This window comes from Sphingomonas sp. Leaf231 (genome assembly GCF_001421995.1).
Lineage (GTDB): Bacteria > Pseudomonadota > Alphaproteobacteria > Sphingomonadales > Sphingomonadaceae > Sphingomonas.
In genome coordinates this window covers 275,311-331,763 of the sequence record NZ_LMLS01000002.1, presented here as the reverse complement: position 1 = coordinate 331,763, position 56,453 = coordinate 275,311, and the positions used below count along the sequence as shown (strand labels likewise).

Annotated in this window: 51 protein-coding genes (2 of these 51 only partly in view); 25 read left to right on the top strand and 26 right to left on the bottom strand. The window is 68.1% G+C overall.

Annotation, left to right across the window (positions count from 1 at the left end; genetic code table 11):
* The 4 genes from ASE95_RS07845 to ASE95_RS07830 all read right to left on the bottom strand — a co-directional run.
* Positions 1-1,901, bottom strand: partial view of a M3 family metallopeptidase gene (locus tag ASE95_RS07845; protein ID WP_056634163.1) — the 5' portion only. Its footprint begins 256 nt before the window's first position; the window shows 1,901 of its 2,157 coding nt (coding positions 1-1,901); the start codon lies at positions 1,899-1,901; the stop codon falls past the left edge of the window.
* Positions 1,902-1,998: 97 nt separating this feature from the next.
* Positions 1,999-2,184, bottom strand: a complete 186-nt coding sequence (locus ASE95_RS07840; protein ID WP_056634159.1) for a DUF1328 domain-containing protein — start codon at positions 2,182-2,184, stop codon at positions 1,999-2,001.
* Positions 2,185-2,219: 35 nt separating this feature from the next.
* On the bottom strand, positions 2,220-2,717 hold the full coding sequence (locus ASE95_RS07835) for a Dps family protein (RefSeq protein ID WP_056634156.1): 498 nt from the start codon (positions 2,715-2,717) through the stop codon (positions 2,220-2,222).
* 80 nt (positions 2,718-2,797) lie between these two features.
* On the bottom strand, positions 2,798-3,073 hold the full coding sequence (locus tag ASE95_RS07830) for a hypothetical protein (RefSeq protein ID WP_156347932.1): 276 nt from the start codon (positions 3,071-3,073) through the stop codon (positions 2,798-2,800).
* A 162-nt stretch (positions 3,074-3,235) separates the two neighbouring features.
* On the opposite strand from ASE95_RS07830, the gene rpmG reads away from it, so the two are divergent.
* On the top strand, positions 3,236-3,403 hold the full coding sequence (gene rpmG / locus ASE95_RS07825) for a 50S ribosomal protein L33 (RefSeq protein ID WP_022687989.1): 168 nt from the start codon (positions 3,236-3,238) through the stop codon (positions 3,401-3,403).
* A 130-nt stretch (positions 3,404-3,533) separates the two neighbouring features.
* On the opposite strand, the gene ASE95_RS07820 is transcribed toward rpmG, so the two are convergent.
* A complete protein-coding gene (locus ASE95_RS07820; RefSeq protein ID WP_056634148.1) occupies positions 3,534-3,896 on the bottom strand; it encodes a response regulator in 363 nt (120 codons plus the stop codon).
* A 37-nt stretch (positions 3,897-3,933) separates the two neighbouring features.
* Between ASE95_RS07820 and ASE95_RS07815 the strand changes: the two genes are divergently transcribed.
* From ASE95_RS07815 to ASE95_RS07800, 4 genes are read left to right on the top strand one after another with little or no spacing between them, the layout of a single operon-like run.
* Positions 3,934-4,212, top strand: a complete 279-nt coding sequence (locus ASE95_RS07815; RefSeq protein ID WP_056634143.1) for a DUF3572 family protein — start codon at positions 3,934-3,936, stop codon at positions 4,210-4,212.
* A 44-nt stretch (positions 4,213-4,256) separates the two neighbouring features.
* Positions 4,257-4,838 (top strand): hypothetical protein, encoded by a 582-nt coding sequence (locus ASE95_RS07810; protein ID WP_056635928.1) that lies wholly within the window; start codon positions 4,257-4,259, stop codon positions 4,836-4,838.
* 33 nt (positions 4,839-4,871) lie between these two features.
* Positions 4,872-5,342, top strand: coding sequence for a RidA family protein (locus ASE95_RS07805; protein WP_056634142.1), 471 nt, complete (start codon positions 4,872-4,874; stop codon positions 5,340-5,342).
* Between the two features lie 31 nt (positions 5,343-5,373).
* A complete protein-coding gene (locus ASE95_RS07800) occupies positions 5,374-6,507 on the top strand; it encodes a GNAT family N-acetyltransferase (protein ID WP_056634140.1) in 1,134 nt (377 codons plus the stop codon).
* A gap of 21 nt (positions 6,508-6,528) precedes the next feature.
* Here ASE95_RS07800 and ASE95_RS07795 read toward each other — a convergent pair whose 3' ends face one another.
* The 3 genes from ASE95_RS07795 to ASE95_RS07785 are packed head-to-tail and all read right to left on the bottom strand — an operon-like array spanning position 6,529 to position 11,528.
* On the bottom strand, positions 6,529-8,232 hold the full coding sequence (locus ASE95_RS07795) for a hypothetical protein (RefSeq protein ID WP_235528233.1): 1,704 nt from the start codon (positions 8,230-8,232) through the stop codon (positions 6,529-6,531).
* 10 nt (positions 8,233-8,242) lie between these two features.
* Entirely contained in the window at positions 8,243-9,979 is a 1,737-nt protein-coding gene (locus ASE95_RS07790; protein WP_056634137.1) for a hypothetical protein, read from the bottom strand.
* A 31-nt stretch (positions 9,980-10,010) separates the two neighbouring features.
* Positions 10,011-11,528, bottom strand: a complete 1,518-nt coding sequence (locus tag ASE95_RS07785; protein WP_056635925.1) for an NAD(P)/FAD-dependent oxidoreductase — start codon at positions 11,526-11,528, stop codon at positions 10,011-10,013.
* Between the two features lie 111 nt (positions 11,529-11,639).
* On the opposite strand from ASE95_RS07785, the gene ASE95_RS07780 reads away from it, so the two are divergent.
* The 3 genes from ASE95_RS07780 (at position 11,640) to chrA (ending at position 16,491) form a co-directional block, all read left to right on the top strand.
* Entirely contained in the window at positions 11,640-14,033 is a 2,394-nt protein-coding gene (locus tag ASE95_RS07780; RefSeq protein WP_056634134.1) for a hypothetical protein, read from the top strand.
* A 239-nt stretch (positions 14,034-14,272) separates the two neighbouring features.
* Positions 14,273-15,097 carry a chromate resistance protein ChrB domain-containing protein gene (locus ASE95_RS07775; protein WP_056634131.1) on the top strand — a complete coding sequence of 275 codons (825 nt, stop codon included), beginning with the start codon at positions 14,273-14,275 and terminating at the stop codon, positions 15,095-15,097.
* A complete protein-coding gene (chrA, locus tag ASE95_RS07770) occupies positions 15,094-16,491 on the top strand; it encodes a chromate efflux transporter (RefSeq protein ID WP_056634128.1) in 1,398 nt (465 codons plus the stop codon). The genes ASE95_RS07775 and chrA overlap by 4 nt, the downstream gene beginning before the upstream one ends.
* A gap of 42 nt (positions 16,492-16,533) precedes the next feature.
* Here the strand turns inward: chrA and ASE95_RS07765 are convergent, their stop codons facing one another.
* Both ASE95_RS07765 and ASE95_RS07760 read right to left on the bottom strand, forming a co-directional pair.
* A complete protein-coding gene (locus tag ASE95_RS07765) occupies positions 16,534-17,508 on the bottom strand; it encodes a DUF6607 family protein (RefSeq protein WP_056634125.1) in 975 nt (324 codons plus the stop codon).
* Between the two features lie 11 nt (positions 17,509-17,519).
* Positions 17,520-19,820, bottom strand: coding sequence for a TonB-dependent hemoglobin/transferrin/lactoferrin family receptor (locus tag ASE95_RS07760; protein WP_082450007.1), 2,301 nt, complete (start codon positions 19,818-19,820; stop codon positions 17,520-17,522).
* Between the two features lie 341 nt (positions 19,821-20,161).
* Between ASE95_RS07760 and ASE95_RS07755 the strand changes: the two genes are divergently transcribed.
* Together ASE95_RS07755 and ASE95_RS07750 are read left to right on the top strand one after the other, a co-directional pair.
* Complete coding sequence (locus ASE95_RS07755) at positions 20,162-20,593, top strand: hypothetical protein (protein WP_156347931.1); 432 nt, start codon at positions 20,162-20,164, stop codon at positions 20,591-20,593.
* 96 nt (positions 20,594-20,689) lie between these two features.
* The gene (locus ASE95_RS07750) at positions 20,690-22,609 is read left to right on the top strand and encodes a TonB-dependent receptor domain-containing protein (protein ID WP_056634118.1); all 1,920 of its coding nucleotides are present in this window, start codon (positions 20,690-20,692) and stop codon (positions 22,607-22,609) included.
* Positions 22,610-22,654: 45 nt separating this feature from the next.
* Here the strand turns inward: ASE95_RS07750 and ASE95_RS07745 are convergent, their stop codons facing one another.
* Positions 22,655-25,093: a TonB-dependent receptor plug domain-containing protein gene (locus ASE95_RS07745; protein ID WP_056634115.1), complete on the bottom strand. Its 2,439-nt coding sequence runs from the start codon at positions 25,091-25,093 to the stop codon at positions 22,655-22,657.
* Between the two features lie 159 nt (positions 25,094-25,252).
* Entirely contained in the window at positions 25,253-26,314 is a 1,062-nt protein-coding gene (locus ASE95_RS07740) for an SDR family oxidoreductase (RefSeq protein WP_056634112.1), read from the bottom strand.
* A gap of 101 nt (positions 26,315-26,415) precedes the next feature.
* On the opposite strand from ASE95_RS07740, the gene ASE95_RS07735 reads away from it, so the two are divergent.
* Positions 26,416-26,793 carry a winged helix-turn-helix transcriptional regulator gene (locus tag ASE95_RS07735; protein WP_056634109.1) on the top strand — a complete coding sequence of 126 codons (378 nt, stop codon included), beginning with the start codon at positions 26,416-26,418 and terminating at the stop codon, positions 26,791-26,793.
* Between the two features lie 33 nt (positions 26,794-26,826).
* Here the strand turns inward: ASE95_RS07735 and glsA are convergent, their stop codons facing one another.
* Complete coding sequence (glsA, locus tag ASE95_RS07730; protein WP_056634105.1) at positions 26,827-27,738, bottom strand: glutaminase A; 912 nt, start codon at positions 27,736-27,738, stop codon at positions 26,827-26,829.
* Between the two features lie 204 nt (positions 27,739-27,942).
* On the bottom strand, positions 27,943-29,283 hold the full coding sequence (locus ASE95_RS07725) for a methyl-accepting chemotaxis protein (RefSeq protein ID WP_056634102.1): 1,341 nt from the start codon (positions 29,281-29,283) through the stop codon (positions 27,943-27,945).
* A gap of 150 nt (positions 29,284-29,433) precedes the next feature.
* Between ASE95_RS07725 and ASE95_RS07720 the strand changes: the two genes are divergently transcribed.
* The gene (locus ASE95_RS07720; RefSeq protein WP_056634099.1) at positions 29,434-29,691 is read left to right on the top strand and encodes a hypothetical protein; all 258 of its coding nucleotides are present in this window, start codon (positions 29,434-29,436) and stop codon (positions 29,689-29,691) included.
* Between the two features lie 42 nt (positions 29,692-29,733).
* The gene (locus ASE95_RS07715; protein WP_056634097.1) at positions 29,734-30,429 is read left to right on the top strand and encodes a cell wall hydrolase; all 696 of its coding nucleotides are present in this window, start codon (positions 29,734-29,736) and stop codon (positions 30,427-30,429) included.
* On the opposite strand, the gene ASE95_RS07710 is transcribed toward ASE95_RS07715, so the two are convergent.
* Positions 30,375-31,100 carry a 3-keto-disaccharide hydrolase gene (locus tag ASE95_RS07710; protein ID WP_156347930.1) on the bottom strand — a complete coding sequence of 242 codons (726 nt, stop codon included), beginning with the start codon at positions 31,098-31,100 and terminating at the stop codon, positions 30,375-30,377. The two genes, ASE95_RS07715 and ASE95_RS07710, sit on opposite strands and share 55 nt — an antisense overlap.
* Before the next feature lie 156 nt (positions 31,101-31,256).
* Between ASE95_RS07710 and ASE95_RS07705 the strand changes: the two genes are divergently transcribed.
* Positions 31,257-33,194, top strand: a complete 1,938-nt coding sequence (locus tag ASE95_RS07705; RefSeq protein ID WP_082450005.1) for a putative bifunctional diguanylate cyclase/phosphodiesterase — start codon at positions 31,257-31,259, stop codon at positions 33,192-33,194.
* A gap of 178 nt (positions 33,195-33,372) precedes the next feature.
* On the opposite strand, the gene ASE95_RS07700 is transcribed toward ASE95_RS07705, so the two are convergent.
* Entirely contained in the window at positions 33,373-34,236 is an 864-nt protein-coding gene (locus tag ASE95_RS07700) for a crotonase/enoyl-CoA hydratase family protein (RefSeq protein ID WP_056634091.1), read from the bottom strand.
* Between the two features lie 146 nt (positions 34,237-34,382).
* Between ASE95_RS07700 and ASE95_RS07695 the strand changes: the two genes are divergently transcribed.
* Entirely contained in the window at positions 34,383-34,847 is a 465-nt protein-coding gene (locus ASE95_RS07695; RefSeq protein ID WP_056635917.1) for a YaiI/YqxD family protein, read from the top strand.
* Positions 34,848-35,232: 385 nt separating this feature from the next.
* The gene (locus ASE95_RS07690; RefSeq protein WP_235528277.1) at positions 35,233-36,951 is read left to right on the top strand and encodes an aspartyl protease family protein; all 1,719 of its coding nucleotides are present in this window, start codon (positions 35,233-35,235) and stop codon (positions 36,949-36,951) included.
* A 284-nt stretch (positions 36,952-37,235) separates the two neighbouring features.
* Here the strand turns inward: ASE95_RS07690 and ASE95_RS17600 are convergent, their stop codons facing one another.
* The 5 genes from ASE95_RS17600 to ASE95_RS07670 all read right to left on the bottom strand — a co-directional run bounded on the left by ASE95_RS17600 (position 37,236) and on the right by ASE95_RS07670 (position 42,839).
* On the bottom strand, positions 37,236-37,418 hold the full coding sequence (locus ASE95_RS17600; RefSeq protein ID WP_156347929.1) for a hypothetical protein: 183 nt from the start codon (positions 37,416-37,418) through the stop codon (positions 37,236-37,238).
* A gap of 94 nt (positions 37,419-37,512) precedes the next feature.
* Positions 37,513-38,790, bottom strand: a complete 1,278-nt coding sequence (locus ASE95_RS07685) for a sulfotransferase family protein (RefSeq protein ID WP_082450004.1) — start codon at positions 38,788-38,790, stop codon at positions 37,513-37,515.
* Positions 38,791-39,264: 474 nt separating this feature from the next.
* Positions 39,265-40,251, bottom strand: a complete 987-nt coding sequence (locus ASE95_RS07680) for an AraC family transcriptional regulator (RefSeq protein WP_056634084.1) — start codon at positions 40,249-40,251, stop codon at positions 39,265-39,267.
* Positions 40,239-41,213 carry a helix-turn-helix transcriptional regulator gene (locus tag ASE95_RS07675; protein ID WP_056634081.1) on the bottom strand — a complete coding sequence of 325 codons (975 nt, stop codon included), beginning with the start codon at positions 41,211-41,213 and terminating at the stop codon, positions 40,239-40,241. Before ASE95_RS07675 ends, ASE95_RS07680 begins: the two co-directional genes overlap by 13 nt.
* 381 nt (positions 41,214-41,594) lie before the next feature.
* Positions 41,595-42,839 (bottom strand): argininosuccinate synthase, encoded by a 1,245-nt coding sequence (locus ASE95_RS07670; RefSeq protein ID WP_056634078.1) that lies wholly within the window; start codon positions 42,837-42,839, stop codon positions 41,595-41,597.
* A 159-nt stretch (positions 42,840-42,998) separates the two neighbouring features.
* Here ASE95_RS07670 and ASE95_RS07665 point away from each other — a divergent pair, with 159 nt between their 5' ends.
* Positions 42,999-43,433, top strand: coding sequence for an EF-hand domain-containing protein (locus ASE95_RS07665; RefSeq protein WP_162234673.1), 435 nt, complete (start codon positions 42,999-43,001; stop codon positions 43,431-43,433).
* Positions 43,434-43,461: 28 nt separating this feature from the next.
* On the opposite strand, the gene ASE95_RS07660 is transcribed toward ASE95_RS07665, so the two are convergent.
* Positions 43,462-44,691, bottom strand: a complete 1,230-nt coding sequence (locus tag ASE95_RS07660; protein WP_056634073.1) for an SAM-dependent methyltransferase — start codon at positions 44,689-44,691, stop codon at positions 43,462-43,464.
* 84 nt (positions 44,692-44,775) lie between these two features.
* Between ASE95_RS07660 and thrC the strand changes: the two genes are divergently transcribed.
* Both thrC and ASE95_RS07650 read left to right on the top strand, forming a co-directional pair.
* Positions 44,776-46,173, top strand: a complete 1,398-nt coding sequence (gene thrC, locus ASE95_RS07655; protein ID WP_056634070.1) for a threonine synthase — start codon at positions 44,776-44,778, stop codon at positions 46,171-46,173.
* A 2-nt stretch (positions 46,174-46,175) separates the two neighbouring features.
* The gene (locus ASE95_RS07650) at positions 46,176-47,057 is read left to right on the top strand and encodes a class I SAM-dependent methyltransferase (RefSeq protein ID WP_056634068.1); all 882 of its coding nucleotides are present in this window, start codon (positions 46,176-46,178) and stop codon (positions 47,055-47,057) included.
* A gap of 57 nt (positions 47,058-47,114) precedes the next feature.
* Here the strand turns inward: ASE95_RS07650 and ASE95_RS07645 are convergent, their stop codons facing one another.
* Genes ASE95_RS07645 through ASE95_RS07635 form a run of 3 tightly spaced genes read right to left on the bottom strand, consistent with a single transcriptional unit; the run spans position 47,115 to position 48,729 of the window.
* Complete coding sequence (locus ASE95_RS07645; protein ID WP_056634063.1) at positions 47,115-47,750, bottom strand: heme exporter protein CcmB; 636 nt, start codon at positions 47,748-47,750, stop codon at positions 47,115-47,117.
* The gene (ccmA, locus tag ASE95_RS07640) at positions 47,747-48,316 is read right to left on the bottom strand and encodes a heme ABC exporter ATP-binding protein CcmA (RefSeq protein WP_200918776.1); all 570 of its coding nucleotides are present in this window, start codon (positions 48,314-48,316) and stop codon (positions 47,747-47,749) included. Before ccmA ends, ASE95_RS07645 begins: the two co-directional genes overlap by 4 nt.
* A 2-nt stretch (positions 48,317-48,318) precedes the next feature.
* Complete coding sequence (locus ASE95_RS07635) at positions 48,319-48,729, bottom strand: metallopeptidase family protein (RefSeq protein ID WP_235528232.1); 411 nt, start codon at positions 48,727-48,729, stop codon at positions 48,319-48,321.
* A 46-nt stretch (positions 48,730-48,775) separates the two neighbouring features.
* On the opposite strand from ASE95_RS07635, the gene ASE95_RS07630 reads away from it, so the two are divergent.
* The 3 genes from ASE95_RS07630 to ASE95_RS07620 all read left to right on the top strand — a co-directional run bounded on the left by ASE95_RS07630 (position 48,776) and on the right by ASE95_RS07620 (position 50,497).
* On the top strand, positions 48,776-49,078 hold the full coding sequence (locus ASE95_RS07630; protein WP_056634055.1) for a 4a-hydroxytetrahydrobiopterin dehydratase: 303 nt from the start codon (positions 48,776-48,778) through the stop codon (positions 49,076-49,078).
* Positions 49,079-49,208: 130 nt separating this feature from the next.
* Positions 49,209-49,910 carry a guanitoxin biosynthesis heme-dependent pre-guanitoxin N-hydroxylase GntA gene (gene gntA / locus ASE95_RS07625; protein ID WP_235528231.1) on the top strand — a complete coding sequence of 234 codons (702 nt, stop codon included), beginning with the start codon at positions 49,209-49,211 and terminating at the stop codon, positions 49,908-49,910.
* Positions 49,907-50,497 carry a DUF1989 domain-containing protein gene (locus ASE95_RS07620; protein WP_056634052.1) on the top strand — a complete coding sequence of 197 codons (591 nt, stop codon included), beginning with the start codon at positions 49,907-49,909 and terminating at the stop codon, positions 50,495-50,497. Before gntA ends, ASE95_RS07620 begins: the two co-directional genes overlap by 4 nt.
* Here the strand turns inward: ASE95_RS07620 and ASE95_RS17595 are convergent.
* Positions 50,494-50,655, bottom strand: a complete 162-nt coding sequence (locus ASE95_RS17595) for a hypothetical protein (RefSeq protein ID WP_156347927.1) — start codon at positions 50,653-50,655, stop codon at positions 50,494-50,496. The genes ASE95_RS07620 and ASE95_RS17595 overlap by 4 nt on opposite strands.
* A 130-nt stretch (positions 50,656-50,785) precedes the next feature.
* On the opposite strand from ASE95_RS17595, the gene fdhD reads away from it, so the two are divergent.
* The 3 genes from fdhD to ASE95_RS07605 all read left to right on the top strand — a co-directional run.
* Positions 50,786-51,571: a formate dehydrogenase accessory sulfurtransferase FdhD gene (gene fdhD, locus ASE95_RS07615; RefSeq protein WP_056634049.1), complete on the top strand. Its 786-nt coding sequence runs from the start codon at positions 50,786-50,788 to the stop codon at positions 51,569-51,571.
* Complete coding sequence (locus tag ASE95_RS07610) at positions 51,568-53,832, top strand: FdhF/YdeP family oxidoreductase (RefSeq protein WP_056634047.1); 2,265 nt, start codon at positions 51,568-51,570, stop codon at positions 53,830-53,832. The genes fdhD and ASE95_RS07610 overlap by 4 nt, the downstream gene beginning before the upstream one ends.
* Positions 53,833-53,938: 106 nt before the next feature.
* Positions 53,939-56,453, top strand: partial view of a TonB-dependent receptor gene (locus tag ASE95_RS07605; protein WP_056634044.1) — the 5' portion only. The gene runs 263 nt beyond the window's last position; 2,515 of the gene's 2,778 nt are visible here — the first part of the coding sequence; it begins with the start codon at positions 53,939-53,941; its stop codon lies beyond the right edge, outside the window.

Sequence of the window (56,453 nt, the reverse complement as noted above, 5' to 3'; positions counted from 1 at the left end):
CCCCAGATGTGCAGGAAGTAGCTGGAGCGATAACGCGGCGGCACGTCGTCGGTCTGCAGCCCGGTCGCGGCCAGCGCCTTCTTCTCGAACGCATCGGCATCCTGCCGCCCGGCGGTGGCCGGCAGCGAGTGCCAGCTCATGTCCAGTTCCGATGCGGCCAGCGCCTGCCCGAACGTATTGCCGGTGTTGAACGCCGATGCGCGCTTGATCTTGGCAACCAGCGCGGGCGGGATCACCTGTCCCTGCCGGTTGACGGCGTAATGCGGCAGCACCTTCGGATCGAGCGCCCAATGCTCGTTGAACTGCGACGGGAACTCCACGAAGTCGCGCGCGGTATTGGTGCCCGACACCGATGGGTAGGTCTGGTTCGCGAACAGGCCGTGCAGCGCATGACCGAATTCGTGGAACATCGTCACTACGTCGTCGAAGGTGATGAGCGCGGGCTGCCCCGCAGCTGGCTTGGCGAAATTGCCGACGTTGTAGATTACCGGCTTGGTGCCGAGCAGCTTCGACTGGTTGACGAAGTTCGACATCCACGCGCCGCCGTTCTTGTTGTCGCGCTTGAAATAGTCGAAATACATCAGTCCGATCGGCGTGCCATTTTCCTCCGATACTTCGTAGACCATCACGTCGGGCTGATAGACCGGCAGGTCGGTGCGCCGTTTGAACGTGATGCCGTACAGCTGGGTCGCGGCGTAAAAGACGCCGTCGGTCAGCACCTTGTTTATCTCGAAATACGGCTTCAGCTCGTCCTGGTTCAGGTCGTACTTCGCTTTGCGCAGCTTTTCGGCATACAGGTCCCAGTCCCATGGCTTCAGCGCGAAATCGCCGCCGTCCGCCTTGATCTGCGCTTGCAACTCGGCGGCTTCGCGGCGCTGTTCGGCACCGACCGGCTTGCCCAACTGCTGCATGAAGCCGAGCGCCGTTCTCGGGTTCTTCGCCATCTGGTCGGCCAGCACGTAATCGGCCCAGGTCGGGAAGCCGAGCAGCTTCGCCTTTTGCGCGCGCAGTTCGGCGATCTGGCTGATCGTCGCACGCGTATCGTTGGCGTCGCCCTTCTGCGCGCGCGACCAGCTGGCGTTGAACAGCGCCTCACGCGTCGCGCGATCGGTCAGCGATGCAAGCGCCGGCTGCTCGGTGGTGTTCTGCAGCGTCAGGACGAACTTGCCCGGCATCCCGCGCTCCGTGGCGGTGTTGGCGGCGGCGGCGATCTCCGCATCCGACAGCCCGGCCAGCTTCGCGCGATCGTCGACGACCAGCGCGCCCGCCTTCGCGGCGGCAAGCAGCTTTTGCTGGAAAGCGGTCTCCAGCGTCGACAGCTGCGCGTTCAGCGCGCTCAGCTTCACCTTTTCGGCGGGAGCCAGCTTCGCACCGGCGCGGACCATATTCTCATAGGTCAGCGTCAGCACCTGCAACTGCTCGGGCATGAGCTTCAACGTCGCCCGCGCATCGTACAGCGTGCTGATTCGCGCGAACAGCTGCGGGTTCAGCGCGATCGCATCCTGATGCGCGGCGAATTTGGGCGCCAGCGCCTCCTGCGCCTTTTGCAGCACGTCGTTGGTGTTGGCACCGTTCACGGCATAGAACGCCAATGCCGCGCGCTCCAGCAGGCGGCCGGACCGCTCCAGCGGGTCGATCGTGTTCTCGAAGGTCGGCGCGGATCGGGCCCGGACGATATTGGCCACTTCGGCGCGCTGCTCGGCCATGCCGGCCTCAAGCGCCGGCTGATAATCCGCGTCCTTGATGCGATCGAACGGCGGCGCGCCGAACGGGAGCGTGCTCGGCTTGGCGAACGGATTGCTCGCCGGCAACGACGGGGCCGTCTGTGCGGCGACGACGGAAGGTATCACGACAGAGGTGGTAATCGCCGTCAACGCAGCGGCGGCAAGGGACAGACGCATCGGAACTCCTCGGGAACATGACCTGCGTACGGTGATGCACCCGCGCGCAGGCCGGGGCAAGACAACCGCCTCGTCCCGATGCATGCTCGCCCGACGATCAGTCTATCGCGTCCTTCACCTTCTTGCCGGCGACCAACCCCAGCACGAGGAAGATCAGGAACAACGCCAGAACGACGAAGAACAGGATTTTGGCGATGCCGATGAAGGCGCCACCGAGGCTGCTGAAGCCGAGCACCCCGAGCACTAGCCCGGCAACGAGGAAGATGACGGCAAGTTTCAACATGATCGGCGCTCCTGCAATCGCACGTGGATGCTCGCTCAGCCCTTGCGGCTGGCCTCGAACAGGAACCAGGCGCGCTCCTCGGCCTGGTCGGTCCATTCGTCGACGATGCCGCTGGTCGCGTTGTCGCCGGCATCCTCGGACGCCTGCTTGACCTCGCGGAAACGCTCCACCAGCGTCAGATTGTCGTCGCGCAACTCCGCCAGCATGTCGCCGGCGTTCACGAAATCGCGGTCGTTGTCGGTGATCGACTGGCGACGTGAGATGTCACCGATCGACCGCAGCGTCGTATTGCCGGTCTTGCGCACCCGCTCTGCGATCGCATCGGTCACGCCCAGGATCTGTGCGGCCTGGTCGTCGAGCAGCAGGTGATAGTCGCGGAAATGCGGGCCGCTGACGTGCCAGTGGAAGTTCTTGGTCTTCAGGTACAGCGCATAGCTGTCCGCCAGTGCGGCGTTCAGCGCATCGGCCACGGTGCGCGTGTCGTTACGCGCCAGGTCGGTGGGGGTATCGAGGGCGGGGTTGGTTTCGGTCACGTGTCGCTCCGTGCAAATCAGATGTCACGGGCGAAACGATTGCCGCGCCGATTGGCTCCCCCGCCAGACTGCGTGGGCGCTCAGGCTGCGCGGCTCGAACCTTCCCCACGATCGCTGGCCACCGCCTCGCCCAGCAATCGCAGCCAGCGATGCACCGGTACGCCGCGTTCTCCCTTCACCAACGCCAGTCGCAGCTGATTCGCGACGTCGACCGCGACCGGCATATGATGCCGCTCGGCCAGCGCCTGGATGCGCGCGATGTCGGGAGCGAGTCGCGATGGCCCGGCGCGCCACTCGACAGCGGCGATCCGTGCACTCAACTCGGCGCGCACCGCGATGTAATCGTCATTGGTCATGACCATCATCTCCTTGGACAAGTCCCTAGACAGGAAACGGTTACCGGGCACTTAACCGCTCGGATGCTTGACTCCGCGGCTCGCTTGCGCCAAGCGCCCTCGCCTGACGCGGCAGGGAAAGCCTCTGCCGCATTTTTCGTTTTCAATCGCTAGGAACTGGTCATGGCAAAGCCGACCACCGTCAAGATCAAGCTCGTCAGCTCGGCCGACACCGGCTTCTTCTACGTCACGAAGAAGAACCCGCGCACCAAGACCGAGAAGCTGAGCTTCAACAAGTACGATCCCGTCGTGCGCAAGCACGTCGCGTTCAAGGAAGCCAAGATCAAGTGATCGTACGGATCGCGTAGCGATCGGTACGCCGTCCCGGTGCGAGCCGGGATCGGCGACGGAGACGCGTCGCGATCTGGATGGTGTGCCGATCGAAAGCCGCCCGCGCCTTGCGCCGGCGGCTTTTCCCACGTCAGGTCAGCGCCGCCACAGCGGCCATGAACCGTGCCAGCGTGATCGGCTTCGAGACATAGGCGTCCGCCCCCGCCGCGCGTAGTCGCTCCTCATCGTCGCGGCCGGAATAGGCGGTCACCGCCATCACCGGGATATGGCGCAGCGCCTCGTCCGCCTTGAACTGGAGCAGCAGTTCATAGCCGGTCACATGCGGCATCTGGATGTCCATCACCACCAGATCGGGGGCGAAGGCGCGCGCACGCTCCACCGCCTCGCGGCCGTCGCGCACCGGCTCCACCGCGAAGTCGTGCGCCCGCAACAGGTCGCAGAACAACTTCAGGTTGAGTTCGTTATCCTCGACAACGAGCACTCTTTTTGTCACGCGACGGGAACTCCCAGATGTTCGGCGACGGTAGATAATGGCACGCTACGATTCAAACCCGAACGACGCCGCGACATGCGCGCTCGATGCTTTATCCTTTATCCTTAACGATCCGTTACGTGCCGGCCGGTTTATCGACACGACGGGGCTTACCGTGGACAACCTGCGGGGAAGGCTGGAGGATCCATCCACGCTGGCGGCGATCCTCGTCTTCCTTGAGGCGCATGAGCCCGACCTGCTCGCCTGCGCGGAATCGATCGGCCGCAGCCCCGCGTCGCTGGTCGCTGCGGCCCGCACGCTGGAGCAGGCGGCGTGACGCGCCCGCTGCTGATCTGCGACTGCGACGAAGTGCTGCTGCACATGGTCCGTCACTTCGCGACATGGCTGGGCGAGGCGCACGAGGTCGATTTTACGATCGGCTCGTGGGAACTGGCGAAAAGCATGAAGCGCCGCGGCAGCGATCAACCGCTGAGCCGCGAGGAGATGTTCGGCTATCTCGGCGGCTTTTTCCCCGGCGAGATGCACCGCCAGACGCTGGTACCGCACGCCGCCGAAGCACTGGCGGCGCTCGCGACGCGCGCCGATATCGTGATCCTCACGAATCTGGAGGATCATTGCCGCACCCACCGGATCGACCAGCTTGCCGGGCACGGCATCGCGCACCGTGTCGAATGCAATCAGGGGGGCAAGGGCACGCCGGTCGCTCGATTGGTGGCGGAATATGGCGCGCCCGTTACGGTATTCGTCGACGATCTGCCGCACCATCACGAATCGGTCGCGCAGGCGGCACCCGGCGTGTGGCGGCTGCACATGGTGTCGGAACCGCAGCTGTCGCCCGGCGTCCCGCCCTCTCCCCACGCCCATCGCCGGATCGACGACTGGCAGGAAGCGCAGGCGTGGATCACGGCACGCTTCGACGAAGGCGTGCCGGCCAAGGCTTGACCGCGCCCGTCCGCACGCGGCAAGCAGCATGGCATGACCGACCGTATCGATCGCGCTCTTCAGGAGCTGGGCCTCACGCTGCCGCAGGCCGCTGCCCCCGTCGCCGCCTATGTCCCCGTCGTCGAGGCGGGCGGGTTGCTCCACATCTCCGGCCAACTGCCGTTCAGGAATGGCGCGGTGATCACCGGGCGGCTCGGTGACGGCGTGTCGCTGGAGGACGGACAGGACGCGGCACGCGCATGCGCGCTGATGCTGATCGCGCAGATCAAGGCGCATCTCGGTAACCTGCAACGCGTGACCCGCATCGTGAAGCTAGGGGTGTTCGTGAACTCCACTGCCGATTTCACCGACCAGCCGAAGGTCGCCAATGGTGCGTCGGACCTGATGGTCGCGCTGTTCGGCGACGCCGGCAAGCATGCGCGCGCCGCGGTCGGTGTCGCGGCGCTGCCGCTGGGGGCGGCCGTGGAGGTCGATGCGATCGTGGAGGTCGGCCCGGCCCTTTGATGCCGGGCTCAGCGCTCCTATCTCGGCGGCGATGACTTCGCTCACCGCGCGCCTGGTGCCTGGCGTCGCCGCCATCCCTGCCGACCGGTGGGATGCGTGCGCCGGCACCGCCAATCCGTTCGTCGGCCATGCGTTCCTTGCCGCGCTCGAGGCGTCGGGCAGTGTCGGCGGCCGCAGCGGCTGGAAACCCGTGCCGATCGTCATCGACGGCGCGGATGGCGCACCGGTCGCGATCGCGCCTGCCTATGCGAAGGGGCATAGCCAGGGCGAATATGTTTTCGACCACGCATGGGCTGACGCATGGGAGCGCGCGGGTGGCCGTTATTATCCCAAGTTACAGGTCGCCGCGCCGTTCACTCCCGTTCCCGGCCCGCGCCTGCTGCTCCGTGACGCCGATGCCGCGCCGGCACTGATCGCCGCGATCGAGGCGGTCGTCGCGCAACATGAGCTGTCCTCCGCACACGCCACGTTCGTCGCGCCCGATCAACTCGCGTCGTTCGAGGCGGCAGGCTGGCTGATCCGGGAGGGTACGCAGTTTCATTGGCAGAACGACGGCTATGCCACGTTCGACGACTTCCTCGCCGCGCTCGCCAGCCGCAAGCGCAAGGCGATTCGCAAGGAACGCGCCGCGGCGGTAGAGGGGCTGACGATCCGCCACCTGACCGGGGAGCAGATCGGCGCGCGCGAATGGGACTCCTTCTGGCGCTTCTACCAGGACACCGGCAGCCGCAAATGGGGGCAACCGTACCTGACGCGCGCCTTCTTCCCGCTGCTGGGCGAGGCGCTGGGTGAGCGTGTGCTGCTGATCCTGGCCGAGCGGGACGGCGTGCCGATCGCCGGGGCGCTGAACCTGATCGGCGACGACGCGCTCTACGGCCGCTACTGGGGCGCGACCGAGGAGGTGCCGTTCCTCCATTTCGAACTTTGCTATTATCAGGCGATCGACGCCGCGATCGCGCGCGGGCTGGCGCGGGTCGAGGCCGGCGCGCAGGGCGAGCACAAGCTGGCGCGCGGCTATACGCCCGTATCGACCTGGTCGGCGCATTACCTGCCCGACCCGAACTTTCGTCGCGCGGTGGCCGACTTCCTCGAACAGGAACGCGCCGCCGTTGCCGGCGAGCAGGCGTTCCTGGGCGAACTGACCCCGTTCAGGCGCGGCGGCTGACGATCTCCGCCCGACGGCAGCCTAGCGCGCCTGTTCGACCCGCAATCGCTCCAGCCGTTCCTGCTCGCGCTCCTGCCGGTCGCGCATCGCCTCCAGCCGCGCACGGCGGCGCTTGATCCGTTCGACCAGCCAGCGCGGCACGCCCAGTTCCTCGTCGCTCGCCTCCGGCACGACCGCATCGTGGTCGATGCGGAACAGCACCGAATTGCTGGTCGGCGATCGCCAGATCGGCTTCAGCCCGACGGTGAAGCGCGGGTTGTAGGGCGGCGGGCGGATCAGCCATACGTAATCGAACGCGTCGCGCGGGAAGCGCGCCAGCGCGTAATTGGCCGGACGCCACCATTCCGCCGGGCATTTCACCGACGTGACGATCTGCGTCGGATCGTGGGCATAGGCACCCGCGGCGGCATAACGAGCGGTCAGCAGCTGCGCGCCGGCCATCGACCATTGATCGTCGGTATAGGCCAGCCGCCGCACCAGCGCGATGGCCGGCAAATGCTCCAGCCGCGACATCCGCCACGCATTGTGGCAATTATGGCCGACGAAGCTGATCAGCCGCGCGCCGACCGGCACATGCGGCAACGCGGCCAGCTCCTCGTCGTAATCGCGGTCGAACTGCGCGAAGCTGATCGTCGTGCCGCCGAGCCGCGCGACGAAGAACGCCAGCCCCAGCGCGGCCAGCACCGCGGCGTGGCGGAACGTGGTGCCCGGCTTCGGCCGGATCGCGATCACCGCCACCGCGATCATATACGGTGCCAGCCGCATGTCGGCATAGGCCGATCCGAACACGATCCGCGGCAACAGGATGTAGACCGCCAGCATGAACAGCGCCGACAGACCGAGGTGCCGCGAATAGCCGATCCGCGGGTCGCGCAGCGCCTTGAACAACACCAGGTAGATCACCGCCATGCTGCCGACGTCGAACCACAGCCAGCGGTCGCGCAGCGCCATGACGATCCATGCGATCTTGGTGCGCCAGTAGAAGAAGTCCGCGGTCTGCCCGGTGACGTCGGCACCCGATCGCCACGCCACCATCAACAACATCGGCAACGCCAGCGGCACGCAGCCCAGCCCGGCCCGGATCACGCTTTCCAGCCAGTGGCCGCTGCCCGCTTCCTTGCGCCGGTCGTGCTGCCGGATCAGCTCGCTGGAGAAAGCCAGCACGCCCAGCACGCCCCATCCGAACGTATGCACCACCCACAGGACACACGACAGCGGCACGAACAGGCCCGCACGCAGGCCCAGCCGTCCAAGGCGCGCCAGCCGCAGCCACAGGGCGAACAGGCACAGCGCCAGCGCCATCGAGAGCGCGAAGTTCACGAACCCGAACTGGACCGGATAGCCATAGGCGAGCGGCAGCGCGAACAGCGCGGTGGCGGGGATGCGCCCGTGCACCTCGCGCGCGATCCACAACAACCCGCCGACAGTCAGCATCGGGATGGCGATGACGATCAGCTTGACCGCCGCCTCCAGCCCGATCAGCGGCGACAGCGGCTCGACCAGAAGGTCGACGCCCAGATTGCCGATCAGCGCCCATTTGAACGAATACCATTCCGCCAGCCACGGGTGCGCGCCGCGATCCAGCTGCACGCGGTAACGGCCCATATGGCCGGGCAGATCGACGATCGGTGGAATCTCGGGCCACAGCAGCGGGATCGCCGCCGCCAGCATCGCCGCGACCACGAACCACCGCGTTTGCCACCAGTGAAGCCGATCGTGCTGCATCGACTGCGCCTTACGGGGCGGACCGTACCTCCGGCAAGGGGTGGATCACGCGCCACGCCAGCACCGGCCCGCGCACGGGCAGCGGACGCAGCCAGTCGATCCGCTCGCCGCGCTCTAGCCGCGCCCACAATCCGCCGGGTGCGATCGTACGGTACGTGCTCATCTCTGGCATTCCCGGACATACCGCCAGATAGTCCGCACCGCTTGCCAGGATCACGCCGCGCGCCTGGTCCGGCGCGGCGATGAACCCGGTGAGGACGCGCCCGATCGCTGTCGCCCCGCGATGGTAGCCGCCTGCGATCGCCCGGTGCGGCGTATCGACCAGCAACGCCGGCGTCACGTCGATCGGCGCAAAGACGATGCCCGGGCGCAGGACGCCCAGCGCGCGCATGTCGAGCGCGGTGGCGCAGGACGGTCGACGATTCTGCTCCGCGCGAACGCTTTTCGCCGGCGTAAGGGCAAGCACGACCGCTCCTGCCAGCGTACCCGGCGCGGCGAGCAGCAGCACCATTATCGTCGCGCCGACCCGCGGCGCGGTCCGGACGACGCGCCGCGCCCGCGTCAGCAACGCCGTCAACCACACCGCTGCCGCCGGCGCGGCCAGCGCGTTGGCTGTCGCGCCGGCGCGGGTGACGAGGATCGCGATCGCCAGGCCGGTGGTCACCAGCACGAGCAACATCGCCCAGCGTTCCCGCGCCGCGCCACGCGCGCTGCGCCAGCCGAGCACTCCGCCGAAAATACCGGCCAGCGGTAACGCGATCAGCGAACTGGCGGCCGCCAGCTCCTGCTCCCACCACGGCCGTCCTTCGGGGACGGAGAGATACCAGATGCGATAGACCAGTGGCGGCAAGCTGCCGAACGGCCCCGCGATACAATCCGGTGCGATCGACACGAGAGTCGCCGCCGCCGCCGCGCCGGCGACGCCCAGCGCCACCAAGCGCGCACCGGCGCCATGGCGCTCGACCCCGGCCGCCAGCGCCAAGACGATCGCTGCCGCCACCAGCGCGCCCAGCCACGCCGGGGCCATCGCGTCGCAAGCCGCCAGCCAGAACCCCGGACCGCGCGTCGCCGCGTGAAGCGCCAGCGCCACTCCCGCAAGCGTCGACAGTAGCGCGCGCAGCTGCACGCCGCGCGCGGGACGGACCACCCAGCCGAGTCCCGCCACCGCACCGATCGCGGCCGCGATCGGCAATCCCTCCAGCGAGATCGTCAGCAACAGCGCCAGCGCCGCACCGCTTGCCGCACCGCTCCGCCCGGTGGGCGACGCGAGCAGCGCGCGCACCGCGGCCAGTGCCATCACCGTCTGCCAGCCATGATGATCGATCCGCATCGGCGCGAACTGGAAGGTCACCGGGATCGCCAGCCCGATCATCAGCAACGTCGGCAGGACCAGCGCGTCGCCCCCCATCCGCCGCGCGATGGACGCGGCCAAGGCCATCACCGTCAGCAACGTCAGCAGCGGCACGACGACCAGCGCGACATGCTCTGCCATCGTCGCCGCCAGCATCGGTTGCAGCAACAGCATCGTCGCCGCCAACGGCAGGTCCACCAGCCGCGACCAGTGCATCGGAAAGTCGCCGCGGTTCAGCCGGTGCTGCGCGACGTCGAACCACCCCTGCCCGGCCAGCCAGTCGCGCACCTCCAGCAACCGCATCGCATCGTCGGCGTCGGCGAAACGCCGCGTGACGATCGCATCCCAGCCGGCGGCGAGCAGGACGAGCGCGGCGAGCGCCCAACCGCCGAGCACGACGGCGGCATGACGCCGATCGTGGGTCAGCTTACGCGGCCTTCAGCGCGCTCGGCACCTGGCGAACGCTGCCCAGCGCCGCGGCCCGATCGCCCTCGTTGCCGCTTTCGTGATATTCGGCATCCTCGTTGACCGCCCAGATATCGTACACGCGGCCGCCGGCCTCGATGTTGCGCACCGTCAGCATCGCGGTCATCATCGCATGATCCTGATTGTTGTAGCGGTGCATGCCGTTGCGGCCGACGCAGTGCAGCGTCGCGTAGCGCCCCTCGATTTCGCGGCGCAGCATGTCGACGTTCTGCGCATAATCCTCGTCATAGACCGGATAGGCCTTTTCCTGCCGCACGACGACGCCGCCGGTCACCTGCGCGGGATCGCACAGCCCCAGCGTCGCCATCTCGGCGGTGGCCAGCGCCACCAGCTGCGCGTCGCTCGACGTCCACAGTCCGTCCCCCTCGAAGCAGAAATATTCGAGACCGACGCAGGCGATCGCCGGATCGGGCACCATCTCCGGCGACCACGACCGGAAGTTCTGGATGCGGCCGACCTTCACCTTGGGATCGTGGATGTAGATCCAATTGTCCGGGAACAGGTCCGGCGAACGGATCATCAGCGCCACGGTCAGGAAATCGCGATATTTCAGGTTCGACGCCTCGGGTAGCGACGCGGGCAGCGGATGGATGCGGCTTGCCAGCTCGCGCATCGGTGCGGAGGAGATGACATGGCCGGCGTTCAGGGCGACCAGCCCGTCGGAGCCGTTCGCGGTCACCGTCCAGCGTCCGGTCGCGTCGCTCAGCCGCAACTGGTGCAGCGCGTGGCCCATCATCACCTGCCCGCCGCGTTCGACGATCCGGTCGCGCGCCGCTTCCCACATCATCCCCGGCCCGAGCCGCGGATAGCGAAAGTTCTCCAGCAGCGTCTTGGCCTGTCCCATCCCGTCATTGGGTCGGCGATTCAGCCCCATCGAACGCTTCAGCCCGTCGACCACCGCGCCCCACAGCGACAGCCCCTTGATGCGCTGCGCCGCCCAGTCCGCGCTCATCCGGTCGCACGGCATGCCCCACACCTTCTCGGTATAGGTCTTGAAGAAGATCGAATACAGCTTCCGGCCAAAGGCGTTGACGGTCCAGTCCTCGAAGCTCTTCACGTCGCGCTTCGGCATCAACCGGGCCTTGGCGAAGCTCGCCATGCACAGCGTCGACCGGACGATGCCCAGATTGCCCAGCGCCTCGAACGCGCGCAACGGATAGCTGTAGAACTTGCCCTCGTAGTAGATGCGGCTCATCCGCGGGCGCTCGATGAAGTCGTCGGGCAGGATCTCGTTCCACAGGTCGACGACCTCCTTCGACCGCGAGAAGAACCGGTGCCCGCCGATGTCGAAACGGAAGCCCTCATGCTCGACGGTGCGGCTGATCCCGCCGACGTAGCGCGTGTCGCGCTCCAGGATCGCGACCGAATAACCGGCCTTGGTCAGCAGGTAACCTGCGGTCAGCCCCGCCGGGCCTGCGCCGATGATCGCCACGTCGACCGTGGTGTCTGACTTCGCCATCGCGCCCATCCCGCTCCATTGAATGGACGCGTAGTGAAGGAAAGTGGTTTAGCCCGGGTTAACGCCGCGGGCGGTGGCATCGGGCAGCACTCCTGTTCTATACCCGCGCGGATGCGTGCCCTTCTCCACCGTATGCTGGCCGTTTGCGCCCTGTTGTCGATCGTACTGCCCGGCGTGGCGGCGGCGCAGGGCACCACCTTCGATCTCGCCGGCCCGGTGCTGACGATGCGCGTCACCCGCGGCGCGGTGACGCTGCCCGCCGGCGAGGTGCCGTCGATCCGCCCCGGCGACCGGCTGGAGGTGAAGGCCGATCTGCCCGCGGACCAGTCCGCACGTTATCTGTTGATCGTCGCCTTCCTGCGCGGCGCGACCAACCCGCCGCCCAAGGACTGGTTCTTCAAGGCCGAAACCTGGGACAAGAAGCCGAAGAAGGCGACGCTGGCGATCACGGTACCGGAGGGCGCGGAGCAGGCGATCGCCTTCATGGCACCCGAAACCGGCGGCGGCTACAATGCGCTGGTCAAGGCGGTGCGCGGCCGTCCCGGCGTGTTCGTCCGCGCCGCGCAGGATCTGTTCCAGGCCTCGCTCGACCGTGCGCGGCTCGAAACTTTCGTCGGCGGGGTCGCGAGGATCGAGGAATCCGCGCCCGAGCGGCTCGTGCCGGTTTCCACCGCGCTCGCCTCCACGCTGGCGATCAAGCTCGACGCCGCCTGCCTGTCGCGGGCGCGCTCGCTCCAGGCGTCGTGCCTGACGCAAAATCGCGACGGCATGGTGCTTCAGACCGGCGGCGGCACCACGCTTGCCGAAGTTCTCGGCGGCACCACCACGCAATTCGCATACAGCCTGGCCGCCACCAAGGAGGGCGGCGGCGGCCTGTACAGCCCGTATATCTCGCTCGCGCGCGATTTCGCGCGGCTGTTCGGCGTGTTCCGCAGCGCCAGCTATCAATATGCCCCCGCGCTGGCGGTGGGATCGGGCAACCGGTTGCGGCTTCAGCTGAACAACCCGCCGTCGTTCCAGAATCCGCAGACGGTGCTGGTCGCCCCGCTGCCGCCGATCGGCAACGGCGCGCTGCCGCCGCTGCGCGCGGCGATGAAGGACGCTGTCTGCCTGGCGCAGCCGGGCCTGACATTACGGCTGGACGACGCGCCACTGCTGTTCGCCACGGGTTTCGCGCGCGAACTGCGTCTCCGGCTCGGCCTGCAGGACGGACGTAGCGTGGAGTTGCCGGTCGTCGCCGATGCGGAGCGCGGCGGGCTGGTCGTCTCCGCCGACGCACGGAAACTGGCGCAAAGCGCGATCGGCGAGGCGGTGCTGACCGGGCGCTGGGGTTTCGACACCTTCACCGGCCCGCGCTTTCCGGTGCAGAACGGCGCGCCGTCCGCCTGGGCCGCGAAGCCCGATGATGCGGTGGTGGTCGGTCGCGACGCGCCGCTGACGCTACAGGGCGGCGCGGCGAGTTGCGTCGAACAAGTGGCGCTGCGTGATCGCAGCGGCACCGCAAAGCCGGTCGAGTGGAAGGCGAGCGCTCCGGACGAGATCACCGCCACGCTGCCGCTCGCCCGGGTCAAACCCGGCGACCTGACGTTGCTGGTCGCGCAATATGGCGGTGCCGCACCTGCGCAGCTGACGCTGAAGGGCCAGACCGAGGCGAGCCGTCTGGAAGGCTTCACGCTCTACACCGGCGACAAGGAAGGGCGGCTGGTCGGCGCACGGCTCGATCAGGTCGCGAAACTGGAAGTGGCGGGGCTGACCTTCGCTGCCGCCGGGCTGACACGCGACATGGGCGGCGGCGATCGGCTCGCGCTGACCACCGTCGGCAATACCGAGACGCTGACGCTCGGGACGTCGGATGCGAAGGTGACGCTGAAGGACGGCCGCACCACGACGGTCCGCGCGACGATCACCCCGCCGCGCCCGCGCGTCGAGCTGGTCAGCCGCAACGTCGAGATGGCGTGGCGCGACGGTCGCCTGCCGCTGACCCTCCCGGACCACGCGCTCGCGCCCGAGGCACGGCTCACCTTCTCCGCGCGGGTCATCAACACCCGCCTGACCCCGACCGACGCGATCGAGGTCGCGACCGCCGATGACACCGCCGCCGCGAAGCTGACACTGGCATCGGGCAAGGTGCAGGCGGTCGGCGGCGACGTGGTGGTGGCCAGCTTCGTGCCGAAGGAGACGCTTGGCGCGGCGGCGCTCGGCGCGCTGAAGATGCGGCTGGTGCAGGGCGACATGACCGGCGAATGGCAACCGCTGGCGCGCGTCGTCCGCCTGCCCGAACTGGAGCGCCTCACCTGCAACGCCGAGGCGTGCGAGCTGCGCGGCGAGGCATTGTTCGTGATCGCCGCCACATCCGCCACCCCCGACTTCGCCGCGGCGCAGCCGGTGCCGGTCGGCTTCGTCGGCAACGCGCTGGCCGTGCCGAAGCCGGTCGGCGACACGCTGTATCTCAAGCTGCACGACGCGCCGGACGATGTGGTGAAGGTGGGGGTGGCCGGGAAGTAACGCCGTGGCGCATCGCGCAGGCGGCATCCACCCGGTCTGCGCGAGCCGGAAGTATATCGCGCGGGCTGAGACGGCGCTGCGCTCCGTCACCTTTCGATCGGAACGGGGTCGAGCGCCCGCCTCCTCTACCCGATTGACAAGCCGTTTCCGCCGTGGCTGATTGAGTGGATGGGGAATGCGATCTCCCCACGAGGCGCCAGCCGAAGAATCGCGTCCAGCCCAAGTGACAAGGACGCGCCATGCCCGCTCACAACGCCATCGCCCCGGATACGCTCGCGCGCCTGATCGCGCTTCCCGGATCTCCGCGCATCGTCGATCTGCGGGCTGCGCCGGCCCGGGCTATTCCGGGTTCGTGGTACCCCGCTGGCGACGAACCGGCCGCATGGAGGCGCGCGGGCGGTACGTCTCTCGTCTTCGTCGATGACGATGGCCGGGACACGGCGGTGTCGGCAGCCGCCATCTCGCGGAGCGACGGTATGCCGGCCGAGGTGCTGGAAGGTGGGTTCGCGGCCTGGGCCGCCGCCGGATTGCCGACCGTTTCGCTGGCTCCCCTGCCGACGCGGCACGACGACGGAAGAACCTGGTGGGTGACGCGCGCGCGTCCGAAGGTCGATCGGATCGCCTGCCCATGGCTGATCCGGCGCTTCATCGATCCAGCGGCACGGTTCCTTTTCGTCGCGCCCGGCGACGTGCTTGCCGTCGCCGCGCAGCAGCGGGCCGAGCCCTTCGATCTGGCCGACGATCGCGTCTTCTGGGGCCATCGCGACGATCTTTGCACCTTCGACCTGATGGTCGAGGCGTTCGGGCTGGGCGCGCATGGGCCACTGGTGCGGCTCGCCACGATCGTACGCGGCGCCGATACCGACCGGCTGGATCTGGCGCCGGAGGCCGCCGGCCTGCTGGCCATCTCACTCGGCCTGTCGCGCGTCCATGGTGACGATCATATCCAGCTCGAAGCAGGGATGGCCGTGTATGACGCCCTGTACCGGTGGTGCCGCGATGCGACGGGTGAGCGGCACGATTGGTCCTCGCACCAACCCGCGCGCAACAAGGCGCCGGCATGACGACGAACACCATGGACGTCGGTGCGCGGGATCGGCCGCGGCCGGTCACGCTTGGTCAGGCTTTCTGGGTGTGGCTGCGCATCGCGCTGCTGTCGTTCGGCGGGCCGGCCGGTCAGATAGCGGTCATGCACCGCATTTTGGTCGACGAGAAAAGGTGGATCGGCGAACAGCGTTTCCTCCACGCACTCAATTATTGCATGTTGCTCCCGGGGCCGGAGGCGCAGCAACTCGCCACCTACATCGGCTGGCTGATGCATCGGACGAAGGGCGGCGTCGTCGCAGGGGTGCTGTTCATCCTGCCCGGGGCCGCGGCGATCATGGCGCTCAACTGGGTGTATGTCCTGTACGGACGTCTCGGCATCGTCTCGGCGTTGTTCTTCGGCCTCAAGGCGGCGGTGCTGGCCGTGGTGCTGCAAGCAGTGACGAGGATCGGCGCGCGGGCCCTCAGGACCACGGCGACGCGGCTATTGGCGCTTGCGTCGTTCGTGCTGATCTTCTTCTTCAATGCGCCATTCCCCCTGATCGTGCTGGGTGCCGGCGCGGTCGGCTGGTGGTCGGGCCGGCAGGGCCATGCGGCATTCCGCAGCGGCGGGCACGGTTCTTCGAAGCAGTCCGGCGTGGCCGATGCCGACACGCTGCTTGGCGAGGAACTGCCCGCGCACGCACGGCCCGCCCGGCGTGAAACGATACTCACCGCACTGATCTGGCTGGCCTTGTGGCTGATCCCGGTTGCTGCCCTGCTGATCGCTCTTGGCCCCGATCACGTGTTCAGCCGTATCGCCACCTTCTTCTCGACGATGGCGATGGTGACCTTCGGAGGTGCCTATGCCGTACTCGCCTATGTCGCGCAGCAAGCGGTCGAGCAGAATGGGTGGCTGAGCCCGTCCGAGATGCTCGACGGACTGGGTATGGCCGAGACGACGCCGGGTCCGTTGATCATGGTGCTCCAGTTCGTCGGCTTTCTCGGTGCCTATCGCGATCCCGGCGCACTATCCCCGCTGCTGGCAGGCACGCTGGGCGGGCTGCTGGCGACGTGGGTTACGTTCGTGCCGTGCTTCCTGTGGATATTTCTTGGCGCGCCCTTCATCGAGCGCTTGCGGGGAAACGTCGCCGTCGTTGGCGCACTTTCGGCCATCACCGCGGCCGTCGTCGGCGTGGTACTCAATCTGGCGGTCTGGTTCGCGCTCCACACGCTGTTCCGTGAGGCGGCGACGCTTGCCGTCGGGCCGATCCACTTCGACGCTCCCGTGATCGGCAGCATCGATCCGTGGGCGACGTTGCTTGCAGGATTGGCGGGGGTCGCCGTGTTCCGGCTGCGCGCCAACGTCATCCTCACGCTGGTCGGCACATCGGCCGCTGGCCTGGCCCTGCATCTCCTCGGCCTTCTCGGCTGACCTGCTGGATCGCCTGTGGAGGGCGAAGCGGACTACCTGATTTCAGGGCTGCGCGTCCTGCCGGATCAGGCGGGTCGCTTCTGCACGCGCGGCGGCCGATGTCGCCTCTCCGGAGATGATGTCGTCCGCCAGCAGCATCAGCTCATGCGCGGTCGACGAACCGACATCGGCGACTTCACCCAGCGTGATCCGCGACTGGCGGCGGAGTAGCGCGTCCCAATCGGCGCGGACCGACGCCCAATATTCCCTCGTCCTGTCCCAGTAATCGTTTGCGGCCTTGATCGGGAAGTCGGTGGCCGTGACGTAGGTGTTGACGACATATTCGTGGACGAAGGTCACCGACTGGCCGTCCTTCGTGCCGATCTTGGCATTGTCCTGCTCATGCACCCAGCCGGCCGGCGTCAACACGTGGCGGTTGGTTCCCAGATAATGGTCGTATGCGGGATGGCGCGTCGCGTCGCGTCGCGCGAGCGGCCGGCGTGTCTCGTTGCCGGTCCAGCGCGTCGCGCCATCATCGTAACGCCAGCGGCCGATGGCGCCATAGCGGGGCGAATCGTCGGTCTGCCACACCGTCTGCGACCACGCACCGCGCCGCTCCGCTTCGGGAACCGGGCGCAAGACCCAGCGGCCCGGGCCGACATAGACCAGCATTCTGGCAGGTTGCCATGTCCAGTCCTGCCGCCAGTGCTTGACGACCATCGTCTTGCCGTTGCCGTCGCCCACGACCAGCAGGTGCTGAAGAACGACATGATCCGGTGTATCGACGACGGCGCGCACCACTTCGTGTCCGCCGCTCAGCTTTGCGGGATAGGGCGTGTAGCCGGCGACCAGCGGCGTCGTCTCGCGCATGTCGAACGTCACCTTGAAGGTGCCGGCCATCTTCATGATCGCGGCATGGTCGCGCGCGCGATCGCCATATTGCGCCGCATCGGCGATGTCCCGAGCGGTCCTGGCGCGGGCCGGAGACGCAACGAGGACGGCGAGTCCGGCAGCGGCGAGAAGCAGGAGACGGTTCATCGGATCGTACCTCAGAAAACGAGCGAGAAGGACGCGCCGGCGTTGCGGCCCGGCTGCGAAAAGGCGTCACGGATGGTCGAGGAGGAGGTCAGGCCCCGCACGTCGCTCCACCAGAAATAGCGCTTGTCGGTAATGTTGAAGATGCCGGCGCGGATCGTGCCCGCGTCGCCGAGCCGGAGCGAGGCGGTGGCATCGAACACCCAGAAACCGTCGGGCGTGAAGCAGGACGTCGCTGGCACCGCTGGCCGCGTCGACGTCGCCGGCTGCGCGGGCGTGTTGCAGCTGTTGTTGGTATCGGACAGGTTCTTTCCGGCGGCGTGCGTCGCCACGACCTCGGCACGGAACGGCGCGTCGTCGGGCTGGTAGAAGAAGCCGGCGACGACCTTCACCGGCTCGACGCTGTCCAGCGGCGCGCTGCCCGCGACCCCTGCGGTGCGCATCCGGCCCCTGGCATGGGAAGCGGCCGCACGCAGCCCCAGCCCGGACGACAGGCGCGCTTCGCCCCGCGCCTCCAGCCCCTCGATCTTCACCCGCCCGCGATTGATGAATTGATAGACGGCGGGATCGGTGGGCGTGAACGCGCCGGAAACTTGCACTTGATCGATGAAGTCGCGGAAGCGACTGCTGAACGCGGTGCCGCTCAGCAACCACCGCGTTCCGGACAGGCGAACGCCGCCCTCGATGCTGCGGCTCGTCTCCGGCTTCAGATCGGGGTTGGGGATCGAGCGGTAATTGGCGACGATGTTGGCGAAACCGTTGTTGATCTGGTTCGGCTCCGGGGGTTTGAAACCCTCGCCGTAATTGGCGAACAGCCGCACGCCGCCGGTCAGCTTCGCCACCGCGCCGATACGCGGCGTGACCTTCGACCCACGCTGCGCGCGCGGGGTAAAGGTGGTGAAAAGCGGGTCGTTCTTCGGATCGAGCCTGTAGTGATCGTAACGGATCGCGGGAAACAGCGTCAGCAGCCCGTCGGCCACGGCGATCTCGTCCTGCGCGAAGACGCCGACCAATTGGTAATCAGTGGTCGGGAAAGCGCGCGTCGGATAGCTCTCGCCCGCAGGCGGCAGCGTGCCGTCGCGCACCCCGGTCTGACGAGTCCGGGAATAATCCGCGCCATAGGCGAACAGGTGGCGCACCGGACCGGTCGTGGCCCGGCTCTCCAGTTGCAGCATGCCGCCATGGACTTCATTGTCGAAGCGATTGATGCGGATCCGGTCGGTGCCGCGACGATCCTCCCACCCGACCTGCACGGTGCCGCTCTTCTGATAATAGGCCGCTGCGCGGATGCCGCTGACGATTCCGTTGCCGGTGTGACGGTAGTCGATCGTGCCGCGGTTCCGCACGGTGGTGTCGCGCGCGTCCAGCCCCAGTACCGAGGTTGCGGTGGGCGACGCGGACGCGGTGATCGCGCTCAGCACATCGGTGTCCACAACCGAAGCGAACCGCTCGTAGGTCAACCTTATCCGGTTTCGGTCGTCGGGCATCCAGACGAGGCGGCCGAGCAGCGCGTTCGAGGCGACATCCTGCGGATTGGCCGTGGTGCGACGGGTGTTCGCGCTGTCGTTGCGACCCTTGTTCTTCAGTTCGTGCCCGTCGCGGCGGGTGTAGGCCACCATCGCCTGCAGCTCGCCGGTCCGCCCTGCCACCACGAAGCTTTTGGTCCAGCTGGTGTCGGATGAATCGTAGCCGAGGCGCGCGCCCCCACCCACCAGCCGACCATCGCGCAAAAAATCCTGCGGATCCTTGGTGATGAAGCTGACCGCACCCGCCACGCCGTCGCTTCCGTACAAGGCGGACGCCGGGCCACGCAGTATCTCGACCGATCGCAACAGGTCGAGATCGACGTAATCGCCGCGCCCCACCGATTGCGCGCCGAAGCTGAAGGCATCCGGCACGCGCACACCATCGACGGTGATGAGCACCCGATTGCCCTCCAGCCCGCGGATGTTGAAGCCGCTGTCGCGATCGCGTCCGGTCGACGATCCGGCTGCGGTGAATCGCGCCGGCGCACGGCGCACTGCGACGCCGGGTTCGTAGCGGACCAGATCCTTGACGTCGTTGATCAGGCGATCTTGGATCGTCGCAGCGTCGATGACCGAGACGGTCTGCGGGACGTCCTCCACGAACTTGTCGCTGCGCGTCGCGGTGACGGTGACCACCTGGCCGACCTGCGCGTCCGCTTCCCTCTCCGCGGCATCTTCGGCGACGACACCGCTCGGTCCGGCGATCGTTCGGGCTGCGACTGGCGTCACCACCCCGCCCAGGATCAAGGCTGCGGCGCCGACGCCGCGCAGGAGGCATGCTGATGTCATTGACGACTTCCCCTTACTCAGCAGTCCTGTTAATGCGAGTCACTATCGTTCGCAAGTCATGTCGAGGGCAGGTGATGATCGCAGTCAGGATAATCGATCGCGACTTACCGCTGGCGCTTCTTGCGGCATCGGGGGCGGGGAGCGTTCACCGGCTGTCGTCGGGCCGGCGGGCCGGCCGTATCGCCAAGAGGTGCCGGAGCGACCGGGGATGGATCATGGGTCGCGACCGGGTAGCCCCACCCACCGGGTTGAAACTGGCTATCTCCTCCGTCGCCGGCGGCAATGCACGTTTCGCGACGACGCTCGCGTCCGAGGCTGGATGAGGAACCGTCATGGCGTTTATGGAACACATCGCCGTCGTCGCCCCCGCCGCGCCCGAGAGCAACAGGATCGTGGTCCGGTTGCTGCGGCATTATTGCGGCACGCGCGATCACACCGGTGAGGAGACGGCGCTCTCCCGCCTCGTCGCACTCGGCGAAAGTCTGCGCATCCCGCCCGCGGGAAGCGTCGCGCTGAGGAGCGTCTTCCAATTGGCCGAGGCGGTGCTCGAACGACGACTGGTCGCCGGACGTTGTTGCTCGCGCACCCTCAACCACGACGAACGCGCAATCATCCGACTGTTCGATGCGCGCGCTTCGACCGCGCCCGGCGAGGATCTGCACGCGATGTCGCACGGTCTGGGCCACGCGCTGTCTTGGGCGGTCTTCAGTGCAAGATGGTTATGCTGCGGGATCTTCGAATGCCCACCGACGGTGCCATCACCGTGCCGATAGGGCAGCCGACCGACACCGTCCTGCGGCCGCCAAGGCGGATCCGCTTTGATGTTGGTGGCGTCGCGGCCCTTCGCTAAAGGGCAGGCGGGAGCATCTATGTACAAGGTCATTGTGATGGCGTTCGCCACCTTCGGGTGCGCGGGGCAAGCGGCGGCGCAGCGCGCCGACCAGAATGCGGCCCGCGCCGCCGAGGATGCGTTCGGCGTCAGCTATGCCAATGAATCGGTCGGGCTGTACGACGAGGACGACGTGCGCGGCTTTTCTCCGATCGATGCCGGCAACGTGCGGATCGAAGGGCTGTACATCGATCAGCAGGCGGACCTCAGCTATCGCATCGTCGACAGCTCGATCATCCGCGTCGGCCTGACCGCGATCGACTATCCGTTTCCCGCGCCCACCGGCATCGCCGACTTCCGCCTGCCCGCCGCGCCGCAGGCGTTGGTGCTGAGCCCGCGGGCCAACGCCGGAACCTTCGGCGATGCCAGCATCGAGTTCGACGTCCGCGCACCGATCGTGGCCGACACGCTGTCGTTTGCCGGCGGAGTGGCCCTGTACCGCGACGATGAATGGTTCGGCGGTACGCCGAAGTCCTTTTCCGGCGGGGTCGGCATCCGGTGGAAGCCGGCGCGCGATACCGAGATCATTCCGTTCTGGAGCATCGACACGACGTGGAGCGAGGAGCCGGTGCCGACCTATTTCACCAGTGGTGCGTTCGTCCCGCCGCGCGTGCGCGACCGTCGCCGCTACACGGGGCAGCCATGGGCGATCAGCAGCAGCCGCGGCAGCAACGCGGGCGTGATCGCGCGCACCGGACTGGGGGTGTGGTCGCTGGCCACCGGTCTGTTCCGGTCGATCTACGCCATCAACCGCGACCGAACGACGTTGTGGCTCGACGTTGACCAGGCGGGCACCGGCGCGGAAACCGTCTACGCGGCCCCGCCCTCACGCTACGCGTCCACATCGGGGGAATTGCGTGTATCGCGCGCGATCGCGGAGGGGCCGCGCGTGCACCGGTTCCATGCATCGGTACGCGCCCGCGATCAGGCCCGCCTCTACGGCGAAGCGGAAAGCCTTGCCCTGCCGATGCGCGACATCGCGACCCGCGCACCGGCAGGCGAACCGCCGTTCGCCTTCGCGGCGCGCACGCCGGACGACGTTCGGCAGATAACCGGCGGCCTCGCCTATGAAGGGCGGTGGAAGGGTCGCGGCAGCCTGAACCTCGGCATCCAGAAAACCGACTATCGCAAGCACGTCCGCCCGCGTGGCCGCGACGGTATCGTGGCGCGGGACCGGCCATGGCTGTTCAACCTGATGGCGTCGATCGACGTCGCGGCCGGCGCATCGGCCTATGCCGGCGTGACGCGCGGGCTGGAGGAAAGCGAAGTCGCGCCGGACGTCGCGGTCAATCGCAACGCCGCACCACCCGCGTTGCGCACGCGACAGGTGGATGCGGGGCTGCGCCTTTCGCTGGGCAAGTTGCAGGCGGCGGTTGGCGCGTTCGATGTGCGCAAGCCCTATTTCAATCTCGACGCCGCGACCGTCTACCGCCGGCTGGGCGAGGTTCGCCATCGCGGGATCGAAGGGTCGCTGAGCGGTGACGTCACGCCGTACGCCAGCCTCGTCGCCGGCGCGGTCCTGCTCGATCCGCGCGTCACAGGCGAGCTTGTGGCAGACGGGACGATCGGCGACCGGCCGGTCGGCACCAGCCGCAGCCGTATCGTGCTGGCGCTCGACGTGCACCCCGCCGGTTGGAACGGCTCTTCCCTCGACGTTCAGGTGACCCGCCATGGCGGATCGTTCGCGGATCAGGCCAATACCGTCCGCCTGCCATCGCGCCCGGCGATCGCGCTGGGCGCACGACACCGACTGCGGATGGCGCGGCGGGAGGTGATCGCCCGCGTGCAGGTGACCAACCTGTTCGACACCTATCGCTGGATCGCCGATTCCTCGGGTGGCCTGAGCTACAACGCCGGCCGTTACGTGGGATTGTCGCTCGCGACCGACCTCGAAACCTGAGTCACCCTGCCATCGGCCGGAGTGCCTCAGGTTTCGGCGTATCGCTCACCACGTCAGGTTGAGACGCCCGTAGATCTGCCGCCCGTTGAACCCGAACGGCGAATAATAAGGGAATGCCGTCACGCCGTTGTTGTTGAGCGAGGCGGGCGTGGTGTTCGGATAGACGTCGAACAGATTGTCCGCACCCAGCGCCAGCGTGACGTTGTCGTTGAAACGATAACGCCCCTCCAGATCGATCACCGTGTTGCGCCCGGTGTAGACGTCGTTGGCCAGCACGGTGCCGGGTTGCAGCACGTTGCCGTAGTGAACCGCGCGTAACGTCGCGCCCAGCGTGTCGGTGCGCCAGTCGACCGAACCGACGATCTTGGTGCGCGGCGTGCCCTGCTCGATCGTCAGGACGCGGTTGCGCCCGAACAGGCTGGGCGCGGGGTTGAGCGCCGCGGTCGACGTCGGCACGCGATCGACCGAGATGTCGTTCAGGTTCGCCGCCGCGCTCAGGTTGAACGTGCCCAGATTGTCGGTGCGCCATGTGTAGGCCGCGACGATGTCGACCCCCTTGGTCGTGGTCTGCACGCCGTTGATGAAGAACCGCGCCGCCTGCACGTCGAACGGCGACAGCAGCGCACCCACCTGCGCGCTGGCTGCGGCCTGGATATTCTCCGACAGCGCGATCTGGTCGCGGATGCGGATGCGATAGCCGTCGACGGTCAGGCTGAATCCGCCGAAGCGCACCACCGTACCCAGCGAATAGCTGCGCGACTTCTCGGGATCGAGCGGCAATGCGCCCAGCGCCCGCGCGATGTCGCTGGCGACCGGATACAGGCCGGTTTCCAGGATTTCGCCGCCGGTCACCAGCGTCTGCGTGGAGGTGTAATATTGCTGCTGGAGCGACGGCGCGCGGAACCCGGTCGATACCGAGCCGCGGAACGCCAGCCACGGCGCGACGTCATACCGCGCGGACAGCTTGGCGGTCGCGGTTTCGCCGAAGTCCGAATAGCTTTCGCCGCGCGCCGCCGCGCCGATCGTCAACCGATCCCACAAACGCGCCTCGACATCCAGGTAGAGGCTGCCGTTGCTGCGATGCGCGTCGACCTCGTTCTCGGGACGGAAGCCGACGAAGCCCTGCGCACCCGACGCGAGACGGGGGTCCGCCCCCGGTGCGCGGTCGTAGCTCTCCGGCTGACCCGCGCCGATCGCGAACCCTTCGCGACGATATTCCGCGCCGCCCGCGATGTTGATGACCGCCGCACCGAGCGAATATTCGCGCGCCAGGTCCAGTCCGGCGACCAGCTGGTCGTAGCGCAATTGTCCGCTGTCGAAATCGCGCGGCGATGCATTGCCATAGGTGCTGTTCGCCGAATCGCGCGTCGCGAAGTCGATCGTGTTGCGCCCGTAGCTGACGGTCACATCGGCGTTCCACCCGCCGATCTCGCCGCGCACGCCGGCGGTGGCGTTATAATCCTTCGATCGGGTGCCGATCAGCGGCAGGAAACCGCCGGGATACAGCCCGCGCACCGCTTCGGCGTTCAGATTGTTCGCATCCGCCACACGCGGGAAGGCGGCGCTCTCGCCGTCGCGCTGCTGGAAACCGCCATTGGCATAGGCGGTCCAGCCGCTGTCGCCCAGCGGCACCGCGGCGTTGACGTACACCGTGCCCTGCTCGATCTCCGGATCGCCGAAACGTGCGCGGATCCGCTGCGGCGCGGGACCGCGTGGGTCGATGTCGGCGCGGTTGGTCGGCTGACGCGTCACATATTCGCCCGACAGCGTCAGGAAGCCGTCATTGCCGAGGCCGAAGCCCTTCCACCCGCTGAACGACACCGACTCGCCGTCGCGCAGCGAGCGCGAGGTGCGCGCCGCATCATATTTCGTCGCGAAGGTGCCGAAGGTGACGTTCGCACCCCCGCCCGAGCGCGCTTCGCGCAGGCGCAGGTTGATGACCCCGGCGATCGCATCGGAGCCATATTGCGCCGACGCGCCCTCGCGCAGCACCTCGACGCGGTCGAGCGCGACCGTGGGGATCGTGTTCAGATCGACCGCGGCCGAACCGCGGCCGACCGAACCGTTGATGTTGAGCAATGCCGATGGGTGGGCGCGGGTGCCGTTGACCAGCACCAGCGTCTGGTCGGGCGACAGTCCGCGCAGCGTCGCAGGACGGATCGCATCGGTGCCGTCGACGGCGGCCTGACGCGGGAAGTCGATCGACGGCGCGACCGCCGACAATGCGTCCGCCAGTTCGGTCGTGCCCTGCGCGCGCAGCGTGTCGCCGCTCAACACGTCGACCGGCGACACGGTGTCCAGCCGGCTGCGCCCCGGCGCGCGCGTGCCGGTAACGACGACTTCGTTGTCGGCCGGCGGTTCGGCGGCCGGCTCGGCATCGCTCGCCACGGCTGGCGAAGTCTCGGCTGGGGCGTTCTGGGCCAGCGCCGGGGTGGTGAACATCAGGGTGGCGCTGGCAAGCAACATGGATCGGGCGGTACGCATCGGCGATTCCCTTGTGGTCGTTATTTTCGTTGGTCGGATCGACATTCCGTAGGCGCACGAGGGAGATAAGCGATGCAATCCTTGCTTGTCCGCCCGTTAGCCGCGCTTCACGCCCGGCAGGATCGACGATCATCGATCCCGTAAGCGCGACCGACGCGCCTACGGGATCAGCCGGTCGGCGCGCAGTTGCCCGAACAGCGCGAAGAACGCGTCGTCGGTCGGCTGATAGGCGGTGAACCCCAGCCGCCGGCTTTTGGACATGTCGGTCACCACCTCGATCGGGCGGCCGAGATCGGCGTCGGTATGCCAGGGCGAGGCGAGCCGCGATAGATCGGCTTCGGCCAGCCCCTCGCGCGTCGCGATCCGCCGCCACACTTCCGCGTCGTCGGCCATTTGGTCGGCAAGCGGGCGGAGCGTGCCGTCGAACGGTGCCGCCTCCAGCCCGAACCATGCCGCGATCCGCCCCCACATCCATTGCCAGCGAAACACGTCGCCGTTGACGATGTTGAACGCCTCGTCATGCGCCGCCGGAGTCTCGACCGCCCACAGCAATTGCTGCGCAAGCTGACGTGCGTCGGTCATGTCGGTCAGACCGTGCCATTGCGCGGGCGATCCCGGAAAGGCGAACGGCCGCCCGGTTTCGCGACACAGGCTGGCATAGACCGCCAGCGTCGTGCCCATGTTCATGGCATTGCCCACCGCCTTGCCGATCACCGTATGCGGGCGGTGCACGCTCCACGTGAAGCGGTCGCGGGCCGCCGCCGCGAACAGTTCGTCCTCCTGCGCGTAATAGAAATTGTCGACGTCCAGCCGCCCCTGCTCCTCGCGGAACGGCGTCTGCGGCAACGTGCCTTTGCCATATGCCTCGAACGGCCCGAGGTAATGTTTCAGGCCCGTCACCAGCGCGACGTGGCGCGGACGGGTGGCACGCGGCAGCGCCGCGAGCAGGTTGCGGACCATGGCCGCGTTGACGCGGATGTTCTCCGCCTCGGTCTCCTGTCGCGCCCATGTGGTGATGAACACCGCGTCGGGATCGACCCCGGCCAGCGCCGCGGCGGTCGCGTCCGCATCCTGCAGGTCGGCGGCGACCGGCGTCACCCCGGCCTGCGCGGTCGGGCGGCGGGACAGCCCGTGAACCGTCCATCCCCGTTCCGCCAGCAGCGCCGCCGTCGCGCCGCCGACGATCCCGCTCGCCCCCGCTATCAATGCCGTACCGGCCATGTGCGTCCTTTCCGATGTCGTGTCGGCGATGGACCTAGGCAGCGCGTCGGGCCGTTTCCAGACGGCACCCGTTCCACCCCACGCACCCGGAGGTACCCATCATGAAACCCGGAACGGCGGAGGAGGAATGGCGCGAGGATTGCGCGCCCCGCCGCGTGCTCGCGCTGTTCGCGACCAAATGGACCAGCATGGTGCTTCACACGCTGCACACCCGCCACGACGGCGCATCACGAACCGGCGCGCTCCAGCGCAGCCTGCCCGGCGTGTCCCAGAAGATGCTGACGCAGACGCTGCGTGCGATGGAAGACGGCGGGCTGGTCACCCGCCATGTGCAGGGCACGTCGCCACCGGCGGTCGAATACCGGCTGACCGATCTGGGCCGGCGGTTCGTGGAGCCGGTGGAATGGCTCTACGCATGGGGTCGCGACAATGCCGACGCGCTGGACCAGCTCGGCAGCCCGACCGCGCGCCGCGACTAGGGTGGCGCGGCCGGGGCGGAGCGTCGCGCCGCGTTAATCGACGGGCGGGCCGAACACCGACCAGCCGGTCCGCGCCGCCAGCATCTCCAGCGCACGCACGCCAAGGATGGAATTTCCGTGCTGGTCGAGGTTGGGGGACCAGACCGCGATCGACGCACGCTCCGGCGCGATCGCCAGGATGCCGCCGCCGACGCCGCTCTTCGCGGGCAGCCCGACGCGCACCGCGAAGTCGCCCGATCCGTCGTAATGGCCGCACGTCATCATCAGCGCCAGAACGGTGCGCATCCGCCGCGCGCGTGCGCTTTCGTCCGCATCGCCGTCGTGCAGCCGGGTCTGCGTCAGGAACTGTCCCGCCAGCGCCAGTCCAGCACAATCAACCGTGATCGCGCATTGCCGTCCGTACGCATCCATGACGCGGTCGAGAGGGGCCGCGACATTGTCGTGGTGCTTCATGAAACTGAGCATCGCGCGGTTCAAATGCCCGCCCTCGCCCAGCACCTCCTCGTCCAGCGTCACCGATTGCCCGTCCAGTTGCGCGCGGACGAAATCCACCACGACGTCCACATCGTCATGCGCCGCCAGCAACAGGTCGACCACGACCAGCGCGCCAGCGTTGATGAACGGATTCCGGGGCACGCCGTCGGTGCGCTCCAGGTCGATGACCGAGTTGAACGGGTCGCCGGACGGCTCGCGCCCCACCCGCTCGAACACGCGGTCGCCGTGCGCGCGGAGCGCCAGGTCGAGCGCCAGCACCTTCGCGATGCTTTGTATCGGAAACGTCCGGTCCGCCGCCCCCGCGGTCAGTACGCCGTCCGGCGTGGCGGCCGCGATCCCGAACGGTCCCGGCGTGGCGTCTTTGTCCTTCGCGTCGGCGGCGCGCTCGATCTCGGCGGCGTCCCCGGCGATCTCTGCGGCGATGTCGGCGATGATGCGGTCGATGTCCATGGCGGACCAACGTGCCGGTGCAGGGGACGGGTCCGACGGGTCCGGCTCGGCCGCGACGACAGGGCGATCCAGTCCGCGCCGCGGATAGAGGCCGTGGAACAGGTCGCCCGGCGCGCGGCTGCAATATTCGCCACTGCCGCGCGCGGACGAACCGGATGAACGGAGATGTGCGCCGGGTCGACCGGACAGAGAGGCGGATCGGTATTACGCCGCGTATCTTGCCGCAGCGCGTGCGCCCGTGTCGAGCGTCGTAACCGTGGCCGCGCCGCGCGTTGCGACATCGTCGCCCAGCCGGAAGCGGCCCGTCTCGGCGGACATGCGGCCGGTCTGCTCGGTCAGGCTGGCGGTGGCCGCCATCGTCTGCTCGACCATCGCGGCATTCTGCTGCGTCACGCCGTCCATCTCGGCGACTGCCAGATTGACCTGATGCAACCCGGTCGCCTGCTGATCGGCGGCCGCGGCGATGTCCGACACCAGCACGCTGATGTTGGCGATCCGCCCGGAGATACGATCCAGCGACGATCCCGCCTCCGCGACCAGCTTCACGCCGGCATCGACCTGCTGGCTGGATGCAGTGATCTTCGCCTTCACGTCCTTGGCGGCGTCGGCGGAGCGCTGCGCCAGCGCGCGAACCTCGCTGGCGACCACCGCGAAGCCCTTGCCGGCATCGCCGGCGCGCGCGGCCTCGACCCCGGCGTTCAGCGCCAGGAGGTTCGTCTGGAACGCGATGCCGTCGATCACTGCGATGATCTCGGAGATTTCCGCCGAGCCGCGCTCGATCCCGTTCATCGCCGCGACCGCACGCACCACCACGTCGCCCGACGCCTCGGCATCCTGCCGCGCCTCGGTAACCGCGTCGTTGGCGCGGGTGGCGTTGACGGCGGTTTCCTGCACGGTGGTGGTGATCTCGTGCATCGCCGCCGCGGCCTGTTCCAGCGACGCGGCCTGCTGCTCGGTACGGCGCGACAGGTCGTCGGCGGCGCGGTAGATGTCGTGCGCGCCATCGGCGATGCCGGCGGCGCTGGTGTTGACCACGAACAATGCCTGCGCCAGCGCGGCGGCGGCGGCGTTGAAATCTTCCTTCAGCTTGGCGAACGGCCCGCTCAGGTCGGCGGTGATGCGGTGGCTCAGGTTGCCGCCCGCGATCTCGTTCAGCCCCGATCCCATCGCCAGCGCCATTATGCGCTGCGTCTGGCATTCGGCCGCCGCCAGCGAGCTTTCGCGAAAGCTCTCCATCGCCTTGGTCATCCGGCCCACGCAATCACGGTGCTGGGTGTAGCGGACGGGGCTGTCGAGATCCCCCGCTGCCAACGCTTCCATCCGCAGCACGGTGTTCACGTAGGGCGTGCAGATCAGCCTGCCCGCCACCAGCGTGACGGCGACGGTCGCCAGCCACAACGCACCTGCCCCGGCCGCGATCGGCATCGCGCCTCCCGCCGCATGGGCGGCAAGCGCCGCCAGCGCGCCGGACAAGACGGCATAGACGATCAGCAGCACCTTGAACTTCAGGCGGATCGGGGCGATTTCTTCGAACCACTTCAGCATCGGTCTTATCGCTTTCGGCGCAGCGTCGGGATGCCATCGGCTTGAACTACATGGGTAAAAGGCGGATTAATCGCCGCACATCGGCTGTTGCGATGCGACCAATGTCTAATCGAATCGCACATTGTCCGACCTGTGCTAACAGCGCCCGCCATGATGGACGGAATCGCCGATATCGAGCTTCGCCACGGTGCGCGCCGCGCCCGGGCCTATCTGCGCGCCGAACCGGTGATCCGCTGCATCGAAGGGGCGATCCGCGACCATCGCCGCGAAACCGGACGGGCGGAAGCGTTTCCTCCGCTCGCGCGGCTGGTGGCGCTGTGCCACGATGCGGGGCTGACGGCGGCGCGCGGCGGGCCGGTGACGCGCAGCACCGTGGTGCGCGCACTGAAGCTGATGGGATTGCGATGACCGGCGGGCGCGTCGTGCGGATCGCCCAGTAGCGCCACCGACATGGCCACGCGCCGCCCCCCACCCCGCACCCGCGCCGCGCCCCGCGTGCGGACGCGGCGACGCGACTCGTCGCTGCGACGCTGGTGGCTGTTGCTCGCCGCGACGGTGCTGGCCGCGCTGGCGATCGCGATGCTGGGGCCGCGCGACGTGCCGCCAGCGCGCGTCCGCCCGCTGTCGATGGCGGCGGCGCGTGCCTCGAACGCGGCGGTCCCGATCATGCGCGGCCGCGCCGCCGCACCCTACCGCTTTCGCGGCGGACCGGCGACACGCGCGCAGGCAGTCGATTGCCTCGCCACCGCCGCCCTGTACGAAATCGGCAACGACGCGCTCGGACAACGCGCGGTGATGCAGGTGATCCTCAACCGCGTGCGTCGCCCCGGCTTTCCCAAAACGATCTGCGGCGTCGTCTATCAGGGCGCAGCACGCGCGACCGGCTGCCAATTCTCCTTCACCTGCGACCGATCGTTCGCGCGCCGCCCGCAACATTCGGGCTGGGCACGCGCGCGCCGTCATGCGCGCCGCGCGCTGGCCGGCGCGGTGTTCGCGCCGGTCGGACGCGCGACGCACTATCACGCCGACTGGATGGTCCCGTACTGGCGCGACACGCTGGCGAAGGTCGGGCGGGTCGGCCCGCACCTGTTCTACGAACGCAGGGGCCGCAGCTTGATCGCGCGGAACGACACCGGCTCACCGTGATCCTGCAGGCCGATGACGCCGCTGGGGAACGTCCCGAACAACGGCATGCCGCGGAACTTCGACGCCGCCACCCGCGCGCGCCATGCATCGTCGCCGTACGGCACGTCCGCGGTCATCGTGCCGTTCAGCCACTGGCGGATGCGCCCGCGCTCGACCAGCAGCCGCGCGTGGTTCCACTGGCCCGCCGGCTTCGCCACGCCGGGCGGCGGCACCGTGATGTCGTACAGCGCGCCGGCGCGGTGCGACGGGATCTTGCCGTCGGGATGACCGGCATCGTCGAGCACCTGCATTTCCAGTCCGGTTTCGTACAGGCGCGTCGCGCCGGGCACGTCGCGCGCCAGGTACAGCACCCCGCTGTTGCCGCCCGCGCCCACCTTCCAGTCGAGCGTCAGCTCGAACGTGCCGAACGTCCCGGCGGTCACCAGATCGCCGCCGCTCATCTTTCCGTCGGCCTTGGTCAGCACCAGCGCGCCGTCCTTCACCACCCAGGCCGGATTGGGCGCCCCGCCGCCGAACGACTGCCAGCCGCTCAGGTCCCGCCCATTGAACAGCAACCGCCAGCCCGCCGCGCGCTCCTGCGCGGTCAACCCGGCGCTCGCGGTTTGTCGGGCCGGCGCCGGGGCCACTGCCAACACCGCAAGAAAACCCGCCATTGCCAGCCACTTCGCCATCGTCACTCTCCCGGTCCTGTGCAATGGGTGGCGCACGCGGATGCGCCGCGCAAGAGGAACGGCACGCCACCTTCCGCTTGAAGTGACTTGATAAAAATCAAAGATCGGCTTGGGGTCTTCAGGCAATTTATATATTCTGTGTGACATGAGCATCGCATGGCGCGCCTGATCGTCCGGCTGAAGCAGCTTCGGCAATCCGATCACGGGATCACCGAACAGGTGCGGGCGGTGCTGGTCGAGTCGCTGTACGCCTCGCCGCAATCGCTGGTGATCGGCGCGCTGACCAGCACCACGATCGCCGGGGTCGTCGCGCATGCCGCGCACGATGCATGGCTTGCGGTGTGCGCGGCGTTGATCGGCATCGTCGGTGCGGTGCGCATCATCGACGCATTCCGCCCGCACCGGCGCGGTGGTGCCTGCCCGGCCGCATTGCGGCGGCACGAACTGGAATATCGCTTCGGCGCCCTCGCCTATTCCGGGCTGCTCGGCCTGTTCGGTTTTCTGACGCTCACCCGTACCGCGGACGGCGTGCTGCCGCTGCTCGCGGTCACCACCGCGATCGGTTACGCCGCGGGGATCGCGGGGCGCAATGCGGGCCGACCCGCGATCGCGGTCGGTCAGCTGTGCAGCGCCTCGCTGCCGCTGGCCGCCGGCCTGCTGCTCGCACGCCAGCCGTTGAAGGCGGTGCTGGCGGCGGTCATCCTGCTGTTCGTCGTGGCGATGATGGACATCACCCGAAAAACCTACGCAGCGATCCTGAAGGCGACGATCGTCTCGAACGAACATGCCGCGCTCGCCGCGCACCATGCCGCGGTCGCGCGCCGCGACGACCTGACCGGGGTGGCGAACCGCACCGCGTTTCGCGAACAGTTCGAGGAGCGGCTGACTGGTCCGGGCATCGGCCGGCTGGCGCTCTACTGGCTCGACCTCGATCGCTTCAAGGAGGTGAACGACACGTTCGGCCACATGGCCGGCAACGCGCTGCTCGCCGCCGTCGCGACCCGGCTGCGGGAGCGGTTCGGGGAGGACAGCGTGGTCGCGCGCCTGGGCGGGGACGAATTCGCGATCGTCTGTGCGGTGGCCGACGAAGACGAGGCGGTGGCCACCGGCGTGGCCATCCTGTCGCTCGTCCGCGCGCCGGTGCCGTATGATGGTCACAGCCTGCGCACCAGCGTTTCGATCGGGGTGGCGGTGGCGCCGCGTGACGGCCGCGAAGCCGACACTCTGCTGAAGAACGCCGATCTGGCGCTGTACCGCGCCAAGGAAAGCGGGCGCGGCCAGTTCTATTTCTACGAGCCGGTCATGGACGAGAAGGTCGAACGCCGCCGCCAGCTTGGCGGCGAATTGCACGGCGCGCTGGAGCGGGACGAATTCCACCTGTTGTTCCAGCCCATCTTCGACCGTGACGGAACGCGGATCGTGTCGTGCGAGGCGTTGCTGCGCTGGACCAACCGTCGCCATGGCGCGGTGTCCCCCGCCGAGTTCATCCCGATCGCGGAGGACAATGGCCTGATCGACGCGATCGGCGCTTGGGTGCTGTCGCGCGCGTGCCGGGTGGCGCGCGAATGGCCGGACGATGTCACCGTCGCGGTCAATCTGTCGCCGCTGCAGCTACAGGCGACGCGGTTGCCCGCCGTGGTGCTGGATGCGTTGACCGCCAGCGGCTTGCCGCCGGGTCGCCTGACGCTGGAAGTGACCGAGTCGGTGCTGCTGGAGGATAGCGAGACATCGCTCGCCGCGCTGGAGGCGCTGAACCGGTTGGGCGTGTGCACCACGCTGGACGATTTCGGCACTGGCTATTCGTCGCTCGGCTATCTGACGCGCTTTCCGTTCCAGACGCTGAAGATCGATCGCTCGTTCATCGCCGATCTCGATCGCAGCCCGGCCTCGGTGGCGATCGTCCAGACGGTGGTCGATCTCGCCGCAAAGCTGGGGATGCGTACCGTCGCGGAAGGGGTGGAAACGCCGGCTCAGCTCGAACATCTGCGCCGCACCCGCTGCGACGCGGTGCAGGGCTATCTGCTCGCGCGGCCGATGCCGGCGAACCTGGTGGGGGCCATGTTCGCCGGCGATGCGCCCGATCCGGCGTCCTGACGCGGATCGATATCCAGCTTTCCCGCTTGTCGGCGGCGATTTCCGCGACGCCGGCTCGCTTCCCGTCAATCCGGCGCTTCGGCCGGGCGGCCGCTGCCATTGCAGTCGACGCATGACGGTCGCCCCGATCACGTCCGGGCCGGCGCCCGTGGAGGGGGGCGCTGTAGATCGATCCGGTCTAGCGCGCCTTTTCCAGCAATCGTTCCTGCGCCGCCACCAGTCGACGCATCAGCTTCAGGTCGCCTTCCCCCAGTCGCAATGCGGCGTCGGCCCACAGAGCCACTACCGATTCCAGCTCGGCCAGCGGCAGCGGGTTCACCGCGCGCGATGCTTCGTAGATCGCGCAATGCGCACCGTGGCGGCGGCGGTTGGCGCGGATATAGTCCTCCACCATCCGCGGTCCCCCGCCCGTGTCCGCCAGTGCATGGACGAGGCCCATGTCGTACAACTCCTCGGCGCGATAGGTGCGTCCGCTCAGGATCATCTGCTCGGCGCGGGCCGCGCCCAGTCGCCGCGACAGGAAGCAATGCGCCCCCATGCCCGGGAACAGCCCGAACAGCGTCTCGGGCAATCCGAACGTCGCGCCGCGCTCGGCGATGACGACGTTGAACGACAGCAGCGCCTCGAACCCGCCGCCCAACGCGTCGCCCTGGACTAGGCCGATCGTGACGATCGGATGCCCCAGCCCGCACATGTTGCGGTGAAGGATTCGCACGCAGGCATGGCCGTAACGGATCAGCGCGGCGCGATCGCCCGCCCGGATCAGCTTCGCGAACAGGTCGAGGTCGCCACCCAACGAGAACACGCCGGGAAAGTGCGAGCCGAGCACGAGGTAGCGGATCGGCATCGCGCCGCTGGTCATCGCGACGTCGATATCGTCCTGCCATTGAACGAAGTCAGCGAGCAGTCCGGGGTTGAAGCTCGGTCGGGCATGCGGGCGCATGTGCGTCCACAAGGTGTCGAGCGCGGGATCGAAGCGGCTGTCGAGTTGTGCCTGCGCGAACAGCGCGCGCTCCGGTGTAATGGTTTGTTGAAGGGTCATCTTGCCGTTCTTTCGTGGTTACAGCGGGATGCTGCACCGGAAGGATAGACCGGCTTCGATGACGATGGTGACGTCGCGGAACGGGGCGAACGCGGCGCGGCGGGTCACGGCTGGGCGAAGCGCGTCGCGTGTGGCATGGCGCGGCGATGCCCGCTGGTCCCCGCATCCTCGTCGACGCCGACGCCTGCCCGGTGAAGGACGAGATCTACCGGGTCTCCTACCGCCTTTCGGTGCCCGTGACGGTCGTCAGCAACGCGCACCTGCGCATCCCTGCGCACCCGCTGATCGACCGTGTCGTCGTCGGGGACGCGTTCGATGCGGCGGACGACTGGATCGCGGAACATGTCGACGGCGGCGCGCTCGTGATTACCGCGGATATCCTGCTCGCCGACCGCTGCCTGAAGGCGGGCGCCGCGGCGGTCATCGCGCCCAACGGTCGCCCGTTCACCAGCAGTTCGATCGGCAATGCGGTGGCGGTGCGCGCGATCATGAGCGACCTGCGCGCCGGCGGCGACCGGATCGGCGGCCCGCCGCCGTTCTCGAAGGAAGACCGTTCGCGCTTCCTCTCGGCGCTGGATGCCGCACTCGTTCGCGCGCGGCGCGGCGGCTGACCGTCCCGACAAGGATCAGCCCGCCCGAAAAACTGCAAGGAACCGGCCGGGACGAATACCGCGAGAAAGTGGTGCACCTCCCGCTAGTCCGGAAGCAGAACAACCAAAGCATCAACGTAATAAGTGCTTTCTTATCATCGGCATCTTTTCCTTTCCATTCGGCCGAACACGGGTGATTATGGACGGCTCACCACAAAAACCTGCTGGCGATTTCCTGTTCCTTTCGCGTCTTTCGCCCTTTATTAAGCTATCGCCGGCTGCTTAGTTTCGCTTTTGACCGGCTTGTCATGAGTCCGGCACAAAGGCGCTGGAGGGAGAGCCGTCGATGACCGTGGTGCGAGGACGATCGCTGCTTATCCTGCGGGGAGCGCTGGCGGCATTGGCGATGCCTGTATCGTCATCGCCCGCCTGGGCCGCCTGTCAGGTTGCCAAGATGCTTGAACTCCCCGTCACGATGTCGGGACGGCGGCCGATGGTCACGGCTCGTTTCGGCGATCGCGACGCGCGGTTCATCCTCGACAGCGGCGCTTTCTACAGCACCCTGTCCAGGGCGAGCGCGGCCGAACACGGCCTCAACGTGAAGCCGCTGCATCCGTCGTTCCGGCTCAAGGGCGTCGGCGGCGACACCAGCGCATCGTCCGCGGTCGCACAGAATTTCTCGTTGGGCGGGATCACGCTTCCCAAGATCGAGTTCATCGTCGGCGGCAGTGACACGGGGACGACCGGGCTTCTGGGTCAGAACATCCTTGGGCTGGCAGATGTCGAATACGATCTGCCGCATGGCATGGTCCGGCTGATGAAGGTGACGGACTGCGGCAAGACGAACCTCGCTTACTGGGCCGGCGTCAAACCGATCACGGTCCTGAAGCTCGAACGGCAGTCTTCAGGTTCGTTCAAGCCGCACACGGTCGCCGTCGTTCAGATCAATGGCCAATCCGTGAAGGCGTTGTTCGATACCGGGGCGGAAGCGTCGATCCTGTCCCTGTCGGCGGCCAAGCGTCTCGGTGTCACGGCCGATACGGCGGGCGTGGTCGAGGTAGGGGTTGGCAGGGGCGTCGGTCGCAAGACCGTTCGCACATGGCTTGCCCCGTTCGACAGTATCGACATCGGCGGCGAGGCGATCCGGAAACCGCGGATCAACATCGCCGATGTGAGCTTCGGCAACTTCGACATGCTGATCGGCGCGGACTTCTTCCTGACGCACCGCATCTTCGTGTCCAACGCCACGCGAGCCATGTACGTCACCTACGAGGGCGGCCCCTTGTTCGGCGTCAGTCCCAAGGGCGCGCGCACGGCCGGTGGCGAAGCGATTGACCTGACGGACAAGGCTGGAGCGCCCGCCGACGCCGAGGGGTTCAGCCGCCGCGGCGCGGTTTTCGCCTCCAATAACAAGCTGTCCGAAGCGATTGCGAACTTCGACAGGGCGATCGCCCTGGCTCCGTCCGTGTCGCGCTATTACCAGCAGCGCGCCGCGGCGCGGCTCGGCAGTCGCCAGATCCTGCCGGCGCTCGCCGACCTCGACCGTGCGATGGAGATCGCTCCGCGTGATGCCGATGCGCGCCTGATGCGCGCCGGCCTGCGTCTGGGCGGGGGCGACGAAAAGGGGGCCAAAGCGGACCTCGAAGTCGCGGACAGCGCGCTGTCACCCTCCAGCGCCATGCGTCTGACGCTGGCCGGTATGTGGAGCCAGATGCACACACCCGCCGCCGCCCTCACGAATTATGACGCGTGGCTGCAAAGTCATCCCGAGGACGCACGGCGACCGAACGCGCTCAATGGCCGTTGCTGGGCAAGGGCGCAGCTGGGTCGGGAACTCGATCAGGCGCTGTCCGATTGCAACGCCGCGCTCAAGCTCGCGCCTGGAAGCGCCGCGTATCTCGACAGCAGGGCGCTCGTCCGGCTTCGCCGTGGCGAGTTCGAGGCGGCGCTTCGCGATTATGACGACGCACTGAAGAGCAATCCACGCAACGCCTGGTCGCTTTACGCCCGAAGCGTGGCCGCCGCCCGCGCGGGCAAAGCTGCCCAGGCTGCCGCGGACAAGTCGGCAGCCCTGGCGCTTGACCCTCACGTCTCCGCAGAGGCCCGGCGTATCGGCCTCGATTGACCCGGCGCGAACCCTGCCGCTGACGACAACCGTCAGCGGCACGCCAACCGACCCACAGCTCGGCCCATCCGCAAGTCGCCGTCCCGGGGTGGTCAGCCGACCGACGAAGACAATGTTCTCCGCTGCCCGACGCCGTGTTCGCTTGCGCTGCGTTCATACCGGCACCTGCGGCTGTTCTTCCAGATCTTTCACCTGCGCCGCGCAGGGCGGACAAAACGGGCCGTTCGGCTCCGTCGAGGTCGCCGCCATCGCGCCTGCATCGACGACGCCTCCCTCGCGCGCCGTCACTCCGGGATGCACCGTCCCGCCACACCGATCTCGACGCCGCCGGTCGCCTCGACAAACGCTTGCGCCCCCACGAACGCGCTACGCCGCGGGACAAGTCCCTGCGGTTCGACCATCGTGCAGCCGGGGTCGATGAACGCACCGCCCTCGACCGTCATCGCAGCGGACATAGTCCCTGACACCCGACATTCCTTGGCAGCGGCGGATACGACGCCACCCGCGGGAGTGCGCGCGCCGATCGGATGCGCCGCGTGGTCGCAAGCGCCGCCCGCCCGCTCACCCCGTTTCGCGCGCCAGCGCCGCCGCCGCGCCGGACCTCGCCCGCGCGTCGCCGTGCCGTGGACGGTGAGTCGATGCGCTCGTCTCCATATACCGCCGCATCCGCGCGAGTACCCCGGCGGTCAGCGGCAGGCGCAACATGCGATAGACGCGCTCCATTTCCCCGGCCCAGTCGCGTGTGACGTCGTGATAGCCGACGTCCACCTCAGGTGCACTGCTCCGCGCGCGCGCCATCGCGACGCGCTCGGTACGCAGCCGCACCTTGCGCGCCCACTCCGCCTCGACCCATGCCGGATCGACCTCGTGCGACTGGATGCGCATCTGGTTGCACACCAACGTGGTGGCCGACGCGACCACCTCTGCGGGATCGCGGTGCAGGTGGATCAGACGAGCGTCGGGGAATACCTGAAGCAGCGCGGCCAGATCCTGCGTGAATTGCGGCACCTTCAAAATCCACGGCCGCGCCGGTGCCGCGCCGCGCAGCCAGCACAGCGTCTGCAACAACTGCCGGAACTCGCGATAAACCGGCACCGCATCCTCCTGCTCGACGGCGGCGGTATGGGCAGGCACGCGCCATTGCGCCTCGAACGCACTGCCATAGATCGACAGGCTGTGCAGCCCGATCTCCTCGTCGGGGGCCTGCCAGCTGGTCGGATGGATCGCGGAGAAATCCGGATTGAGCAGCCGCGCCATCGTCAGCCCGACCTGCCCCTTCAGCTTGCGCGCGTCGATCGCACCCGGCGCACGACCATCAGCTACCGCGCCCGGGATCGGATTCCAGCTTTCGAAAAATCGCGTGTACGTCAGGCGCGGGTCGCAGGCGAGCAGCCGCTGCATCCGCGTGCTGCCCGATCGCATTTGACCGACGATCACGATCGGGGCGGCGAACGGGCGTGCCGCAATCCCGGGTTGCCGCCGCCACAAGGCGTGTGCGCGAAATCGCGACGCCAGCGCCGACACCAGCTGTCCGTGCGCGATCGTCCGCCCGACATCGCTCAGCTGCGCATGACGCTCCAGATCGTCGCACAGCAGCTCAAGTCGCCTCTTCCATCCCGACCGGTCGTCGTCCGGGGCCGCACGCGCCTTGGCCGCGGCCTTCTCGATCAGCTGCCCGGGGTCGAGGGAGGGCATCGTCGCCCAGCCCTTCGTCCATAGCCGGCGCAACGCGGCATTGGCCAACCGCAATCGCACGGGTGCGACGGCGGCGGACGACGGCGGCGAGAAAAGCGGGGCGACGATGCCGGATACAGGGGGCGCGGGAGCGAACGAGGCCATGTACCATCAACGCCCGGAGCGTCCGCGCGTGCCGCCTTCATGTGAACAAAGCACGCTTTCACAGTATCTTGATTCACGTCAGATCGGGGCATTGGTGGGGCAAGGGTGGGGTCGTCGCCCCCACGACGAACCCCGACTATCGACAATCGCCGACAATATGCCCCGGCCGCCCCCCGGCCTGGAATAATGATACGGCAGCGACCGATGCGCCGACAACAGGGCGAAGCAATTGGGACGTACAGCCCATGACGACAATCATCCGGCCTCGGCCGCGAAACCGATGATGTCGTCGATGTGCCCGCCCCGCCCCGACGCGGCGGGCGGAAGTCAACGGTCCGCCCGGTCGCGAAGGCAAGTCGAAGCGGTTCCGGCGCTGGACTCTACCGAAATTACCCTGCCTTCGCGCGGATCGGGACGGCCGACTGCCCGCTTCGTTCGGACGCGCAGCCGACCCGCGGTACGCTGGCAGCGTCCTCACCCCGCGCGAAACGGCTCGTAACTTTCCTCGAGATGATACGCGCCCGCCCATCGCGGCAAGCGGGCGCGATGGTGGTGGCGCAGGTCCGTGGCTGTCGTGTGGAACACCGCGCGGAACCGTCGGCTGAAACGCGGCATGTCGGTAAGGCCGCAACGGACGGCGATCACCGATACCGGTGCCGTCTCCGCCGGGTCGCACAGCATACGATAGGCCGCCAGCAGACGGCGACGCTCGACCAGCGCGTCGAGCCCGCCGAAGCGGTCCACGGTGGCTGCGACCTCGGGCAGTGGAAGCGCAAGCGTCTTCGCCAGCCCGCACGCGTGCCAGGCCGCAGCCGGCTCGCGATCGACCTGTTCGAGGATGCGGTGCAGCGCGGGCACCGAATGCGGCTGACCGCCGCGTTTAAGATACAGCGGCATGATCGCCATGGCGAGCAGGTCACGCAGCGCACGGCCCTGAAACGGCGCGGTCTCGTCGGGCAAGGCGTCGGCATGATCGAACAGGAAGCGCAGGTGCTCCGATGCCAGCGTCAACGCCGCCGAAGGAGCGATCGCGCCCGACAGCGTCACGCCCGGTAGCGCCTCCTCGATCATGAAGCGCGGCAACGTCACCGCCACGACGTCCAGTCCACTGGGGGAGCGCATCTCCAGCGGGCACGTCAAATCCCACATCAGCGAGGAGCCGGAGCTGGCGACGATCGGTTCGTCGTCGAGCACACCGTCGCTGTCGCCGGTGCGGATGTGGAAGAAGACCATCCGGTCCTCACCATCGGCGTCGATCCGCTCGCGCTGCCGCAAATAGCGCACCGGGCTGACATGGGCGTGCAGCACGTTGACGTCGCCGAGCCGCAGTACGCGCCAATGCGCCGAGAAGCTGGCAGGATCGCCCAGCGCATCGACCTGGTACGACACCGCACCGGCACGAAACAATGCCAGTCGCTGCGCCGGCGCAACGGTGTCGGTGCTGAAGTTTAGCCACTGCATCGGCGCAATCCTGCCGGCGGCTGCCCCGCCTCTTCCCCCGATCCGGCCGGAAGCGCGAAGACGGCGGCGTGGACGGGATCGAGCAGCGCCCCATCGGCGGGACCGCGCACCACGGTCGCACGGACCTGCCCGGCGCTGACCCCGAAGGTACGACGGAACCGTCGACTGAACTGGCTGGGATCGGTGAACCCATGCGCGCGCGCAATCTGCCCGATGCTGCGATGGTCGGCGGGGGAACACAGGACGCGGTGTACCGCCACCAGGCGGCGCTGCATCGCCACCTCGACCAGTCCGCCCGCCGACTCCGCCGCCCGGTAGAGCGACGAACGCGAGCAGCCCAGCGTTCGACACAGGGTCGCCACGCAGACGGGCGTGCAAAGCTGCGTATCGAGATGGGCGACGATCCGCTCCAGCAGGTCGTCGGCGCGGCGTGCGCCGGCTGGCAGAACGGCGAGGCGCATCGCGGTCGCCGCGCCAAGCAATTCGCGCAGCGCGCTGGCGGCCAGCAACGCTTGCGGCTTGTCGAGCGTGGCGGGCGGCAGCATGGCTAGCCCGCGCACGTGACGATACAAGGCGTGCGTCGCGACGGAGGCGGCCAGCACCTCGGCGGTGCGGCCGGGCAGTGCGGCGGAAAAGTATCGACGCGGCGCGGTGACGGCGACCCATCCGTTACCGGGCGCGATGGCGATGTGCAGTTGCGCACCGGACGGGATCGCGATCACGTCGCCCGCGTGGCATCGACGGGGGGCCGCCCCGTCCAGTGCCAGCCGGGTGTCGCCGGGAACGAAGAGCAGGGCGCTGTCGCCGCTCGCCGGCCGCCATGTGGTGACCTGCGCGACGTGCGCCACCACGACCTGACCATATTGGGTCGCCTCACCGCCGGTGTCGGGCCGGGAAGCGTCACGAGCGGTGGCGGAACGGGCGGTGGCGGAACGGGCGGCGTCGCGGGCAACCATGTCCATCACTATAGCCCCCACCGATGTGACAACATTTGTTAGCCGCGAAGCAGCGGGCGCACAAGCGACCGGGGCGACGCGTCTTCTTCTCCTCGCTCAGACAATCTCGAACGTGATGCGGGGTTTATGGCGAAGACAGGTGGTTGGCCCCCGCACTTGCCTGGAAGGACCGCTTGGTCTGTGTCGCGCGAAGGCCGGTGAGATGCACGGGCATGTCGCCGCGATAGACGCAGCCGATGTGGGCTCCGGTAGCTGACCGGGTACGTCGGCATCCTCACCGGAACACCTGCGCAGCGGTCAGGCGGCGCAGGGAAAAAGGCAGCCGCGCCCGAGGAGCGGCTGCCTGGATAGCCGGCGCGTTGATGCGCTGCCCTGATCGGCAAGACGTTACCGGTCGCGTCGGCCCAGCAAGCGCAGCCGCAGCGCGTTCAGCTTGATGAATCCCGCCGCGTCGCGCTGATCATAGGCGCCCTGATCGTCCTCGAACGTCACGACCTTTTCCGAATACAACGAGTTCGGGGACTTGCGCCCGGTGATGGTCACGCTGCCCTTGTACAGCTTCAGCCGCACGGTACCGGAAACCTTCTCCTGCGAATGGTCGATCGCCGCCTGCAGCATCTCGCGCTCCGGCGAGAACCAGAAGCCGTTGTAGATCAGTTCGGCGTAACGCGGCGCGAGTTCGTCCTTCAGGTGCGCCGCACCGCGATCAAGCGTCAGCCCCTCGATCGCGCGATGCGCCGCCGAATAGATCGTGCCGCCCGGCGTTTCGTACATGCCGCGGCTCTTCATGCCGACGAACCGGTTCTCGACCAGATCGAGCCGTCCGATGCCATGGGCACGGCCAAGGTCGTTCAGTCTGGCCAGCAACGACGCCGGCGACAGCGCCTCGCCGTTCACCGCCACGCCGTCGCCACGCTCGAAATCGATCGTGATCGTCTCCGGCCGGTCGGGGGCGTCTTCCGGATTGACGGTGCGCGAATAGACGTAATCGGGCACCTCGTCCCACGGATCCTCCAGCACCTTGCCCTCGGAAGAGGTGTGCAGCAGGTTCGCGTCGGTCGAAAACGGCGCTTCGCCGCGCTTGTCCTTGCTGACCGGGATCTGGTTGGCCTCGGCGAACTCGATCAACCGGGTGCGGCTGGTCAGGTCCCATTCGCGCCACGGCGCGATGACCTTGATGTCGGGGTTCAGCGCGTAATAGCCCAGTTCGAAGCGGACCTGGTCGTTGCCCTTGCCGGTCGCGCCGTGGCTGACCGCATCGGCTCCGACCAGTTTGGCGATCTCGATCTGCCGCTTGGCGATCAGCGGCCGCGCGATCGACGTGCCGAGCAGGTACGTTCCCTCGTACAGCGCGTTCGACCGCATCATCGGGAACACGTAGTCGCGGACGAATTCCTCGCGCAGGTCGTCGATGAAGATATGCTCGGGCTTGATCCCCATCAGCTCGGCCTTGGCCCGTGCCGGTTCCAGTTCCTCACCCTGCCCCAGATCGGCGGTGAAGGTGACGACCTCGCAGCCATATTCGGTCTGCAGCCATTTCAGGATCACGCTGGTGTCCAGCCCGCCGGAATAGGCGAGGACGACGCGCTTGATCCCGGCTTCGCCGGCGGGACGCTCGATCTGATCGGTCATGGGGCAGGCTCCTTCTTGCGCGCGCCGCTACGCGCTCGCGTGCGCAAGGGCAACCGTCTTGCCGCCCGCTTCGTCCGCGCCGCGATGGCACGCGGGACGACGCGGGCGGCGCAGGTCCGTTCACGCCCCGTAAAAGCATGGGCCTCCATGCGGGCCGACATGAAGCATCACGCCACCTTCGCCGCCGCGCTTGTCGCCTTCCTGTCGCTGCCTGCTCTGGCCGCGACCGCACTGGCGCAGGAAACCCGCGCCAGTGCCACGGCCAAGCTCGACAAGGAGTTCGCCGCCTCGGACACCAACAAGGACGGCTCGCTGTCGCGCGCGGAGGTGGAGGCGCGCATGGCGAAGATGAAGATGGGCAGCGGCAAGTCGCTCGATGCCACCCATGCCAAGCGCGTGGCCGCGTTGTTCATCGCGCGCGCCGACACGAACAAGGACGGCAAGGTCAGCCGCGCCGAATCGGATGCGCTGATGGGGGCGGTCTTCAGCGCCTATGATACGAACCGCGACGGCAAGGTCGACGGGGCCGAAGCGGCACGGGCGCGGGCGGCGGCGAACGGCGCGGTCAAGGGCAAGGCCGCACCGGCGCGGTGATGCACCCGAGCGGCCGCGTCGCCGACGGTCAGCCCTCGCGCAGTCGCCGCTCCTCTTCCAGCATGTAATCGCGCGTCAGCGGCAGCGCGAGCCGGTCGCGGCTGAACTGGATCTGGTAATTGACCAGCGGCCCGTTGGTGAACGAAACGATCGCGCCGGCCAGGTAATAGGTCCACATCCGGAAGAAGCGTTCGTCGTACAACGCCACGATCTGGTCGCGCGCCGCCACGGTGCGCGCGTACCAGTCACGTAGCGTCAGCGCGTAATGCATCCGCAGCACCTCCACATCGGTGACGAACCAGCGTATGTATTCGTTGGCCTTCAGCACCTCCGACAATGCCGGGATGTAGCCGCCGGGGAAGATGTACTTGTCGGTGAACTTGTCGGTGAAGTTCGGCCCGTCTCCGCGCCCGATCGTATGGAGCAGCATCACCCCGTCGGGGGTCAGCAGATCGCGACACTTGTTCAGATAGGTGCGGAAATTGCGCTTGCCGACATGCTCGAACATCCCGACCGACACGATGCGGTCGAACGGCCCCTCCAGCGCGCGATAGTCGACCAGTTCGAAACGCACCTTGTCGGCGACGCCCGCTTCCTCGGCACGGCGCCGCGCGACCTTCAGTTGCTCCTCCGACAGCGTGATGCCCAGCACCTCGGCCCCGGTCATGGCATGGATGTACAGCGCCATCCCGCCCCAACCGCAGCCGATATCCAGCACGCGCATCCCCGGCGCGATTCGCAATTTGGCGACGATATGCGCCTTCTTGTCGGCCTGCGCCTGCTCCAGCGGATTGGCGGCGTCGGTGTAATAGGCGCAGCTATATTGCTTGTCGGCGTCGAGAAACAGGTCGTAGAGCCGGTCGGACAGATCGTAATGGTGGGCGACGTTGCGCTTGGAGGCGAGTGCCTTGTTCGCGGTCAGGAATCGATGGCGGATCTGCCCGCCCAGCCGGCGCAAGGGGCTGGCCGCCAGCTTGTTGCTGCCGTTTTCCCAGCGGCTGTTGGTGGTCGCCAGCATCAGCAGGTCGAGGATGTCGCCATCCTCCACGATCAGCGTGCCGTCCATGAACGCCTCGGCCACGCCCAGCGCCGGATCGGCGGCGATCGCGCGATAGACGGCGCGGTCGGTGATGCGGAACGATACCGGCTTCAGTTCGGGATCGTCCTGCCCGAATGTGGATACCGACCCGTCGGGCTTGGTGAGGGTTAGGCGACCGCGCGTGATGGCGCGGCGCAGGAATACGTCGATAAGAGCCATGCGCGCCTGCTAAACCCTTGCTTGGGCATCGCGCAACCATGTGGGCATTGCGCGGGTGCGGCGCGGCTTATAGGCAGCAGCACCATGCGCTATGTCAGCACCCGCGGAACCGCACCCACGCTCGATTTCGCGGGCGTCACGCTCGCCGGCCTCGCCGCCGACGGCGGGCTGTACGTACCCGAACAATGGCCGACGCTGTCGCCCGACGAGATCGGGGCGCTGCGCGGCCTTTCCTATGTCGACACGGCGGTGGCGGTCATGGCGCCCTTCGTGGAGGGTGCGCTGACCCGTGCCGAGCTGCATGAGCTGTGCACCGCCGCCTATGCCGGGTTCAGCCACGATGCGGTGACCCCGCTGGTGCAGCTGCAGCATGACCAGTGGCTGCTGGAACTGTTCCATGGACCGACGCTGGCGTTCAAGGACGTGGCGCTGCAACTGCTCGGCCATCTGTTCGAGAAGTTCCTTGCCGGCACGTCGCAGCATCTGACGATCGTCGGCGCGACCAGCGGCGACACCGGCTCGGCCGCGATCGATGCCGTCGCAGGCCGCGCCGGCGTCGATATCTTCATGCTCCACCCCGAAGGCCGCGTGAGCGAGGTGCAGCGTCGCCAGATGACCACGGTCGGCGCGCCCAACGTCCACAATATCGCGATTCGCGGGGACTTCGACACGGCGCAGGCGCTGGTGAAGGCGATGTTCAACGACGCGTCCTTCTCCACCCGTTTCCGGCTGTCGGCGGTCAATTCGATCAACTGGGCGCGCCTGATGGCGCAGGTGGTCTATTATTTCTACGCCGCGGTCCGCCTCGGCGCGCCCGCGAAACCGGTGGCGTTCAGCGTGCCGACCGGCAATTTCGGCGACGTCTTCGCCGGCTATGTCGCGGCGCGCATGGGGCTGCCGATCGCCAGGCTGGTGGTTGCCACCAACGTCAACGACATCCTCGCCCGCGCGCTGGCGAGCGGCGATTATTCCAGCCGCACCGTCGTGCCCACCCCGACGCCGTCGATGGACATCCAGGTGTCGAGCAATTTCGAACGGCTACTGTTCGATCTGGGCGGGCGCGACGGCGCGGCGCTGGCGGAACAGATGCGCAGTTTCGAGGATGCGCGCGCGATCCGACTCACCAACACACAGACTCAAGGGGCCGCCGGCCTGTTCGTCGGCGAACGCGTCGATACCGACGGCATGGCGCTGGCGATGCGCCACGCACACGAGCGCAGCGGCCAGATCGTCGACCCGCACACCGCGATCGCGCTGGCGGCGGCGCGGCGGCATGCCGAACCCGGTGTCCCGATGGTCACGCTGGCGACCGCGCACCCGGCCAAGTTCGGCGATGCGGTGGAACGTTCCACCGGCATCCGTCCGGTGCTCCCGGCGCGCGTCGGTGACCTGTTCGAGCGCACGGAACGCTACGTCACGCTGGACGCCACGTACGAGGCGGTGAGCGGCTACGTCGCCGAACACGCCGTGCCTCGCGCCTGACCATGGAGCTGTCGACGCTGATCGGCGAGCCCTGGGCGGATTACGGCCTGATCGACTCGGGTCATGGCCGCAAGCTCGAGCGCTATGGCCGGTTTCGCTTCATCCGGCCCGAGCCGCAGGCGCTGTGGGCACCCGCGCGGGACGACTGGCGCGCGCAGGGCGAGTTCGTGCCCGGCAGCGACGAGGACGGCGGCGGGCAGTGGCGCTTCGCAGAGCCGGTGCCGCGTGACGGCTGGCCGCTGGCGTGGGGGGAAGGCGACGCACGCGTCCGCTTCACCGCGCAGACCACGCCGTTCCGTCACCTCGGCTTCTTCCCGGACATGGCACCCGTATGGTCGTGGATGCGGGCGCGGCTCGCGGGCGCGGACCAGCCCGAATGCCTGAACCTGTTCGGCTACACCGGGGTCGGCACGCTGGCGCTGTCGGCGACCGGCGCGAAGATGGTGCACGTCGACGCTTCGAAGAAGTCGGTGGAGGCGGCCCGCGCCAATGCCGCGCTGTCCGGGCTAGCCGACGCGCCGGTTCGCTGGATGATCGACGACGCCGCCAAGTTCGTCGCGCGCGAAGTGCGGCGCGGGCGGCGCTATGACGGCATCCTGCTCGATCCGCCCAAATACGGTCGCGGGCCGGACGGCGAGGTATGGCGGCTGGAGGAGCACCTCCCCGCGCTGATCGCCGATTGCCGCCGCCTGCTTGACGCCGAGTCGCGCTATCTGTTCCTGACCGTCTATGCGGTGCGGATGTCGGCGTTGGCGATCGGCGAAATGCTGCGGCAGGCGTTCGCCGATCTGCCCGGCCGGGTAGAGGCCGGCGAACTGGCGGTGCGCGAGGAAGCACGCGGTCTGGCGTTGCCGACCGCGATCTGGGCGCGCTGGTCGCGTTAGGATTTTCTCGCGGCGGGTCGCTCGATGGCGACCTTCGCCGCCGGCCCCGATGCGAGGTTAGTCCATCCCCGCCCGCATCGCCGCCCCCGCGATGACCGGTGCCGCGGCGACCAGCAGCAGGCTGAATGCCGCCAGCAGCTTCAGCCCGCTCGCCCCGCCCTCGATCGCACCGGCACCGAAGATCAGCAGCGGCACGGCCAGCGGCAGCATCACCAGCCCCGCCACCGCCCCCGCACCGCGCATCCCCGCCACCAGCGCACCCGTCGTCACGGCCAGCGCCGCCAGCCCGGGCGTGCCCAGCAGCAACCCGGCCTCGACCAGCAACAGCCGCCTGCCCGACAGGTCGAGCAACCCGGCCGCGATCGCCGCCGCCAGCATCAGCGGCGGCGCGAACGCACACCAATGCGCCGCGATCTTCACCGCAGCGACCATCGCCGGCGACAGGCCGCGCACCGCGAGCTGATCGAGCACGCCGGCCTCCATGTCGGGCTGCACCAGCCGCTCGACCGGCAGCAGCGCGGCGAGCAGCGCTGCGGCCCAGATCACGCCGCCGCCGACCCGCGCCAGCAACGCGGCGTCCGGCCCGATCGCGAACGGGAACAGGATCGCCACCAACAGGAAGAACGCCACGACCAGCGTCGCGCCACCACCGCCATAGCCGCGCCGCACGTCGCGCCAGAACAGCGCGATCACAGCGCCACCGTCGCCGCATCCGCCACGGCCAGCGGCTGGTGCGTGGTCACCACCACCGTGCCGCCGCCGCCGCGATACCCTTCGATCAATCCTTCCAGCCGCGCCACCGCGTCGACGTCCAGCCCGCTCGCCGGTTCGTCGAGCAGCCACAGGTCCGCGCCCGACGCGACCACGCGCGCCAGCGCGGCGCGACGCCGCTGCCCGGTCGACAGCATCCGCACCGGCACGTCATGAAGGTCGTCCAGCTCTACCGCCGACAGCGCCGCCGCCACCCGGATGTCGGTGCTCTCCCGTCGATCGAGCCGCGCCCAGAAGCGCAGCGTATCGCCAAGCCGCCGCTCGCCGTCCAGTGCCGCCGCCTCGCCCAGCCACGCGACGCTGCCGTCGCGCGTGACATGGCCCGCTGCCGGCGGCGACAATCCCGCCAGCACCCGCAACAGGCTGGACTTGCCCGCGCCGTTCGCCCCTGTGACCAGCAACGCGCCACCGCGCGGGACGGCGAAATCCAGTCCCTCGGCCAGCACCCGGCCGCCGCGCGCCACGGTCAGCGCGTGTGCCGCCAGCACGCTCAATCGGCCACCGCGTCTTCCAGCGCGTGCATATCGTCGTCGGACAGGCCGAAATGGTGGCCGATCTCATGGATCGTGACATGCGCGACCAGATCGTCCAGCCGCACATCGGTTTCGCACCATTCTGCCAGGATCGCCTGCCGGTACAGATGGATGCGATCGGGCAGCGCGCCGGTGTCGAACGCGCTTTTCTCGCCCACCGGGCGCCCGTGATAGATGCCGGTCAACTCCAGCGGATGCTCCAGCCCGACGGCGGCCAGCGTTTCCGCATCCGCCTCCTCCTCTACCAGCAGCACCACCTCGCCCAGATGCGCGCGGAATGCGGCGGGCAGTCGCGCGATCACGCTTCGGGCGTGCGCCTCGATCGCGTCTGCGGAGGGCGCGATGCCCATTGCCTCTTGCCCGTCCATGCCGCCGGCCATACCGCTCCGCACGGCACAGCGGAAGGGACAGACGATGGCGACCACGATCGAACCACTTAGCGAGGCCGAACGCGCCGACGCGCTCGATGTCCTGCCCGATTGGGATTATGACGAGGGCCGCGATGCGATCACCCGCTCGATCGTCTTCACCGACTTTGCGGAGGCGTTCGGCTTCATGGCGCAGGTCGCACTGCTGGCCGAGCGCGCCGACCATCATCCGGAATGGAAGAACGTCTGGAACCGGGTCGAGATATTGCTGACCACCCACGATGCCGGGGGGCTTTCGGGTCGCGACATCGAACTGGCCACCGCGATCGACGCGATCCTCGGCGGCTGATTCGCTTTGCCGTCTCGACCGGTATGGCTTGATCGCGGTCAAACCGGTTGATCGGCGTCAATATGATCGCCCGGAACGATTCATACCAATCGTCCGTATCCGATTACCTATGCCTGCACCTGATACCCCCATGTTCCGCTGGACGCATCATGCGCAGGCGGAACTGGAATCGCTTCTCCTCGCCCGTGTCGCCGAACGCGCCTTCCCTTGTGTCGGCGCGAAGGCGGCCATGGCGAAGGGCACGCTGAACGTGCTGGCCTGCACGCGCATCGACAGCGCGTGGGACGATCTGCGCATTCACGACGGGCTGGTGCGCTTCGCCGCGGCCTATCGCGAGGAACCGACGCTGTTCCGCAGCTTCGCCGTCGTATTCGACGGCCCCGAAGCGCTCGACGAACCCGCGTTCGAAGCGGCGTTGTGGCAGCGTATCCAGTCGCTGTCGGACAAGGACGTGTGGCGCGGGCAGGAATATGATGCCCGCGTCAGCCACGATCCGCAGGATTCGCACTTCTCGCTCAGCTTCGGCGGGGAGGCGTTCTTCGTCGTCGGATTGCACCCGCACGCCTCGCGGCCCGCGCGGCGCTTCGCCCGCCCGACGCTGGTGTTCAACCTGCACGACCAGTTCGAGCAGTTGCGCGCCGATGGCCGTTACGAAACGATGCGCGAAGCGATCATGGTCCGTGACGAGGCGATTGCCGGATCGCGCAACCCGATGCTCTCGCGCCATGGCGAGACCAGCGAGGCGCGCCAGTACAGCGGCCGCGTCGTGGACGACGCATGGCGCTGCCCCTTTCACTACGCCGGCGGCGCGGAAGATACGAAGCCGGCATGAGCGGGCAGGTGCACGAAATCGCCCCGCGCAGTGGCGCGGGGTTCGCGCTGTCCGAAGGACAGACGCTGACCGTGATCGATCCGCGGGGTGTGCAGGTCGCGGATCTGCTGGCCTATAACGCCGCCGACATCCGCGAGGTGCTGTCGTCCGGCCGCACGCTGGATTACGCGGAAACGCTGCGGCTGACGACCGGGCACAAGCTATATTCGAACCGCTCCAACGTCATGCTCGACATCGTCGAGGATACGGTCGGGCGGCACGACTTCCTGCTGACGCCGTGTTCCTATGCGACGTTCGACCATTTCTACCCCGATTTGCCCCGCCATCGCGGCTGCTTCGGCAATCTGGCGGACGCGCTGGCGCCGTGGGGCGTCACGGAGGACATGATCCCGGTCGCCTTCAACTGTTTCATGAACGTGCCGGTCGACGGCGCGACAGGTCGGCTGGAGGTGTTGCCGCCGATCAGCAAGGCGGGCGACCGCATCGTGCTGCGCGCGGCGATGGACCTCGTGGTCGGCCTGACCGCCTGCTCGGCCCCGGCATCGAACGGCGGCAGCTTCAAGCCGATCCACTACCGCATCGACTAGGCGGGCGCGTGACGCTCCGCCTCTTCGGCGCGGGCCGCATAGCGCGCGGCGAGATCGAGATGGAGGCGACGGATCGCGACTTCGCAGGCGGCCAGTGCGCGCTGCTGCTCCTGTGCGACGCGACGGCGGAAATAGGCGACGTCGTTGCCGGATGTCATGGCCGGTACTCCTTACCTTGGGGGTGTGGTACGCTCGACTGCGACGATAGTGCGGCGACGCTGGTGCCAAAGCTTTCAACTCGATTAATGAAATCGCAGCAAAACCAACCAGATCGGATGATGTGGATCAGTGACGACGACGCATCTCTTTCGTCGCCTCGCCCGCGACTCGAACGACTCGGAACGCGTGCGCGCGGTGGTGGAGGAAGCCCCCGTCGCGATCGAGGTGAACGGGATCGGCTATGCCGTGATGATGGCGACTCCGTCGGACGTGGAGGATTTCGCCACCGGCTTCGCGCTGGCCGAGCGGATCGTGGACGACGTGGCGGACATCGATGCGCTGGACGTGCACGACACCGGACGCGGCACGATCGTGCGCATCGCGGTGTCACCGACCCGCGCGGCAGCAGTGATGGAGCGGGTTCGCCGCCGCACCAGCGACAGTTCGTGCGGGCTGTGCGGGATGGACAATCTCGACGCGGTGCACCGCCCCTTGCCCTGCGTGCCGCGCAGCGCGGTCGGCGGCCCTGCGCTCTTCACCGCGCTGGCCGCGATGCGCGATCATCAGCCGCTGCACCGCGCCACCGGCGCCGCGCACGCCGCGATGCTGTGCGATGCGGCCGGCGCGATCCGGCTGGCGCGTGAGGACGTCGGGCGGCACAACGCGTTCGACAAGCTGATCGGTGCGATGGCGCGCGGCGGGGCGGCGTGGGACGGCGGCTTTGCGCTGCTGTCGTCGCGCTGCTCCTACGAACTGGTCGAGAAGGCGGCGCTGGCGGGCTGCCCGATGCTGGTGACGGTATCGGCGGCGACCAGCCTGGCGCTGTCGCGCGCCGCCGCCGCCGGACTGACGCTGGTGTCCCTGGCCCGCGACGACGCGGTGCTTTTCTCCGATCCGGGCGTTGGGGATGGATGACCGAGCAGCACGACGATCGCCCTGATTTCACTCCCTATGACGGCCCGGCCGGCGGCTGGGGGTCGGTCCGCTCGCTCGCCGACATCATCCCGCGCGAACGCAACATGGCGCAGACCTCGGCCGAGCTGCTGCGCCAGAACAAGCCCGACGGCTTCGCCTGCGTCAGCTGCGCCTGGTCGAAGCCGCACCCGCCCCATCCGGCCGAGTTCTGCGAGAACGGCGCGAAGGCGACCGCATGGGAGATCACCAGCCAGCGCGTCACCCCGGATTTCTTCCGGCGCCACACGCTGACCGAACTGCGCGGCTGGAGCGATTACCGTCTGGAGGAAGCCGGGCGGCTGACCCACCCGATGAAATACGACCCGGCGAGCGACCGCTACGTCGTCGCGCCATGGGAGGAGGCGTTCGCCGCGATCGGCGCGAAGCTGAAGGCGCTGCCACCGAAATCGGCGGTCTTCTACGCTTCGGGCCGCGCCAGCCTGGAGACGTCGTACATGTGGCAGCTGATGGCGCGCCTCTACGGCAACCAGAATCTGCCCGACAGTTCGAACATGTGCCACGAATCCACCTCGGTCGGACTGAAGACCTCGATCGGCGTGCCGGTCGGCACATCGCGGCTGGAGGATTTCGATTCGACGGACTGCATCCTGCACTTCGGCCAGAACGTCGGGACGAACAGCCCGCGAATGCTGCACCAGCTGCGCGATGTGCACCGGCGCGGCGCGGACATCGTCGTCTTCAACCCGCTGAAGGAACGCGGACTGGAACGGTTCACCGATCCGCAGAACCCGATCGAGATGACGACCGGCAAGGAAACCCCGATCGCCACCCAATATCATCAGGTGAAGGCCGGCGGCGATCTTGCCGCGATGATGGGTATTGCCAAATGGCTGATCGACCATGACGCGATCGATCACGATTTCATCGCCACCCACACCCACGATTTCGCACCCTTCGCCGCCAAGGTGCGCGCCACCGGCTGGGCCGAGATCGAGCGCGAATCGGGGCTGACCCGCACCGCGATCGAACGCGCCGCCGCCGCATATGGCCGGGCGAAGGCAACGATCGCGATCTACGGCATGGGACTGACCCAGCACGTGAAGGGCGTCGACAACGTTCGCATGCTCGTCAACCTGCTGCTGCTGCGCGGTAATATCGGCCGTCCCGGCACCGGGCCGTGTCCGGTACGCGGGCACAGCAACGTGCAGGGCCAGCGCACGGTGGGCATCACCGAGAAAACCGAACTCGCGCCCGTCGAACAGCTGAAGGAACGCTACGGCTTCTCGCCCCCTACCGAAAAGGGGCTCGACACCGTGGAGGCATGCCGTGGCATCATCGACGGCACGGTGAAGGCGTTCCTGTCGCTCGGCGGGAATTTCGCGCGCGCGGTGCCGGAAACCGAATTGGTCGAGGACGGCTGGGCACGGCTCGACCTGTCGGTGCAGATCGCGACGAAGCTGAACCGTAGCCACCTGATCCCCGCTGCCGGCCAGACCTGGCTGCTACCGTGCCTCGGGCGGATCGAGCGCGATTTGCAGGCCACCGGACCGCAGCGCGTGACCGTCGAGGATTCGACCAGCGTCATCCACCCGTCGCTGGGCAAGGTCGAACCGGCCAGCCCGCACCTGCTGTCCGAGCCGGCGATCGTCGCCGGGATCGCCAAGGCGACGCTGCCCCCCAATCCCGCGATCGACTGGGACGCATGGGTCGGCGACTATGCGCTGGTCCGCGACGAGATCGCCGCTGTGTTCCCGCACTTCTTCGCACGCTTCAACGAACGGCTGAACGAGGAGAAAGGCGGCTTCTGGAAGGGCAACAAGGCCGCCGGTCGCGAATGGGACACCGAAAGCGGCAAGGCCGAGTTCCTGGTGCCCGACGTGCTCAACGCCACCGGATTCGCCGATGCCGACGGGCGCTTCCGGCTGCTCACCTTGCGCTCCAACGACCAGTTCAACACCACCATCTACGGCTATTCGGACCGGTTTCGCGGCATCAACGGCACGCGTCAGGTGGTGTTGATGAATCGCGCCGACATCGCGCGCGCCGGCCTGGGGGCGGGGCAGAAGGTCACTTTGGTCACCGATGCCGGCGACAATCAGGATCGCCGCGTGGGCGACCTGACCGTCGTGGAATATGACGTGCCCGACGGCTGCATCGCGGCTTATTATCCGGAGTGCAATCCGCTGATCCCGCTCGCCCACCATGCCGAGGAAAGCCACGTCCCCGCCGCCAAATCGGTGCCGGTCCGCATCGTCGCCTGACGGGGGGCCGGGCCGAAGCCGCCCGCCGCATGCCCGGCATAATTCTGCGACAATCGGGCGATAGCCCCCGCATCGCCGCAACCTTCATGCGCGGCTGGGATCTGTCATGCGTCTTCTTGCCCTTCTGCTGACCACCGCCGCGCTGCCCGCACAGGCGCAACAGGCCGCGACGCCGCCCGCCGCCACGCCCGGCAGCGATGCCGCCGCCGCATCGACCACCGCCGGTGCCGAGGAGGAGGAGGCTGGCGAGGACATCGTCGTCACCGGATCGCGCGGGCAACGCGGCGCGGTGATCGGCGACGTCACGCCGGAGGAGCAATTGTCCCCCGCCGACATCCGCAGCTACGGCGTCAGCTCGGTCACCGAATTGCTCAACGAACTCTCGCCGCAAACCCGTTCGGGGCGTGGTGCGGGCGGTGCGCCGGTGGTGCTGCTCAACGGGCGGCGGATCTCCGGCTTCCAGGAGATCCGCGACCTGCCGACCGAGGCGATCCAGCGCGTCGACATCCTGCCCGAGGAAGTCGCGCTGAAATACGGCTATCGTGCCGACCAGCGCGTCGTGAACTTCGTGTTGCGCCGCCGTTTCAAGGCGGTGACGACCGAGCTGGAGGATCGCTTCGCCACCGAGGGTGGGCGCAACACGCCCGGCGCGGAGCTGGACCTGCTGCGCATCCGCAATGACGGGCGCATCAATCTGCACATGGAATATAGCCGCCCCGGCACGCTGACCGAGGCGGAACGCGACATCGTCCAGGCGCCCAATGCGGCGGCGGTCGGCGGCAACGTGTCCACGCTGGATCGTGCGGCGATCGACCCGCTGTTCGGCAACGCCACCACGCTCGGCATCCCCGCGCTCGCCACGACGCAGCCGCCCGCGCTGGGGGCGTTCTCGACGACGCGCAACGTGACCGATCAGGGCGCGTACCGCACCTTGTTGCCGCAACAGCGCACGTTCAGCGCCAATGGCACCTATGCCACCACGATCTTCGGCAATGTGGCGGCGTCGCTGAACGCCACCGTCGACCACAATGTCACGCGCGCGTTGCGCGGCCTGGCGGAGGTCGAGCTGGACCTGCCGGTCGGCAGCCCGTTCTCGCCCTTCGCGGTGCCGGTGCGCGTAACCCGCGCCTTCGACGGGGTGCCCGCACTGGCGCAGCGGGCGGAAACCACCGATCTGCACCTTGGCGGCACGCTCAACGGCGATCGCGGGCGCTGGCGCTGGTCGCTGACCGGCAACGTCGATCGCGACGAAAGCAACACCGTCACGCAGGCGGGGCTGGACGCCACCGGCTTCCAGTCGCGGCTGAATGCGTTCGATCCGCTCGCCAACCCCTATGCGCCCCTGTCGCTGGGCGTGCTGCCCGACGATCGCGGCCGTTCGGTGGCGACCAGCGCCGGGCTTGATGCGCTCGCCGCCGGGCCGCTGTTCGCGCTGCCGGCCGGCGACGCGAACACCAGCATCCGCGTCGGCGCCTCGACCAGCGACTTCGCCAGCCAGTCGTTCCGGCGCGGCATCGCCGGGGCGGCGGACATCGGCCGCGACAACGCCAATGCGCAGATCAACCTCGACCTGCCGATCGCCAACAGCGCGCTGGGCGTGCTCAGCCCGCTGGGCCGGCTGTCGGTCAACGGCAATCTCGCGATCGACCAGCTATCCGATTTCGGCACGTTGTGGACGATCGGCTATGGCGCGAACTGGCGACCGATCGAGGGGGTGCGCCTGCTCGCCTCGGTCACCGATCAGGACGAGGCGCCGTCCGCGCAACAGCTTGGCAATCCGTCGATCGTGACGCCGGGCGTGCGCGTGTTCGATTACGTGCGCGGCACCACCGCCACGGTCACCACCGTCACCGGCGGCAATCCCGCGCTGATCGCCAACAATCGCCACGCGCTGAAGCTCGGGCTGGACCTGAAGCCGTGGAGCGAGCGACAGATCAATTTCCGCGCCGATTATACCCGGCAGAGCACCGACGACCCGATTGCCGCCTTCCCCAGCGCCACCGCCGCGATCGAGGCCGCCTTCCCCGATCGCTTCCAGCGCGACGCCGCCGGCAACCTGCTGCGTATCGATTCGCGTCCGATCAACTTCGCGCGCAGCGAAACGTCGCAGCTCCGCTACGGCGTGAACCTCTCCTTCCGGCTGAAGTCCGATTTGCAGAAGCGGATCGAGGCCTATCGCGCCGGCACCGGCCCCAACCCGTTCGAAGGGCTGCGCCCGCCCGGTGGCGAGCGGCGGCCCGATCGCCCGGCGCAGGATCCCACCCGCCCCGATGGCAGCGCGATGAACGGCGGGCGTCCCGACACCGGCAGCGGCACCGCACCCGGCGGTCCGCCACCGGGCGCCGGTGCTGGTGGCGGCGGCTTCCGCGGTCGTGGCGGCGGCGGTGCGCAGGCGGGCGGCCGCCTGCAGTTCGCGCTCTACCATACGTGGCATCTGACCGAGCGGGTGACCGTGGCGGACAGCGGCCCGGTGCTCGATCTGCTGAACGGCGACGCGATCGGCGCGGCCGGCGGGCAGGCCCGGCACGAACTGGAAGGACAGGCCGGCTATACCAACAACGGCCTCGGCGCGCGGCTGTCGGTCAATTATCAAAGCGGCACGCGCGTGAACGGCGGCACCG

Coding starts and splice junctions, on each gene's coding strand:
- ASE95_RS07840 (WP_056634159.1), bottom strand. CDS start 2,184: ATGTTGAAACTTGCCGTCATCTTCCTCGTTGCCGGGCTAGTGCTCGGG.
- ASE95_RS07830 (WP_156347932.1), bottom strand. CDS start 3,073: ATGACCAATGACGATTACATCGCGGTGCGCGCCGAGTTGAGTGCACGG.
- rpmG (WP_022687989.1), top strand. CDS start 3,236: ATGGCAAAGCCGACCACCGTCAAGATCAAGCTCGTCAGCTCGGCCGAC.
- ASE95_RS07815 (WP_056634143.1), top strand. CDS start 3,934: ATGGCACGCTACGATTCAAACCCGAACGACGCCGCGACATGCGCGCTC.
- ASE95_RS07810 (WP_056635928.1), top strand. CDS start 4,257: ATGGTCCGTCACTTCGCGACATGGCTGGGCGAGGCGCACGAGGTCGAT.
- ASE95_RS07805 (WP_056634142.1), top strand. CDS start 4,872: ATGACCGACCGTATCGATCGCGCTCTTCAGGAGCTGGGCCTCACGCTG.
- ASE95_RS07800 (WP_056634140.1), top strand. CDS start 5,374: ATGACTTCGCTCACCGCGCGCCTGGTGCCTGGCGTCGCCGCCATCCCT.
- ASE95_RS07795 (WP_235528233.1), bottom strand. CDS start 8,232: ATGCAGCACGATCGGCTTCACTGGTGGCAAACGCGGTGGTTCGTGGTC.
- ASE95_RS07785 (WP_056635925.1), bottom strand. CDS start 11,528: ATGGCGAAGTCAGACACCACGGTCGACGTGGCGATCATCGGCGCAGGC.
- ASE95_RS07780 (WP_056634134.1), top strand. CDS start 11,640: ATGCGTGCCCTTCTCCACCGTATGCTGGCCGTTTGCGCCCTGTTGTCG.
- ASE95_RS07775 (WP_056634131.1), top strand. CDS start 14,273: ATGCCCGCTCACAACGCCATCGCCCCGGATACGCTCGCGCGCCTGATC.
- chrA (WP_056634128.1), top strand. CDS start 15,094: ATGACGACGAACACCATGGACGTCGGTGCGCGGGATCGGCCGCGGCCG.
- ASE95_RS07765 (WP_056634125.1), bottom strand. CDS start 17,508: ATGAACCGTCTCCTGCTTCTCGCCGCTGCCGGACTCGCCGTCCTCGTT.
- ASE95_RS07760 (WP_082450007.1), bottom strand. CDS start 19,820: ATGACATCAGCATGCCTCCTGCGCGGCGTCGGCGCCGCAGCCTTGATC.
- ASE95_RS07755 (WP_156347931.1), top strand. CDS start 20,162: ATGGAACACATCGCCGTCGTCGCCCCCGCCGCGCCCGAGAGCAACAGG.
- ASE95_RS07750 (WP_056634118.1), top strand. CDS start 20,690: ATGTACAAGGTCATTGTGATGGCGTTCGCCACCTTCGGGTGCGCGGGG.
- ASE95_RS07745 (WP_056634115.1), bottom strand. CDS start 25,093: ATGCGTACCGCCCGATCCATGTTGCTTGCCAGCGCCACCCTGATGTTC.
- ASE95_RS07740 (WP_056634112.1), bottom strand. CDS start 26,314: ATGGCCGGTACGGCATTGATAGCGGGGGCGAGCGGGATCGTCGGCGGC.
- ASE95_RS07735 (WP_056634109.1), top strand. CDS start 26,416: ATGAAACCCGGAACGGCGGAGGAGGAATGGCGCGAGGATTGCGCGCCC.
- glsA (WP_056634105.1), bottom strand. CDS start 27,738: ATGGACATCGACCGCATCATCGCCGACATCGCCGCAGAGATCGCCGGG.
- ASE95_RS07725 (WP_056634102.1), bottom strand. CDS start 29,283: ATGCTGAAGTGGTTCGAAGAAATCGCCCCGATCCGCCTGAAGTTCAAG.
- ASE95_RS07720 (WP_056634099.1), top strand. CDS start 29,434: ATGATGGACGGAATCGCCGATATCGAGCTTCGCCACGGTGCGCGCCGC.
- ASE95_RS07715 (WP_056634097.1), top strand. CDS start 29,734: ATGGCCACGCGCCGCCCCCCACCCCGCACCCGCGCCGCGCCCCGCGTG.
- ASE95_RS07710 (WP_156347930.1), bottom strand. CDS start 31,100: ATGGCGAAGTGGCTGGCAATGGCGGGTTTTCTTGCGGTGTTGGCAGTG.
- ASE95_RS07705 (WP_082450005.1), top strand. CDS start 31,257: ATGGCGCGCCTGATCGTCCGGCTGAAGCAGCTTCGGCAATCCGATCAC.
- ASE95_RS07700 (WP_056634091.1), bottom strand. CDS start 34,236: ATGACCCTTCAACAAACCATTACACCGGAGCGCGCGCTGTTCGCGCAG.
- ASE95_RS07695 (WP_056635917.1), top strand. CDS start 34,383: ATGCCCGCTGGTCCCCGCATCCTCGTCGACGCCGACGCCTGCCCGGTG.
- ASE95_RS07690 (WP_235528277.1), top strand. CDS start 35,233: ATGCCTGTATCGTCATCGCCCGCCTGGGCCGCCTGTCAGGTTGCCAAG.
- ASE95_RS07685 (WP_082450004.1), bottom strand. CDS start 38,790: ATGGCCTCGTTCGCTCCCGCGCCCCCTGTATCCGGCATCGTCGCCCCG.
- ASE95_RS07680 (WP_056634084.1), bottom strand. CDS start 40,251: ATGCAGTGGCTAAACTTCAGCACCGACACCGTTGCGCCGGCGCAGCGA.
- ASE95_RS07675 (WP_056634081.1), bottom strand. CDS start 41,213: ATGGACATGGTTGCCCGCGACGCCGCCCGTTCCGCCACCGCCCGTTCC.
- ASE95_RS07670 (WP_056634078.1), bottom strand. CDS start 42,839: ATGACCGATCAGATCGAGCGTCCCGCCGGCGAAGCCGGGATCAAGCGC.
- ASE95_RS07665 (WP_162234673.1), top strand. CDS start 42,999: ATGAAGCATCACGCCACCTTCGCCGCCGCGCTTGTCGCCTTCCTGTCG.
- ASE95_RS07660 (WP_056634073.1), bottom strand. CDS start 44,691: ATGGCTCTTATCGACGTATTCCTGCGCCGCGCCATCACGCGCGGTCGC.
- thrC (WP_056634070.1), top strand. CDS start 44,776: ATGCGCTATGTCAGCACCCGCGGAACCGCACCCACGCTCGATTTCGCG.
- ASE95_RS07650 (WP_056634068.1), top strand. CDS start 46,176: ATGGAGCTGTCGACGCTGATCGGCGAGCCCTGGGCGGATTACGGCCTG.
- ASE95_RS07635 (WP_235528232.1), bottom strand. CDS start 48,729: ATGGACGGGCAAGAGGCAATGGGCATCGCGCCCTCCGCAGACGCGATC.
- ASE95_RS07630 (WP_056634055.1), top strand. CDS start 48,776: ATGGCGACCACGATCGAACCACTTAGCGAGGCCGAACGCGCCGACGCG.
- gntA (WP_235528231.1), top strand. CDS start 49,209: ATGTTCCGCTGGACGCATCATGCGCAGGCGGAACTGGAATCGCTTCTC.
- ASE95_RS07620 (WP_056634052.1), top strand. CDS start 49,907: ATGAGCGGGCAGGTGCACGAAATCGCCCCGCGCAGTGGCGCGGGGTTC.
- ASE95_RS17595 (WP_156347927.1), bottom strand. CDS start 50,655: ATGACATCCGGCAACGACGTCGCCTATTTCCGCCGTCGCGTCGCACAG.
- ASE95_RS07610 (WP_056634047.1), top strand. CDS start 51,568: ATGACCGAGCAGCACGACGATCGCCCTGATTTCACTCCCTATGACGGC.